General features: G+C 73.8%; 54 protein-coding genes (2 of these 54 cut by a window edge). 37 read left to right on the top strand and 17 right to left on the bottom strand.

What is annotated here, in order from left to right:
• The 6 genes from ABZ881_RS22790 to ABZ881_RS22765 all read right to left on the bottom strand — a co-directional run.
• Nucleotides 1-447, bottom strand: partial view of an amidohydrolase family protein gene (locus tag ABZ881_RS22790; protein ID WP_358487489.1) — the 5' portion only. The gene continues 348 nt to the left of window position 1, outside the view; 447 of the gene's 795 nt are visible here — the first part of the coding sequence; the start codon lies at nt 445-447; the stop codon falls past the left edge of the window.
• A 4-nt stretch (nt 448-451) separates the two neighbouring features.
• Entirely contained in the window at nt 452-1,288 is an 837-nt protein-coding gene (locus ABZ881_RS22785) for an amidohydrolase family protein (protein WP_358487488.1), read from the bottom strand.
• A 91-nt stretch (nt 1,289-1,379) separates the two neighbouring features.
• Entirely contained in the window at nt 1,380-1,799 is a 420-nt protein-coding gene (locus ABZ881_RS22780) for a lipocalin-like domain-containing protein (RefSeq protein ID WP_358487486.1), read from the bottom strand.
• The gene (locus tag ABZ881_RS22775; protein WP_358487484.1) at nt 1,796-2,575 is read right to left on the bottom strand and encodes an aldolase/citrate lyase family protein; all 780 of its coding nucleotides are present in this window, start codon (nt 2,573-2,575) and stop codon (nt 1,796-1,798) included. Before ABZ881_RS22775 ends, ABZ881_RS22780 begins: the two co-directional genes overlap by 4 nt.
• Entirely contained in the window at nt 2,568-3,497 is a 930-nt protein-coding gene (locus ABZ881_RS22770) for a hypothetical protein (protein ID WP_358487482.1), read from the bottom strand. Before ABZ881_RS22770 ends, ABZ881_RS22775 begins: the two co-directional genes overlap by 8 nt.
• Before the next feature lie 23 nt (nt 3,498-3,520).
• Nucleotides 3,521-4,414, bottom strand: a complete 894-nt coding sequence (locus ABZ881_RS22765) for a DUF6282 family protein (protein WP_358487481.1) — start codon at nt 4,412-4,414, stop codon at nt 3,521-3,523.
• Nucleotides 4,415-4,521: 107 nt separating this feature from the next.
• On the opposite strand from ABZ881_RS22765, the gene ABZ881_RS22760 reads away from it, so the two are divergent.
• The 5 genes from ABZ881_RS22760 to ABZ881_RS22740 are packed head-to-tail and all read left to right on the top strand — an operon-like array spanning nt 4,522 to nt 9,457.
• On the top strand, nt 4,522-5,322 hold the full coding sequence (locus ABZ881_RS22760) for a CoA-transferase (RefSeq protein WP_358487480.1): 801 nt from the start codon (nt 4,522-4,524) through the stop codon (nt 5,320-5,322).
• Nucleotides 5,319-6,158: an alpha/beta hydrolase gene (locus ABZ881_RS22755; RefSeq protein ID WP_358487478.1), complete on the top strand. Its 840-nt coding sequence runs from the start codon at nt 5,319-5,321 to the stop codon at nt 6,156-6,158. The genes ABZ881_RS22760 and ABZ881_RS22755 overlap by 4 nt, the downstream gene beginning before the upstream one ends.
• Nucleotides 6,155-6,928, top strand: coding sequence for an alpha/beta hydrolase (locus ABZ881_RS22750; protein WP_358487477.1), 774 nt, complete (start codon nt 6,155-6,157; stop codon nt 6,926-6,928). The genes ABZ881_RS22755 and ABZ881_RS22750 overlap by 4 nt, the downstream gene beginning before the upstream one ends.
• Before the next feature lie 28 nt (nt 6,929-6,956).
• On the top strand, nt 6,957-8,567 hold the full coding sequence (locus ABZ881_RS22745) for an AMP-binding protein (protein WP_358487475.1): 1,611 nt from the start codon (nt 6,957-6,959) through the stop codon (nt 8,565-8,567).
• Complete coding sequence (locus ABZ881_RS22740; protein ID WP_358487473.1) at nt 8,564-9,457, top strand: CoA-transferase; 894 nt, start codon at nt 8,564-8,566, stop codon at nt 9,455-9,457. Before ABZ881_RS22745 ends, ABZ881_RS22740 begins: the two co-directional genes overlap by 4 nt.
• Before the next feature lie 59 nt (nt 9,458-9,516).
• On the opposite strand, the gene ABZ881_RS22735 is transcribed toward ABZ881_RS22740, so the two are convergent.
• On the bottom strand, nt 9,517-10,518 hold the full coding sequence (locus ABZ881_RS22735) for an aldo/keto reductase (protein ID WP_358487471.1): 1,002 nt from the start codon (nt 10,516-10,518) through the stop codon (nt 9,517-9,519).
• Nucleotides 10,519-10,676: 158 nt separating this feature from the next.
• Between ABZ881_RS22735 and ABZ881_RS22730 the strand changes: the two genes are divergently transcribed.
• The 24 genes from ABZ881_RS22730 (at nt 10,677) to ABZ881_RS22615 (ending at nt 38,326) form a co-directional block, all read left to right on the top strand.
• Nucleotides 10,677-12,206 (top strand): aldehyde dehydrogenase family protein, encoded by a 1,530-nt coding sequence (locus ABZ881_RS22730; protein ID WP_358487469.1) that lies wholly within the window; start codon nt 10,677-10,679, stop codon nt 12,204-12,206.
• The gene (locus ABZ881_RS22725) at nt 12,203-13,297 is read left to right on the top strand and encodes a zinc-binding dehydrogenase (protein WP_358487467.1); all 1,095 of its coding nucleotides are present in this window, start codon (nt 12,203-12,205) and stop codon (nt 13,295-13,297) included. Before ABZ881_RS22730 ends, ABZ881_RS22725 begins: the two co-directional genes overlap by 4 nt.
• A gap of 252 nt (nt 13,298-13,549) precedes the next feature.
• A complete protein-coding gene (locus ABZ881_RS22720; RefSeq protein ID WP_358487465.1) occupies nt 13,550-14,059 on the top strand; it encodes a VOC family protein in 510 nt (169 codons plus the stop codon).
• Between the two features lie 10 nt (nt 14,060-14,069).
• Entirely contained in the window at nt 14,070-15,197 is a 1,128-nt protein-coding gene (locus tag ABZ881_RS22715; RefSeq protein ID WP_358487463.1) for an alpha/beta hydrolase, read from the top strand.
• Nucleotides 15,197-16,429: an NAD(P)/FAD-dependent oxidoreductase gene (locus tag ABZ881_RS22710; protein ID WP_358487461.1), complete on the top strand. Its 1,233-nt coding sequence runs from the start codon at nt 15,197-15,199 to the stop codon at nt 16,427-16,429. The genes ABZ881_RS22715 and ABZ881_RS22710 overlap by 1 nt, the downstream gene beginning before the upstream one ends.
• A gap of 8 nt (nt 16,430-16,437) precedes the next feature.
• The gene (locus tag ABZ881_RS22705) at nt 16,438-17,598 is read left to right on the top strand and encodes an acyl-CoA dehydrogenase family protein (protein WP_358487459.1); all 1,161 of its coding nucleotides are present in this window, start codon (nt 16,438-16,440) and stop codon (nt 17,596-17,598) included.
• A 7-nt stretch (nt 17,599-17,605) separates the two neighbouring features.
• A complete protein-coding gene (locus ABZ881_RS22700; RefSeq protein WP_358487458.1) occupies nt 17,606-19,219 on the top strand; it encodes an AMP-binding protein in 1,614 nt (537 codons plus the stop codon).
• Nucleotides 19,216-19,647 carry a MaoC family dehydratase N-terminal domain-containing protein gene (locus ABZ881_RS22695; protein ID WP_358487456.1) on the top strand — a complete coding sequence of 144 codons (432 nt, stop codon included), beginning with the start codon at nt 19,216-19,218 and terminating at the stop codon, nt 19,645-19,647. The genes ABZ881_RS22700 and ABZ881_RS22695 overlap by 4 nt, the downstream gene beginning before the upstream one ends.
• Complete coding sequence (locus tag ABZ881_RS22690; RefSeq protein WP_358487455.1) at nt 19,644-20,072, top strand: MaoC/PaaZ C-terminal domain-containing protein; 429 nt, start codon at nt 19,644-19,646, stop codon at nt 20,070-20,072. Before ABZ881_RS22695 ends, ABZ881_RS22690 begins: the two co-directional genes overlap by 4 nt.
• Entirely contained in the window at nt 20,069-20,965 is an 897-nt protein-coding gene (locus tag ABZ881_RS22685) for an amidohydrolase family protein (RefSeq protein ID WP_358487453.1), read from the top strand. The genes ABZ881_RS22690 and ABZ881_RS22685 overlap by 4 nt, the downstream gene beginning before the upstream one ends.
• Before the next feature lie 13 nt (nt 20,966-20,978).
• Nucleotides 20,979-22,493 carry an FAD-binding protein gene (locus ABZ881_RS22680; protein ID WP_358487451.1) on the top strand — a complete coding sequence of 505 codons (1,515 nt, stop codon included), beginning with the start codon at nt 20,979-20,981 and terminating at the stop codon, nt 22,491-22,493.
• Nucleotides 22,494-22,587: 94 nt separating this feature from the next.
• Nucleotides 22,588-23,292: a helix-turn-helix domain-containing protein gene (locus ABZ881_RS22675; RefSeq protein ID WP_358487450.1), complete on the top strand. Its 705-nt coding sequence runs from the start codon at nt 22,588-22,590 to the stop codon at nt 23,290-23,292.
• Nucleotides 23,293-23,611: 319 nt separating this feature from the next.
• Nucleotides 23,612-24,559 carry an ABC transporter permease gene (locus ABZ881_RS22670; RefSeq protein ID WP_358487448.1) on the top strand — a complete coding sequence of 316 codons (948 nt, stop codon included), beginning with the start codon at nt 23,612-23,614 and terminating at the stop codon, nt 24,557-24,559.
• Between the two features lie 23 nt (nt 24,560-24,582).
• A complete protein-coding gene (locus ABZ881_RS22665) occupies nt 24,583-25,482 on the top strand; it encodes an ABC transporter permease (RefSeq protein ID WP_358487447.1) in 900 nt (299 codons plus the stop codon).
• Nucleotides 25,479-26,501 carry an ABC transporter ATP-binding protein gene (locus tag ABZ881_RS22660; protein ID WP_358487445.1) on the top strand — a complete coding sequence of 341 codons (1,023 nt, stop codon included), beginning with the start codon at nt 25,479-25,481 and terminating at the stop codon, nt 26,499-26,501. Before ABZ881_RS22665 ends, ABZ881_RS22660 begins: the two co-directional genes overlap by 4 nt.
• Nucleotides 26,494-27,546 carry an ABC transporter ATP-binding protein gene (locus ABZ881_RS22655; RefSeq protein WP_358487443.1) on the top strand — a complete coding sequence of 351 codons (1,053 nt, stop codon included), beginning with the start codon at nt 26,494-26,496 and terminating at the stop codon, nt 27,544-27,546. The genes ABZ881_RS22660 and ABZ881_RS22655 overlap by 8 nt, the downstream gene beginning before the upstream one ends.
• Nucleotides 27,543-29,810, top strand: a complete 2,268-nt coding sequence (locus tag ABZ881_RS22650) for a CoA transferase (RefSeq protein ID WP_358487441.1) — start codon at nt 27,543-27,545, stop codon at nt 29,808-29,810. Before ABZ881_RS22655 ends, ABZ881_RS22650 begins: the two co-directional genes overlap by 4 nt.
• A gap of 21 nt (nt 29,811-29,831) precedes the next feature.
• A complete protein-coding gene (locus ABZ881_RS22645) occupies nt 29,832-31,058 on the top strand; it encodes an amidohydrolase family protein (RefSeq protein WP_358487439.1) in 1,227 nt (408 codons plus the stop codon).
• Entirely contained in the window at nt 31,055-32,041 is a 987-nt protein-coding gene (locus ABZ881_RS22640) for a peptidyl-alpha-hydroxyglycine alpha-amidating lyase family protein (protein WP_358487437.1), read from the top strand. The genes ABZ881_RS22645 and ABZ881_RS22640 overlap by 4 nt, the downstream gene beginning before the upstream one ends.
• On the top strand, nt 32,038-33,243 hold the full coding sequence (locus tag ABZ881_RS22635; RefSeq protein ID WP_358487435.1) for a cobalamin-independent methionine synthase II family protein: 1,206 nt from the start codon (nt 32,038-32,040) through the stop codon (nt 33,241-33,243). The genes ABZ881_RS22640 and ABZ881_RS22635 overlap by 4 nt, the downstream gene beginning before the upstream one ends.
• Nucleotides 33,244-33,296: 53 nt before the next feature.
• A complete protein-coding gene (locus ABZ881_RS22630; protein WP_358487433.1) occupies nt 33,297-34,868 on the top strand; it encodes an ABC transporter substrate-binding protein in 1,572 nt (523 codons plus the stop codon).
• A gap of 28 nt (nt 34,869-34,896) precedes the next feature.
• Nucleotides 34,897-35,781 carry an SDR family NAD(P)-dependent oxidoreductase gene (locus tag ABZ881_RS22625; protein ID WP_358487510.1) on the top strand — a complete coding sequence of 295 codons (885 nt, stop codon included), beginning with the start codon at nt 34,897-34,899 and terminating at the stop codon, nt 35,779-35,781.
• A gap of 197 nt (nt 35,782-35,978) precedes the next feature.
• A complete protein-coding gene (locus ABZ881_RS22620) occupies nt 35,979-37,502 on the top strand; it encodes an ABC transporter substrate-binding protein (protein ID WP_358487430.1) in 1,524 nt (507 codons plus the stop codon).
• Entirely contained in the window at nt 37,499-38,326 is an 828-nt protein-coding gene (locus ABZ881_RS22615; protein WP_358487428.1) for a mycofactocin-coupled SDR family oxidoreductase, read from the top strand. The genes ABZ881_RS22620 and ABZ881_RS22615 overlap by 4 nt, the downstream gene beginning before the upstream one ends.
• A gap of 80 nt (nt 38,327-38,406) precedes the next feature.
• On the opposite strand, the gene ABZ881_RS22610 is transcribed toward ABZ881_RS22615, so the two are convergent.
• Entirely contained in the window at nt 38,407-39,330 is a 924-nt protein-coding gene (locus ABZ881_RS22610) for a hydroxymethylglutaryl-CoA lyase (RefSeq protein ID WP_358487426.1), read from the bottom strand.
• Nucleotides 39,327-40,559, bottom strand: coding sequence for a CoA transferase (locus tag ABZ881_RS22605; protein WP_358487423.1), 1,233 nt, complete (start codon nt 40,557-40,559; stop codon nt 39,327-39,329). Before ABZ881_RS22605 ends, ABZ881_RS22610 begins: the two co-directional genes overlap by 4 nt.
• 116 nt (nt 40,560-40,675) lie before the next feature.
• Here ABZ881_RS22605 and ABZ881_RS22600 point away from each other — a divergent pair, with 116 nt between their 5' ends.
• Nucleotides 40,676-41,632, top strand: a complete 957-nt coding sequence (locus ABZ881_RS22600; protein WP_358487421.1) for a pseudouridine synthase — start codon at nt 40,676-40,678, stop codon at nt 41,630-41,632.
• 117 nt (nt 41,633-41,749) lie between these two features.
• On the opposite strand, the gene ABZ881_RS22595 is transcribed toward ABZ881_RS22600, so the two are convergent.
• Both ABZ881_RS22595 and ABZ881_RS22590 read right to left on the bottom strand, forming a co-directional pair.
• Nucleotides 41,750-43,831, bottom strand: coding sequence for a hypothetical protein (locus ABZ881_RS22595; RefSeq protein WP_358487418.1), 2,082 nt, complete (start codon nt 43,829-43,831; stop codon nt 41,750-41,752).
• Nucleotides 43,832-44,130: 299 nt separating this feature from the next.
• Nucleotides 44,131-44,751: an L-threonylcarbamoyladenylate synthase gene (locus ABZ881_RS22590; protein WP_344025414.1), complete on the bottom strand. Its 621-nt coding sequence runs from the start codon at nt 44,749-44,751 to the stop codon at nt 44,131-44,133.
• A gap of 98 nt (nt 44,752-44,849) precedes the next feature.
• Here ABZ881_RS22590 and ABZ881_RS22585 point away from each other — a divergent pair, with 98 nt between their 5' ends.
• The 4 genes from ABZ881_RS22585 to ABZ881_RS22570 all read left to right on the top strand — a co-directional run bounded on the left by ABZ881_RS22585 (nt 44,850) and on the right by ABZ881_RS22570 (nt 47,810).
• The gene (locus ABZ881_RS22585; RefSeq protein ID WP_358487416.1) at nt 44,850-45,506 is read left to right on the top strand and encodes an N-acyl homoserine lactonase family protein; all 657 of its coding nucleotides are present in this window, start codon (nt 44,850-44,852) and stop codon (nt 45,504-45,506) included.
• Nucleotides 45,507-45,519: 13 nt separating this feature from the next.
• On the top strand, nt 45,520-45,960 hold the full coding sequence (locus tag ABZ881_RS22580; protein WP_358487414.1) for a zinc ribbon domain-containing protein: 441 nt from the start codon (nt 45,520-45,522) through the stop codon (nt 45,958-45,960).
• A 73-nt stretch (nt 45,961-46,033) separates the two neighbouring features.
• On the top strand, nt 46,034-47,035 hold the full coding sequence (locus tag ABZ881_RS22575) for an acetamidase/formamidase family protein (RefSeq protein WP_358487412.1): 1,002 nt from the start codon (nt 46,034-46,036) through the stop codon (nt 47,033-47,035).
• A gap of 19 nt (nt 47,036-47,054) precedes the next feature.
• Complete coding sequence (locus tag ABZ881_RS22570; protein WP_358487509.1) at nt 47,055-47,810, top strand: SDR family oxidoreductase; 756 nt, start codon at nt 47,055-47,057, stop codon at nt 47,808-47,810.
• 9 nt (nt 47,811-47,819) lie between these two features.
• Here ABZ881_RS22570 and ABZ881_RS22565 read toward each other — a convergent pair whose 3' ends face one another.
• The 4 genes from ABZ881_RS22565 to ABZ881_RS22550 form a co-directional block, all read right to left on the bottom strand.
• Nucleotides 47,820-47,960: a hypothetical protein gene (locus ABZ881_RS22565; RefSeq protein WP_358487410.1), complete on the bottom strand. Its 141-nt coding sequence runs from the start codon at nt 47,958-47,960 to the stop codon at nt 47,820-47,822.
• 800 nt (nt 47,961-48,760) lie between these two features.
• A complete protein-coding gene (locus ABZ881_RS22560; RefSeq protein ID WP_358487408.1) occupies nt 48,761-49,816 on the bottom strand; it encodes a class I SAM-dependent methyltransferase in 1,056 nt (351 codons plus the stop codon).
• A gap of 117 nt (nt 49,817-49,933) precedes the next feature.
• On the bottom strand, nt 49,934-50,161 hold the full coding sequence (locus ABZ881_RS22555; RefSeq protein ID WP_358487406.1) for a DUF397 domain-containing protein: 228 nt from the start codon (nt 50,159-50,161) through the stop codon (nt 49,934-49,936).
• A 189-nt stretch (nt 50,162-50,350) separates the two neighbouring features.
• A complete protein-coding gene (locus ABZ881_RS22550) occupies nt 50,351-51,244 on the bottom strand; it encodes a helix-turn-helix transcriptional regulator (protein WP_344025440.1) in 894 nt (297 codons plus the stop codon).
• Nucleotides 51,245-51,498: 254 nt separating this feature from the next.
• Here ABZ881_RS22550 and ABZ881_RS22545 point away from each other — a divergent pair, with 254 nt between their 5' ends.
• The 3 genes from ABZ881_RS22545 to ABZ881_RS22535 all read left to right on the top strand — a co-directional run bounded on the left by ABZ881_RS22545 (nt 51,499) and on the right by ABZ881_RS22535 (nt 55,021).
• The gene (locus ABZ881_RS22545; RefSeq protein ID WP_358487403.1) at nt 51,499-52,317 is read left to right on the top strand and encodes an SAM-dependent methyltransferase; all 819 of its coding nucleotides are present in this window, start codon (nt 51,499-51,501) and stop codon (nt 52,315-52,317) included.
• Between the two features lie 68 nt (nt 52,318-52,385).
• Nucleotides 52,386-53,531 (top strand): serine hydrolase domain-containing protein, encoded by a 1,146-nt coding sequence (locus tag ABZ881_RS22540; protein ID WP_358487401.1) that lies wholly within the window; start codon nt 52,386-52,388, stop codon nt 53,529-53,531.
• A gap of 191 nt (nt 53,532-53,722) precedes the next feature.
• Entirely contained in the window at nt 53,723-55,021 is a 1,299-nt protein-coding gene (locus tag ABZ881_RS22535) for an FAD-dependent oxidoreductase (RefSeq protein WP_358487399.1), read from the top strand.
• Between the two features lie 2 nt (nt 55,022-55,023).
• On the opposite strand, the gene ABZ881_RS22530 is transcribed toward ABZ881_RS22535, so the two are convergent.
• Complete coding sequence (locus ABZ881_RS22530) at nt 55,024-56,079, bottom strand: sugar kinase (RefSeq protein ID WP_358487396.1); 1,056 nt, start codon at nt 56,077-56,079, stop codon at nt 55,024-55,026.
• Nucleotides 56,079-57,309, bottom strand: partial view of an MFS transporter gene (locus ABZ881_RS22525; protein WP_358487394.1) — the 3' portion only. Its footprint extends 143 nt past the window's final position; 1,231 of the gene's 1,374 nt are visible here — the last part of the coding sequence; its start codon lies beyond the right edge, outside the window; it ends in the stop codon at nt 56,079-56,081. Before ABZ881_RS22525 ends, ABZ881_RS22530 begins: the two co-directional genes overlap by 1 nt.

Here is a 57,309-nt window from a genome sequence, read left to right as displayed (position 1 = left end):
CGACACCCCGTGCCCGCACAACCCGGCCAGCACCGGGGCCATCCGGTCGCGTTCCACGTTCAGCTCGACGTGCATGCCCAGATCGGCGGCGGTGTCCAGGACCCGCCGGTAGCCCGGATCGGCCGGGTCCGGCAGCTCGGGCCGCCTGCGCCACTGGAACCGGATCCCGACGACGCCGCTGGTGCACCGGGCGCGCAGCCGGGCCGGATCGGTGCCGGGCCCGGCGCTCACCGTGCCCCGCAATCGTGGGTTCCGGCGCAGCGCCGCCAGCGTGTAGGTGTCGTCGTCGAGCAGGCTCATGGCGGAGACGACCCCGTGGGTCACCCCGTGCCGCCGCATCAGCGTCTCGAACTCCTCGACCGGCAGTGCACGCTCGGGCACCGTCCACGCGTCCCCGGCCGGCGGCAACTCAGCGGTGAACAGGTGCACGTGCGAGTCGACGAGCACCGGCTCACCCGGCCGTCGGCGGGGTGAGCCCGTACAGCCGGGCCGCGGTGCCCCCGAGCACCTCGGCGGCGTCGGCGGCGGGGAGCCCCGCGACCGCGCGCCGTGCGGTGCCGACCATGCCGGCGTACTCGCCGCGGGTCTGGGTGACGTCCGAGCCCCACAGCACCCGGCCCGCGCCGAACCGCGCGACCAGCCACTCCACCGGCGGGGCCGGATCGTCGAGCCGGGCCAGGTTCAGCGTGGTCACCTTGACGTGCACCTGTTCGCGGTCGGTGAGCGCGAGCAACGGTCCGGTCGCGGACCGCGGGCCGGTGAGGTCCACCGCGGCGATGTGATCGAGCACGACCGGGATGCCGGGCACCGCGTCGAGCACCGCCGGCAGCGCGCGCAGCACCTCCGCGGAGTTCCACCGGTAGACGTGCAGGCACATCGACATCCCGGACTCCGCCGCGGCAGCCCACACCGCACGGGCCTGAGGCCCCGCGAACCAGCCGGTCCCGCCGGGGCCATGGTGCTGGTCGCCACCGGGCGCGGTGAGCCGGATCGCGACCGCACCGCGTCCGGCGAGACGGCGCACGGTGTCCGCCGCGTCCGGTTCCTGCCCGTCGATCACGCACATCGCCCGCACCCGGTCCGGATGCCGGGCGGCGGCGTCGAGCACGTAGCTGTTGTCGAAGCCGTACACGTGCGCCCGCTGCACCGCGATCGCGGCATCGGCGCCGTTGTCCCGCAATGCCTCCAGCATCCGCTCGACGGGCATCAGGGCGTTCGGCGACGCACCGGGGAGGTACGGGTAGCCCGGCTCGTCGGTGACCAGGTGGGCGTGCGCGTCCACGAGCATCTCTGGGACCCCTCTCTGTCGGGCAGGCTGCGGTGTTCGATCAACTGCGGTGGTCGATCAACTGCAGTGCCGGATCGACTGCGGTGCCGGATCAGCTGCGGCGACGCCAGCGCAGCACCGGCGTCGGTGCGGGGCCGGGCTCGGCGGCCCGCAGGACCAGCTCGGTGTCGGTCAGCTCGACCCCCCGGACGAGCGTGGTGCCGATCCAGTTGGGGTGGATGCAGGCCTCCACGTGGTGCGAGACCCGGTCCCCGTGCCAGGTGTAGCGACCGGAGTAGCCGCCGTAGGCGCGGACCGCGGCGAGCTTCTCGGCGTCGGTCGTGAACCGCCAGTTCGCCGTCGCCGGCGCGGGCCGGTCCCCGGCCATGTAGTGCACGGCCATGTCGCCCGCCGCGGTGTAGATCAGCCGCCCGAGCGGGTCGGACCCGAGCGGGTGCCGGTCCTCGGGCTCGGCGTCGGGCACCTCGTACCCGACGAGCTCCCAGGTCCCGACGAGCGGACAGTCCGTCACCGGGCACCTCGCAGCCCGTTGCGCACCCCGGCGACCAGCGAGTCGGCGGCCCTGGCGAGCAGGGTCACGTCGTTGCCGATCACCACGAACCGGTGCCCGAGCCCGGCGGCACCCAGCGCACCCTCCACCCCGGCGCTCGCCGCGCCACACGGTTTCCCGGCGGCCGCCGCGGCCGCCCGCCCGGTGCCCAGCAGCTCGCGCACCTCCGGGTCGCCGGCGCCGAGCCCGAGCGAGAGCGCCAGGTCACCGGCGCCGAGGAAGACCGCGTCCACCCCGTCGACAGCGAGGATCTCCGGTGCCGAGCCGATCGCCCCGGCGCTCTCCAGCTGCGGGATGCACAGCACCTGCTCGTTGCCGAACCGGGTGTACTCGGCCCGCGGCAGCAGACCCCAGCGCCCGGCCCGGCTGGTGCCGCCGGCACCCCGCGCGCCGTGCGGCGGGAACCGCACCGCGGACACCACCGCGCGGGCCTGGTCGGCGTCCTCGACGTGCGGGACCAGGATCCCGCCCGCGCCGGAGTCGAGCACCCGGCCGATCGTGGCGGCCTCGTGCCCGGGCACCCGTACCAGCGGGGTCATCCCGCAGGCGCGGGCCAGCACGATCATCCGGGCCGCGGTCTCCAGGTCCAGCGGGGCGTGTTCGAGGTCGACGACCACGAAGTCCATCCCGATCGCTGCCATGATCTCCACGCTCTCGGTGGTGGCCAGCTTGATCCAGGCACCGAGCGCGGGGGCTCCGTCCGCACCGCCGGCGAGCACATCGGCCCGGTCAGCCACCGGACACCCGGTCCGGGGCGGGGTACTCGTCGGCGTTGCGGACCCATCCGGGTTTCGCCGAGAAGTCGGCGCGCGGCGGGCTGAAGATGTCGATCAGCTGGTGCTCCCCGTCGCCGACCGCCCGGCTGGTGTGCTCGGTCGGCGGCGGGATGATCGCCACGCCGGGGCTGCCGATCTCGGCGTGCACGTCCGGGCGCCACTGGGAGAGCTTCGCCGTCCACGGGGTACGGACGTGGTGCACGTAGTCCCCGGCAACGGTCAGCGAGCACTGCTCGAAGTCGTCGTGGTGGTGCGGGGACAGCCGGTCCGGGTCTCGGGGGCCGTGCTTGGGCTCGCCGAAGTTCACCATGAAGGCGCTGGTGCGGAAGATCCGCCCGAACCGGTCCGGCGAGATCGGGTGGTCGGCGTTGCGGTACACCCGGATCCGCGGCCCGCCGACCGGGTCCGGCCACGGCTGCAGCTGCGCGATCCTCGGGTGCGGCTCCCGGTAGCTCTGCGCGTTGTGGCAGAGCTGCGCCAGGTCGGTGGTGCGGATGTCGAACAGCCGGACCAGGTCGAGGTCCCCGGCCGCGGTGAGGCTGCTCGTCCCGGCCGGGACGACGGCGATCCCGCGGTCGGCGAGCTGCGCGGTGCCCGCGTCGTCGTGGTCGATCCGGACGGTCCCGCCGTCGTGCGGGAGGACGAGCACGTACTCGTGGTGCTGCACCGCGGCCGGCCGGACGAGCGGGTCGCCGGCGACGGCCCGGGTGTAGGCCAGCACGAAGTTCTGCCCGCGGACGTACCAGGTGGCGCTGCCCGCCGGGCTCACCTCGGACGGCGCCAGGTCGTCCAGCGCGAACGCCTGGAACGCGGCGACCGGATCGTCGGAGCGGGGGGCGCTCCCCCCGGGCAGCGTCGCCCTGGGGTCGGTGGGGCTGTACACGACGTTCCTCCGTCTCGTGGCGATCAGCGGTCCAGGCCGAGCAGGTACGCCGGGTTGTCCCGGACGATCATCCCCAGGTCCTTCTCCGGGAGACCCAGGTCGAGCAGTGCCCCACCCACCCGGATGAAGGAGTCGACCGGCATCGGACGCCCGTACTGGCCCAGGTCGGACGCCAGCACGGTGTGCTCCGGGCCGATCGCCGAGATCCACTCCATCAGCTGCTCCGGGCCACCCTTGGCCTGCGCGACCTCCGGGTCGTACATCGCGGTCTCGTGCTCGATGTAGGCGCCGAGCGCGGTGAACTCGCGACACTGCTGCGGATCCGAGCCGATCACGAAGTTGGGATGGCTGAGCACCATCCGGCGCACGCCGAGCTCGGCGGCCGTGGTGAAGACCAGCCGGACGTCGTCCGGTGCGAGGTGTCCCGCGGAGAGCAGCGCGTCGGACTCGACGATCAGCTCGATCACCCGGCGGGCCTCCGGCAGCAGCTCGCCGGAGCCGGTGCGGATGTCGGTCTGGCTGCTGCTCAGCGGGATCGTCGGGGTCGGGAACCCGCCGCCGGAGTTGTGATGGTCGATGTGCGCCGAGGACGAGATCGTCGGGAACCAGACGCACCGCCCGCCCATCCGCAGGCTCAGCTCGACCGCGTAGGGGTTGATGCCGCCGACGAACTGGTTCAGCGCGATCCCGCCGAACACCTGCGTGGACAGCCCGCTCAGCTGCTCGCGCACCGCCAGCAGGTCCATCACCGTGTTGTGGTGGTGCGACTTGGCCAGCAGCGCGCGCATCCCGAGCCGGGCACCGTCGCGGGCCGCCTGCACGTGGTCGAACCGGCGGGGCAGTGGATTGGGCCCGGAGTGGCAGTGCAGGTCGACGAGCCCGTGCAGCACCCGTTCGATCGCGGTGGTTCCGCCCATCGACTCCCCCAACCACAGCGTATTGTAACAACAATCGGACTTAGTGTACGTTAATCGTGAACTCACGGGTGTGCAAGGGTTGCCGCCGCAGGAGAGTGGGAGGCGCCGTGTCGGGCGAGACCTACAGCTGGGCCGAGATGATGGCGATCTCGATCGCCCACGAGATGAGCGACGGCGAGTTCGGCTCGGTCGGCGCCGCGTCGCACATCCCCGCGGCCGGCCTGCGGCTGGCCCAGCTCACCCACGCCCCGAACCTCACCTTCTTCTGCGGAGGCAGCGGGGCGTCCAACCCGAAGATCCGGCGGCTCACCGAGTCCTCCGCCGACTACCGGAACCTGGTCACCAGCGAGTACCACTACAGCCTGGACGACGTGGTCGACTTCGAGACCGCCATCCGGTTCGACTTCGCCTTCCTCGGCGGCCTGCAGATCGACAAGTTCGGCAACCTGAACATGGCGATGATCGGCGACTGGGACAACCCGAAGGTGCGCGGGCCGGGCACGATCGGGCTCGTCTTCTCCGGCGGCTTCAAGTCCAGCTTCATCTATACCGAGCACCACACCCCGCGGGTGTTCGTGGACCGGGTCGACTTCGTCAGCGGCCCCGGCTGGCTGGACGGCGGCGACTCGCGCAGCAAGGTGTTCCGGCCCGAGTCCTCCGGGCCGCGGCGGGTCTTCACCCCGCTCGGGGTGTTCGACTTCGAGCCGGAGTCCAAGCACATGCGCCTGGCGCGGCTGCACCCGTGGACGACCGTCGAGCAGGTACAGGAGGCCACCGGGTTCGAATTGCCGGTGGCCGACGACCTGCAGGTCGTCGAGCCGCCGAGCGCCGAGGACCTGCACCTGCTGCGCACCGAGGTCGACACCGACGGCGTGCTCCGCCGGTACGGCACGGTCGGTGGTCGATGACGCCGCGCAGCCGCCACGTCGTCGCCGACGGGATCCGCACGCACTATCTCGACGCCGGCGACGGCCCGGTCCTGCTCCTGCTGCACGGCGGGGAGTACGGCGCCGCCGCCGAGCTGACCTGGTCGGACTGCATCCCGTACTGGTCCGACCGGTACCGGGTGCTGGCGCTCGATCTCGTCGGCTTCGGCCGCAGCAGCAAGATCCGCGACTTCGCCGGCGGCCAGCGCCGGCTGATGATCTCGCAGGTGTCGGCGGTGCTGCGTACCCTGGACGTGGACGCGGTGCACGCCGTCGGCACATCGCTGAGCGCGCGGATGCTGCTGGACATGGCAGCCCGCGGCACTATGTCGTGGCCGCTGCGCAGTGTGGTCGCCGCGGGCGTCGGGCTCGGCCCGCCGCTCGCGGCCGGCCGGGAGGTCCTGGAGACCTTCGACGGCACCCTGGACGGGCTGCGCCCGTCGATGGCGGTGCTCTTCCACGATCCCGCCCACCGCGACGACGAGGACCTGCTGCGCCGCAGGTTCGAGATCGCCGCGCTGCCCGGCGCCTGGGAGACCGGGGCCGCCGCGACGGTGCGATCCCCGGCCCGCTACGGCGCCGAGGGTCGATCGCAGGTCCGGCCACCGCGCCGGGACTACGGCGCGATCACGCTGCCGGTGCAGCTCGTCCGCGGTGAGCACGACGCGCTGGTCCCGGACGACACCTGGCGGGAGCTGGCCGCGCGGATCCCGGGAGCCCGCTCGTGCACCGTGCCCGGCGCCGGGCACTATCCACAGATCGAACGGCCCGCCGAGTTCGCCGCGGCCGTCAGCGGGTTCCTGGACGGGGCGACGTGAGCGGGCCACACGTCCATCTGGAACGGACCGGTGGGTCCGGGCCGCGGGTGCTGCTGCTGCACGGTGCGGGCGCCACCGCCGCGGTCTGGGCGCCGACGCTCGCCGAGATCGCCCGGCGTCGCGCCGGGTGGGACGTGCTGACCGTCGACCTGCCCGGACACGGCCGGTCCGATCCGCTGCCGGGCTACCACCACCAGCGCTACGCGGAGGCGGTCGCGCGCGCGGTCCCCCCGGGGCGACGGATCGACCTGGCCGTCGGGCACTCGCTCGGCGGGCTGGTCGCGCTGAGCCTGGCCGACGGCACGCACGGGATCGAGATCGGCGCGGTCGCGGTGCTCGCCCTGCGGGTCGGCTGGACGGCCGACGAGCTCGCCGCCCGCGCCGGTCGGGCCGCCCGCCCGTCCCGGATCTTCGCAGCCCCCGAGCCGGCACGCAGCCGGTTCGCGCTGGTCAGCGGAATGGCCGCGGACGCGGACCCGGAGCTGCTCGACACCGGCGTGCTGACCTGCGACGGCGGCTTCCGGCTGGCCGTCGATCCCCGGACCGGAGCAGATCCTCCTGCCGACGCCGACGAGCTCGCCCGGGTCGCCGCCCGGGCGGCCGGGCCGGTCCGGCTCGCCTGCGGGGGCGCCGATCCCGGCGTCCGGCCGGACGAGCTGAGCGCCACGCTCGGGCACCCGGTGCAGGTGGTGCCGGGCGCCGGGCACAACCTGCACGTCGAGCACCCGTCGTTCGTCGTCGACCTGATCGAGAACGCACTCCCCGCCTGAGCCCCCTCCTGACCGATCCGGAGCCGCCATGCGCATCGAGAACCTCCTGCGGCAGAACGCGGTACGCCGCCCCGACCATCCGGCCGTCATCACCGACGGGACCGAGCTGACCTGGTCCGAACTGGACACCGCAACCGACCGGCTGGCACACGCGCTGATCGACCGCGGGTACCGCGAGCAGGAGCGGATCGCGCTCGTCCTGGCCAACGACCACCGCGTCGTCGTCGCCTACCACGGGCTGTGGAAGGCGAACCTGGTGACCGTCGGCGTCAACCCGAAGCTCACCGCGACCGAGATGCGCCGCATCCTGGTGCACTCCGGCGCGTCCGCGGTGATCTGCGACTCGGCGACCGCGGTGGAGGCGGCCGCCGGTGCGCCGGCCGTCCGGCGGATCGTCACCGTCGGACAGGTCGGGACCGGGCAGGCGCAGGCCGGGCAGGCGGAGATCGAGATCGAGTCGTTCGACGAGCTCGTCGCCTCGGGTGCCGACGGGCCGGTCCCCGGCGAGCGCGGCGGGGTCAGCGTCTTCAGCGGCTCCGACCTGCGCTCGCTGCGCTACACCAGCGGCACCACCGGGGCGGCGAAGGGCTGCATGGCCACCCACGACCAGCAGCTGGCCAGCACCGCGAACTACCTGTGCGAGGTCGACGTCCCCCGGGGCGGGCCGACCTGGATCTCGATGCCGCTGAGCCTCGGGGTCGGCGCCTCGTTCGTGACCACCACCGCCTACCTGGGCGTGCCGCTGCTGCTGCGCAGGCGGTTCGACGGGGCGGCCTTCGTCGACGACGTCGAGCGGTACGGGGTGACGCACGCGTTCCTGGTGCCGACCATGCTGGTCGACCTGGTCGCGGCGCTCCCGGGGCTCGACGCGAGCCGCGCCCGGTCGCTCTCGCTGATCGGCTACGGCGGCGCCGCGACCTCGTGGAACCTGATCCGCTCCCTGGTCGAGGCGCTCGACGTGCGGCTGTACCACGCGTTCGGCGCCACCGAGGCCGGCGGTTTCGCCGCTCTGCTCACCCCGGACGACCACGACCGGCTGCTCGCCACCGGGCCGACCTCGATCGTGCCGGTCGGCCGGCCCGCCGCGTTCGCCGAGGTGCAGCTGGTCGACGGCGAGGACCGGGTCGTCGAGCCGCGCGAGGTCGGCGAGATGCGGATCCGCGCGGCGAGCGTGTTCTCCGGGTACTGGAGCCAGCCCGAGGCCACCCGCGCGGTGCTGCGCGATGGCTGGCTGCGCCTGGGCGACATGGCCTGGCGCGACGAGCAGGGCTACATCTACCTCGCCGACCGGGCGCAGGGCGTGATCCGCTCGGGCGCCCAGAACGTCTACGCCGGAGAGGTCGAGGCGGTGCTGCAGAGCTGCCCCGGCGTGCACCGCGCCGCCGTGATCGGTGTGCCGGACGAACGCTACGGCGAGTCGGTGAAGGCCCTCGTGCAGCGCACCGAGGGCAGCGAGGTGACCGCGCAGCAGGTGATCGAGCACTGCGCGGAGCAGCTGTCCGCCTACAAGCGTCCCCGCGAGGTCGCGTTCGTCGACTCCCTGCCGGTGGACGAGGGCGGCAAGATCAGAAGAGCTGAGCTGTCGAGCGGCACGGGCCTGGCCCTGCTCGGCACCGCGACGAAGGAGTCCGGACGGTGAGCGTGGAAGCGAGCACGAGCAAGGTGACCACCCCGGAGGAGGCGGTCGCCGACATCCCCGACGGTGCGACCATCGCCCTCGGCGGGGTGCACTCGCACAACAGCCCGATGGCGCTGGTGAACGCGTTGATCCGGCGCGGGGTGCGCGACCTGGAGCTCATGCCCACCCCCAGCGCGGGCGCCCCGGTCGACATGCTGATCGCGGCCGGCTGCGTGCGCAGGCTGCACGTGTCCTACGTCGGGCTGGAGTTCCTCGGGCTGGCACCGAACTTCCGCCGGGCCGCGCAGCAGAAGTCGATCGAGATCATCGAGGCCGACGAGGCCTGGGTCGTCTACGGCTTCCGGGCCGGGGCGAGCAAGCTGCCGTTCGTGGCGCTGCCCCCGCTCTACGAGGGCACCGACCTGCCGAAGGTCAACCCGATGATCAGGACCACCACCGACCCCTACACCGGGCGGACGGTCACCACGATCCCCGCGCTGCGCGCCGACTACGGGCTGTTCCACGCGCAGGTCTCCGACCGCAAGGGCAACGTGCAGATCTTCGGCCAGCGCCGGTTCGAGGACGTGATGGCCAAGGCCAGCGACCACGTCATCGTCTCGACCGACGAGGTGCTCGACGAGTACGCGCCGTCGCCGGATCCGCGGATCGTGTCGATGCCCGGCGCGATCGTCGAGAAGGTCGCGCACGCGCCGTACGGTGCGCACCCGCTGTCCTCGCCGGGGCACTACGGCTACGACCGCGAGCAGCTCGTCGAGTACCGGGACCGGGCGGTCGCCGGCGAGACCGCGAGCTACCTCGACACCTACGTGCACGGGGTGCGCGACCACGCGGAGTACCTGGAGAAGCGCGGGGTCGGCAGGCTGCTCGGCCTGCGGCAGACCTTCCGCTGATCCGGCGCACCGGCGCGGTGTGGCCCCTCCGGGATCCGGTGGGGCCACACCGGCGGAACTCACCAGGAGTAGGCCTCCGGGGCGGGCCCAGGCCCGGGGAAGATCGCGTCGAGCCGGGCCAGCACGTCCTCGCCGAGGTGCACGCCGAGCGCACCGGTCGCCTCGACGAGCTGGTCGACCGTGCGCGGGCCGATGATCGTCGCGGAGACCCCCGGCCGGGCCAGCAGCCAGGCCACGGCCACGTCCGCCGGCTTCGCGCCGAGCTCGTCGCACAGGTCCTCGTAGGCCTGCACCGCATCGCGGTGCCGGTCGAGCTTGGCCAGCCGCTTGCCCCGGTGGGTGGCGATCCGGGCGCCGGGCAGCGGCTCACCCATGGTCCGCTCGCGCTCCTTGCGGAGGATCCCGCCGAGCAGCCCGGCATCCAGCGGGGACCAGGGCATCATGCCGACTCCGTAGTGCGCGCAGGACGGCAGCACCTCGAGCTCCGCGGTGCGCTCCAGCAGGTTGTAGATCGTCTGCTCGCTGACCAGCCCGGGCCTGCCGCGGCGGGAGGCAGCCTCCTGACCGGCGGCGATGTGCCATCCGGGATGGTTGGAGGAGCCCACGTAGACGATCTTGCCCTGCGCCTTGAGCAGGTCCATCGCCTCCCAGATCTCCTCCCACGGCGTGCTCCGGTCGATGTGGTGCATCTGGTAGAGGTCGATGTGGTCCACGCCGAGCCTGCGCAGCGACGCCTCGCAGGCCCGCCGGATGTGCAGCGCGGAGAGCCCGGAGTTGTTCGGCCCCTCGGCCATCTGGCCGTAGAGCTTGGTCGCGAGCACCGTCCGGTCCCGGCGCCCGGCCCCGCCGGCGAGCCACTTGCCGATGATCTGCTCGGTGTACCCCTCGCCGAAGCGCCATCCGTACACGTCGCCGGTGTCGATCACGTTGATCCCCAGGTCCAGCGCCCGGTCCATGATCACCGACGCGTCCTCGGGGGTGGTCTGGGTACCGAAGTTGTCGGTACCCAGGACCAGCCGGCTGACGATCAGCCCGCTGCGGCCGAGATGGGTGTACTCCACAGGACCTCCTCAACAACTATCGGACTTTACGTCCCATATCTAATGCATCGCATGGTAGCGTCGCAGCGCTTCCCACGTAAGAGCGCTCGCTCGTCCGCACCGGACCGCGCCGCCCCCACCAGGGCCGTCGGCGCCCGGCGCCGTCCAGAGGAGGTCCGATGACCGAGCATCCGGCCGTTCCCGGCCGTCACACCTACATCGGCGGCCGGCTGCGGGACGGCGGCGGCCCGCCCGTCCCCGATCTGCACCCCGGCGACGGCAGTGTGATCACCACCGTGCCCGGCACCGCGCCGGAACTGCTCGACGAGGCCGTCGCCGGCGCGCTCGCCGCACAGCCCGGCTGGGCCCGGACCGGCCCGCACGAGCGGGCCCGCATCCTGCGCGACGCGGCCACCCTGCTGGAGGCCGACGCCGACCGGCTGGTCCGGCTGGTCACCCTGGACAACGGCAAGACCCTCGCCGAGGCGCGCGGGGACGTGCTGGTCGCGGCGAGCCATCTGCGCAGCGCCGCGGTCTGGGCGACCGGCCTGGAGGGATCCACGCTGCCCGCCGACGGCAGCACCCTGAAGCTGACCCTGCGCGACCCGGTCGGCCTCGTCGCCGCGATCATCCCGTTCAACGCGACCCTGATGTTCGCCGCGCAGAAGGCGGGCCCCGCGCTGGCCGCGGGCAACGCGATCGTGCTCAAGGCACCGGAGCAGAGCCCGCTGGCCGCACCGGCGCTGGCCGAGCTGCTCACCGCGGCCGGCCTGCCGGACGGCCTGCTGCAGGTCGTGCAGGGCGCGGGCGACGTGGGCCGGGCGCTGGTCACCCATCCCGCCGTCACGATGGTCTCCTTCACCGGCAGCACCGAGGTCGGCCGGCAGGTCATGCGGGACGCCGCCGGCGACATGAAGCGCACCCTGCTGGAGCTGGGCGGCAAGTCGGCCAACATCGTCTACGCCGACGCCGACCTGGACTCCGCCGTGCACGCCGCGGTCGGCGGGATCTTCCGCAACGCCGGGCAGCGCTGCTTCTCCGGCTCCCGGTTGCTGGTCCAGAACTCGGTGGCCGACGAGGTCACCGAGCGGGTCGCCCGGATCGCCGCGGCGATCCGGGTGGGCGACCCGTTCGACCCGGCCAGCGAGCTGGGCTGCCTGATCTCCCGGTCGCAGGAACGGCGGGTGCAGCAGATGATCGACGACGCCGTCGCCGCGGGAGCCGTGCCGGCGGCCGGCGGCGGCAGGCCCGCCGGCGTGCACCCGGACGGCGCCTTCCTCTCCCCCACCGTGCTGGACTTCCGCGATACGGCGCCGTCGGCCGGCGAGGGAGCGTCGATCATCCGGGACGAGGCGTTCGGGCCGGTGCTCACCGTGCAGGGCTTCGATACCGTCGAGCAGGCCGTCGAGCTGGCAAACGACTCACCGTTCGGCCTGGTCGGCGGGTGCTGGACCCGGGATCTCGAACGCGCGCTGCACACCGCGCGCGCCGTCCGCGCCGGGTACTTCTGGATCAACTCCTACGGCGCGCTCGCCCCGGACGCCCCGATCGGCGGGGTCGGCCTGTCCGGGGTGGGCCGCGAGCTCGGCCGGATCGGCCACGAGGCCTACACCGAGATCCGGACCGTCGTCGTCGACACCGCACCCCGGTCGGCGCCCCGCTGGTACGCCGAACCCGCCGCAGCCACCGCACCGCAGGAGCCGAGATGACAGACACCTACCGCGCCGCCGTCGTCCGCCGGGCACACGAGCCGATCGCGGTGGAGGCCGTGCCGCTGCGCGAGCCGGTGCGCGACGAGATCGCGATCGAGGTGACCGCCTGCGGGCTGTGCCACAGTGACGTCCACTTCATGCACGGCACCTCGGGGACCGACTTCCCGTACGTGGTGGGCCACGAGGTCACCGGCCGGGTCGCGGCGCTCGGCCCGGATGTCGGCGCCGGGGCCGGGATCGGGATCGGCGACGCCGTCGTGGTCGCGCCGATGGTGGCCTGCGGCCGGTGCCGGCACTGCGCGGCCGGGCATCCCGCCCGGTGCGCGGCCCGGCTCCTGCGGCGCCCGCCGATCCCGCTGGCGGACGGCGCGTCGGGTACCCCGGTGCTCGGTGTCGGCGGGCTGGCCGAGCGGGCGATCGTGCCGGCGGCCAACGTGGTGCCGATCGATCCCCGGGTGCCCCCGGAGATCGCCGCGCTGCTCGGCTGCGGGGTACCGAGCGGCTACGGCGCCGCCGTGCACACCGCCGGGACCGGCCCGTCCGACGACGTCGTGGTGATCGGCTGCGGCGCGGTCGGCCTGGCCGCGGTCGCCGGGGCCGCCGCCGCCGGGGCCGCCACGATCATCGCGGTCGACGTGCAGGCCGGGAAGCTGGAGCCGGCGACCGCGTTCGGGGCGACGCACACGGTGGACGCCGGGGCGGCCGACCCGGTGGAGGCGGTCCGGCGGATCACCGGGGGGCGCGGGGCCGACGTGGTGCTCGACGCCGTCGGTGGCCCGCGCACGCTGGGGCTCGCGCTGGGAGTCCGCGCGGTGGGATCGCGACTGGTGGTGGTGGGCGCGCCGAAGGTCGGCGACACCCTGGAGCTGGGCCTGCGCGAGCTGTTCCTGACCGGGGGCTCGCTGCGGGTGTCGATCTGGGGCGACTGCGACGCGCGTCGCGACCTGCCGATGCTCGCCGCCCGCTACCTCGCCGGCGAGCTGCCGCTGGAGCGCTACCTGACCGGGACCTACGGGCTGGCCGACGCCCAGCGCGGGTTCGACGAGCTGCTCGCCGGACGCGCGCTGCGCAGCGTCGTCACCCCGTGACCGACATCCTCCCGGCGGCATCCCGCGCACACCACCCCCGCTGACGACGCCCCTCCCGGAGCGCGGCCCGCTACCCCGTGACCTGCCGGTATCCACCGCGCCGAGCACGGGCGGACCTCGCCGCGCGGCCCTGCCCCGGCGCTTCGGCCGTGGGGTCGCCGGTCGCAGGTGATCGGTTGACAACGCCCTCCCCCAAGCCGCACTATCCGTACGGATACCGGACTCACTGTCCAATAATAGAGAAGAGGCACTATGACCGACACCGTCGCCTCGGAACTGCAGGCACCGCGCTCGCTCAACCACATCGCCTACCCGACGTGGGACTCCCAGCGGACGCACGACTTCTACACGCGGGTGCTGCGCTGCCCGCTGATCGCCGCGATCCGGCAGGACGAGGTGCCCTCCAGCGGGGCGAGGACCCCGTTCCTGCACACCTTCTTCGGGCTCGCCGACGGCAGCGCGATCGCGTTCTTCGAGGTGGACGGCCTGCCCGAGTACGAACCGGATGCGGTCCCGTCCTGGATCCGGCATCTCGCGCTCAACATCGACTCGATGGAGGAGCTGCTCACCTGGAAGGCGCACTTCGAGACCGAGGGGGTCGAGGTGAACGGGATCGTCGACCACGACGGCGTCTGGGAGTCGCTCTACGTCTTCGATCCCAACGGGGTCCGGATCGAACTGACCCTGCAGACCCGCGAACTCACCGAACAGGATGCCCGCGAAGGGGCCGCCAACCTGCAGGCCTGGAACCAGCGCGGGTGAGGGGACGCACGTGCTGACCCGCGAACTGCTCGGGATCCCGATGCCCGCCGGTCAACGCCTGGACATCAACTCCGGCGTGGCCAGGCTCAGCGGCAAGATCTGGGCCACCCTCTGGCGCGACGACCGCCGCACCCCGACCACCGCCGTGCTGATCGTGCACCCGGCGTCGAACTTCCTCGGCCACTACGCACTGGCCGATCTCGCCGAGCGCGGTGTCGCCGCGGTCGGCCTGTGCACCCGCTACGTCGGGAACGACTCCGCACTGATCATGGAGAACTGCGTTCTGGACATCGGTGCCGCGATCACCCACCTGCACGAGCTCGGGTACCCCGAGATCGTGCTCGTCGGCAACTCCGGTGGCGGTGGACTGGCCGCGCTGTACCAGGAGCAGGCCGAGAACCCGACGATCACCGAGACCCCGGCCGGCGACCCGGTCGATCTCGCGGGCGCCGGGCTGGTCCCGGCCGACCGCCTGGTCATGGCGATGGCCCATCCGGGCCGGGCCACCGTGTACACCGAGGGCCTCGATCCGGCGATCGTCGACGAGCACGACCCGTTCGGCCGCGATCCCGGGCTGGACATGTTCGACCCGCAGCACGGACCGCCCTACCGACCGGAGTTCGTGCAGCGCTACCGGGCGGCGCAGATCGCCCGCAACGACCGGATCTCCGCGTTGGCGTTCGACCGGCTCACCGAGCTGACGAAGCTGGACCGTCCCGGCCCGGACGACCTGCCGTTCGTCGTCCACGGAACGGCGGCCGACCTGCGGTTCACCGATCTCACGCTGGATCCGTCGGATCGGAGGGCCGGCACGCTGTGGGGCGATCCGTGGACCGCCAACACGCAGCCCGCGTCGCTGGGGCACCTGACCAGCCTGCGGTCCTGGCTCAGCCAGTGGAGCCACGCGCACAGCCGCGCGAACGCCTACCAGCGGCTGCGCGGGGTGAGCGCCCCGGTGATGGTGGTGTACGGCTCCGCCGACTGCGCCGCGTTCCCCAGCCACGCCCGCGGGATGTACGACGCGGTCCGGCACCACCGGCGGGAGCTGGTCGAGATCACCGGCGCGGACCACTACTTCCAGGGCACCCCCGAGCTGGCCGCACGCATGTGCGACCACATCGTCGAGTGGAGTACCTGATGAGCACCGCACGGGGGCGCGCGAACGGCGCCGGCCCCGCCACCGAGGTGGCCGTCGTCGGGGCCGGCCCGGTAGGGCTGACCGCGGCGCTGGCACTGGCCAGGGCCGGGATCGGGGTCACCGTCTTCGAGTCCGAGCCCGAGCTCAGCACCGAGTGGCGGGCATCGACGTTCCACCCGCCGACCATCGAGATCGCCCGGCACCTGGGAATCGCGGACGCGATGCTCACCGCAGGTCTGATCGCACCGCGTTACCAGGTCCGGGACCGGACCGACGGGCTGATCGCCGAGTTCGACTTCGGTGCGCTCGACGACGAGACCGAGTTCCCCTTCCGGCTGCAGCTGGAGCAGTACAAGTACACCCAGATCCTGCGCGACGCACTGGCCGCAGCCCATCCCGACGTGACCATCCGGATGGGCTGCGGGATCAGCGACCTGCACGACGCCGGCGACCACGTCGAGCTGCGGTCCGGGCAGCGCACGACCACCGCCGGATGGGTGCTGGCGACCGACGGGGCGCGCAGCACCGTCCGCCGGGTGCTGGACCGGCCGTTCGACGGGCTCACCTACGAGCACCGCTACCTTGTGCTGTCCATCGACCACCCGATCGACACCCTGTTACCGGGGATCTGCGACGTCAACTACATCTCCGACCCGGTGGAGCACCTGCTGGTGCTGCGGGTCCCGGACGTGTGGCGGGTGGTCGTCTCGGTGCCGCCTCAGGTGAGCAGCGAGGAGGCCGTCTCCGACGCCTACGTCGGGCAGCGGCTGCGGAAGCTGTTCGGCGACCAGCCCGACCTGGCGCTGCTCGAACGCAAGACCTACGCGGTGCACCAGCGGGTGGTCGACAGCTTCCGGCACGGCCGGGTACTGCTGCTCGGCGATGCCGCGCACATCAACAGCCCGATGGGCGGGATGGGCCTGAACAGCGGGATCCACGACGCGTTCGACCTGTCCGTGCAGCTCGCCGGTCATCTCGCCGGCGCGCTCGACGAGAGCGCGCTGGACATGTGGGCGGCCCGGCGGCGCAAGGCGGCGGTGGAGACGGTCCAGGAGATCACCCACCGGACCACGACCGCGCTGGCCGAGGCGGACGAGGCCCAGCGGCGCCGGTTCCAGCAGCAGATGTCCGACATCGCCGCGGACCCGCAGCGGGCCAAGGCATGGATGATGGACGCGGCCATGATCTCCAACGCGCGGGCCTACGACCTGCCCGCACGCAACGGGACCTGAGGTCTCCGATGGACTTCGCACTCGACGACGAGGAACGCGACATCCGGGACACCGTCCGCCGGTTCGTGCAGCGCGAGCTGCTGCCCCGCGAGCCGGAGTTCCTGCGCCGCGAGCGTTCCGGCGAGCCCGGCCTGCCGCACGACGAGCTGGTCGAGCTGCAGCACAAGGCCCGCTCGTTCGGGTTCTGGGGTCTCGCCACGCCCACCGGATGGGGCGGGATGGGCCTCCCGGCGATGCTCCAGTCGCTGATCACCACCGAGCTGGCGACGACGTGCGTGCCGTTCCGCTTCGGCGGCGCGGCGGACAACATCCTGTTCGCCGCCACGCCCGCCCAGCAACGGGCCTACCTGAGCCCGACCATCTCCGGTGCGCGGCGCGGCTGCTTCGCGCTGACCGAGCCCGGAGCGGGCTCCGACGCGCGGGCGATCACCACCACCGCCCGCCGGGACGGCACCGACTGGCTGATCAACGGCCAGAAGACCTTCATCACCGGCGGCAACGAGGCCGACTACGCCATCGTCTTCGCCGTCGCCGAGCCGGGGATCACCGCGTTCCTCGTCGACCGCGAACAGGGCTGGACCTCGACCCCGATCCCGACGATGGGCAGCTGGCACGAGCCGGCGACGCTGTTCCTCGACGACGTCCGGGTGCCCGACTCGGCCGTCCTCGGCGAGGTCGGCAAGGGCTTCGAGCTGGCGATGCGCTGGATCGGCAAGGGCCGGCACACGATCGCCGCACAGTGCATCGGGATCGCGGCGCGCTGCCTGCAGATGGCGGTGGACCACGCGAACACCCGGGAGACCTTCGGCCGGCCGATCGGCACCAACCAGGGCATCGGCTGGATGCTCGCCGACTCCGAGACCGAGCTGGAGGCCGGCCGCTGGCTGGCGCTGCGGGCGGCGTGGGACGCCGACCGCGGGGCCGACGCCCGGCACGCCGCGGCGATCGCGAAGCTGTACTGCACCGGGATGGTGGGCCGGGTGGTGGACCGGGCGCTGCAGGTCCACGGTGGCCTGGGCTACACCAGGGAGCTGCCCCTGGAGTGGTGGTACCGGTCGGTCCGCGTGATGCGGATCTTCGAGGGCACCGACGAGATGCAACGAATGATCATCTCCCGCGACCTGCTTCGCGGGCACTCCCGGATCGGAGGCCACCTTGCCCACCCCTGAGAGTCCGATGAGCGTGTCCGCGGCGCTGCGGGCCGCGGGCGCCGCCGCGGCCGACCGGATCGCGGTGGCGCACGGCGACGTGCGGACCACCTACGCCGAGCTGCACGCCCGCGCCGACCGGGTCGCCGGGACCCTCGCCGCGCGCGGGGTCGGCCGCGGCGACACCGTGGCGATCGCCCTCTACAACGGGGCCGAGTACCTGGAGACGGTGCTCGCCGCGTTCCGGATCGGCGCAGTCCCGGTCAACATCAACTACCGGTACCGCGAGCCCGAGCTGGCCTACGTGCTCGACCACGTGGGCGCGGTGGCGCTGGTGCACGACGAGAGCCTGACCGAGCGGGTCGGCGGGGTCGCCGGCTCGCTGCCGACACTGACCGCGGTGCTGCGGACCGGCGACTCCGCGGCCGGCACCGCGGCGTCCTACGCGGACGCCGCGGCGAGCGGGGAGCCGGTCACCGCCGGCGACGAGACCGGGTTCGAGCACGGGATCATCCTGCTCACCGGCGGCACCACCGGCCGGCCGAAGGGTGTGATCTGGGACCGCGCCGGCCTGCTCGGCATCCTCGGTTCGGTCTTCCGCCAGCAGGGCATCGCCGCCCCTTCCGGCCCGGCGGAGGTCCGGGCCGCGGTCGCCGAGCTGCGCGAGCGCGACGCCGTGCCGGTGGTGCTGCCGATGTCGCCGCTGATGCACGGCACCGGCTTCTTCCACGCGGTGCGCACGCTGCTCGGCGGCGGCACGGTCTGCTTCTGCACCTCGCACTCGCTCGACGCCCACGAGGTCTGGCAGGTGGTGGCCCGGGAGCGGGCGACCGAGATGGTGATCGTCGGGGACGCGTTCGGCCGCCCACTGCTCGACGCGCTCGCGGAGCAGCGGGCGACCGGCACCCCGTACGACGTCTCCAGCATGCGCCGGATCACCAGCTCCGGGGTCGCCTGGAGCATCGACGTCAAGCGCTCCCTGCTCGCCGAGGGCTCGATGACGCTGGTGGACAACATCTCCGCGTCCGAGGGCGGCCCGTTCGGGGTCGCCGAGGCGAGCAGCGAGGCGGACCTGGCGGACGGCCGGTTCGACCTGGCGCCGGTGGCCAGGGTGCTCGACGAGCAGGACCGTGACGTCGAGCCGGGCAGCGGCCGGGTGGGCGTGCTGGCCAGCGCCGGCCCGCAGCCGGTCGGCTACCTGCGCGATCCCGAGCGCACCGCGCGCACCTGGCGGGTGATCGACGGGGTGCGGTACGCGGTGCCCGGCGACCTGGCCTCGCTGGACGCGGACGGCAAGCTGATCCTGCTCGGCCGCGGCGACGGCGTGATCAACACCGGCGGCGAGAAGGTCTTCCCCGAGGAGGTCGAGCAGGCACTGGTGGCACACCCGGCGGTCGCCGACGCGGTCGTCATCGGGCTGCCCGACCCGCGCTGGGGCCAGGAGGTCACCGCGCTGGTGGCCGGGGAGCTGGCGGGGCACTCGGACGAGGCGCTCATCGCGCACCTGGCCGACCGGCTCGCCCGGTACAAGCATCCGCGCAGGCTGATCCGGATCGACGCGGTGCCGCGCACCCCGGCGGGGAAGGTCGACCGCACCCGGGCCAAGCAGCTCGCCACCAGGACCCAGGAGGACGACAGATGACCCAGCGGAGCTTCCCGATCGAACGGGGGCACGTGCTGGCGTTCGCCAGGGCGCTCGGCGCCGAGCCGGATCCCGGCGGCGCGGTGCCACCGACCTTCCCGATCGCCTACGCCCACTTCGACCCGGACTGGCCGCTTCGGATGCGGCCGGGCCGGCCCTGGCAGGGCTCCGGGGCCGGGCCGGGCGGCGGCGGTGCCGGCGGCGGTGGGCTGCACGCCGAGCAGGAGTTCACCTACTTCCGTCCGCTGCGGGTCGGCGAGACCCTGGTCCCGAGCAAGCGGGACGGGCGGACCTGGAGCAAGGAGGGGCGTTCCGGGGTGCTGGACTTCACCGAGCGGCACACCGACTTCCACGACGCCGACGGCGAGCTGGTCGCCCGCGCCACCGCGGTGACCGTCCGCACCCGGCCGGCGGGAGGTGCCGCATGAGCACCCCGGCCACCGTGATCGTGGGCGATGAGCGGACCGAGGTCGTCGTCGAGGACCTCCGGCGGACCCAGATCGTGATGTACGCCGGGGCCGGCGGGGACTTCAACCCGCTGCACACCGACGAGCCGTTCGCCACCCGGGTCGCCGGGCACCCGACGGTGATGTCGCACGGGATGCTGGTGATGGGGCTGGCCGGGCAGGTTCTCGCCGACTGGTTCGGCACCGCGAACGTCCGCCGCTACCGCGCCCGGTTCCAGTCCCCGACCTGGCCCGGCGACACGCTCACCGTGACCGCCAGGGTCGACGAGCTGCGGACCGAGGGCGGCGAGCACCTCGCCGAGCTGACACTGACCACCACCAACCAGGACGGACGGGCCGTGCTCGGCGGCTCCGCCACCGTCGTCACCGCCGGGGAGGCGACATGACCCGCGGGATCGACCCCGACGCCGTCGACGCGATCGACGTGCACACCCACGTGCAGCTCTCGGTCGCCGAACAGGCCGCCCCCGACGGGTCGGAAGGCTTCGCCGCGATGGCGAAGTACTTCAGGTCCGGCGAGGTCACCCGGTTCACCGTGCCGATGCTGGCCGAGTACTACCGGGAGCGGAGGATGGCGGCGGTCGTGTTCACCGTGGACGCGGCGCACCAGACCGGGCGGGAGCCGAACCCGCCGAACGAGGAGATCGCCGACCTGGCCGCGGAGCACTCCGACGTGCTGATCCCGTTCGCCAGCATCGACCCGCACCGCGGTGCGGCGGGCGTGCGGGCGGCCCGCAGCCTGATCACCGGGCACGGGGTGCAGGGCTTCAAGTTCCACCCGACCTCGCAGGGCTTCTTCCCGAACGACCGGATGGGCTACCCGCTCTACGAGGTGCTGCAGGAGCACGGGATGGTCGCGCTGTTCCACACCGGGCACACCGGGGCGGGCGCCGGGCAGCGGGGCGGCGGCGGGCTGCGGCTCAAGTACTCCTCGCCGATGCTCGTCGACGACCTCGCGGTGGACTTCCCGGACCTGAAGATCGTGCTGGCGCACCCGTCGTTCCCCTGGCAGGACGAGGCGCTGTCGGTCGCGATGCACAAGCCGAACGTCTACATCGATCTGTCCGGCTGGTCCCCGAAGTACTTCCCGCCGCAGCTGGTCCAGTACGCGAACACGCTGCTCAAGGACAAGATGCTGTTCGGCTCGGACTTCCCGATGATCACCCCCGAACGCTGGCTGGAGGACTTCGCCGCGGCCGGCTTCCGGGACGAGGTACGGCCGAAGATCCTCAAGGAGAACGCGGTGCGGCTGTTCGGTCTCACCGCCGCGGCCGGCTGAGCGGGAGGTACCGATGTCCGGCACAGAGTTCGACCGCACGGTCGACGTCGTCGTGCTGGGGCTCGGCGACGCGGGCGCGGTCGCCGCGGTGACCGCGCACGACGCCGGTGCCCAGGTGCTGGTCCTGGAGAAGCAGACCGCCGAGCGGCACCGGCCGAACAGCCGGTACGCGGCGGGCTTCTTCCTGGTCCCCACCGACGTCGACGCCGCCTGCCGCTACCTGGCGGCGTCCTACGCGGTGTCCGGGGAGGACGCGGTCGTCGAGCCGGAGCTGATCCGGACGTGGGCGGTCGAGACCGCGGCGAACCCGGCCTGGCTGACCGCGCACGGCGGCGAGTACAGCGTCCTCGACCTGCACGGCGAGCACGACACGCTGCCCGACCACGGCTCGGTCACGGTGCACCGGGTGCTGCCCTCCGAGCGGGCGGCCCGCTGGCCGGGCTGCCCGCTGTTCGGGCTGCTCCGCTCGCTGGTCGACGATCGCGGGATCGAGGTCCGGTTCGGCACCGCGGCGACCGGGTTGATCACCGGCCCGGACGGCGGCGTGCGCGGCGTCCGGGTCGACGACGGCGGGGGGCGCGCGCAGCGGATCGGCGCCCGGCGCGGCGTGGTGCTCGCGGTCGGCGGCTTCGAGGGCGATCCGGGCATGCAGCGCCAGTTCCTGCCGGTCCCGCGGGCCTGGTTCTACGGCAGCCAGGACAACACCGGCGACGGGATCCGGATGGCCCAGCAGGTCGGCGCCGAGCTGTGGCACATGAACGTCTGGCCCGGGCACTTCGTCGCCCGCTTCCCCGGCAACGGCTACAGCGGGGGCACCGGGATCGATCTCTGGGGCACCGGCCGGTTCGGGCCCGACCCGGACCGGGCGGCCAATCCCGGGGCGATCTTCGTCGACGGTGCCGGGCAACGCTTCCTGGCCGAGCCGGGCCGGCAGCACGCAGCGCACCTGGAACTGCTCGGGATGGACGCGCAGCGGCTCACCCATCCGCGGATCCCGACCTGGTGGATCTTCGACGAGCGGCGCTTCGACAAGGGTCCGCTGGTCCCGACCTACTCCGGCCCGGCCGGTCCGGTGCAGGACTACACCTGGAGCGCCGACAACGTCGCCGAGCTGGAACGCGGCTGGATCCACGGCGCGCCGGACCCGTCGTCGCTGGCGGAGCTCTGCGGGCTCGATCCCACAGCGCTGACCGAGTCGGTGCGGCGGTACAACGCCTCCTGCGCCGCCGGTCACGACGAGCACCTCGGACGTGCCGCATCGACCCTGGTCCCGCTGGACGGGCGGCGGTTCTTCGCGGTGCCGCTGTACCCGGGCGGCTCGCACACCGTCGGCGGGCCGCGCCGCGACGCGCGCGCCAGGGTGCTCGCCGTCGGTGGCGATCCGGTCCTGAACCTGTACTCGGCGGGCGAGCTGGGCTCGATCCACGGCCTGCTCTACCCGGCCGGCGGCGCCAGCCTCGCCGAGTGCATGGCGTTCGGCCGGATCGCCGGGGCCGCCGCCGCTGCCGACCGGGCGTGCGCATCGTGAACGGTCGGATGCGGAGCGATAAGGTGGCGGCCCTCCGTCACACCCGGCGGACAGGAGCCGGTGTCCACAGCGTAGGTCGGGGAAGGTGTCGCAGATGAGCACGGAGGTGCGGGACGGCGACGGGCCGGCACAGAGCGGTTCGCTGACCCTCGATCGTGGGCTGCGGCTGCTGGAGCTGCTGGCCAACGAGGACCGCGAGATGACGGTCGCCGAGCTGGCGACCTCGCTCGGGGTGCACCGGCAGGCCGTCTACCGGCTGCTCACCACGCTGCGCGCGCACCGGCTCGTCGCCGAAGGCAGCTCCGGCCGGTACCGGCTGGGTCTGGGCGTGATGCAGCTGGCCCGCCAGGCCAATCCGGAGCTGCGCCGGGCGACCGCCCCGCACCTGCGCCGGCTCGCGCAGGAGCTGGAGGTGACCGCACAGTGCGTCGTCGCCGAGGGCGACGACGCGGTCGCGCTGTCGGTCTTCGAGCCGCCGGCCTCGGTCTTCCACCTCTCCCAGCACAGCGGCGCCCGGCACCCGCTGGCCCAGGGCGCGAGCGGCCTGGCGATCCTGATGGCGCGCAAGCCGAGGACCTCGGACCCGGACGTCGTCCGAAACGCCCGGGAGGCCGGGTACGCGGTCTCCCGCGGGCGGCTCACCGCGGGGGCGGTGGGTATCGCGGTTCCGCTGTTCGACGGCGACGGCCACTCCCTCGACGCCGCGATCGGTGTCGTCTCGATGGGCGAGGTGGACGTCGAGCACGTCGCCCGCCGGCTGCTCGACACCGCCCGGCTGATCGCCGACGGCGGTCTCTGACCGCTGCGCCACGGCCCCGCCACGGGCACCCCGGCCCGGGGCCGCCCGCGGCGCGGCGCGGCATGCCCCGCGGGTGGGTTCGTCCCACCCCGGCGGGGCGCCCGGCGCTGCCCGCGTACGCGGCGATCGTTCCACGGCTGCACGACATCCGCGCTGTCCAGCAGGGTTTCCTGCTGGTTGACACCTTGACGTGGACCACACCACAGTGCACGATATGTGTCAGTAAACGAACAGAAAGTCCAATAATCGGACGAGCGCCGCGACAGTGCCTCCCCACCTGCGGCAGCGTCACCACCGCCCAGCGTCGGACGGAGCGACGATGAACTCACGAATGGTCATCCGCCGGATCGGCGGCGGCCTGCTCGTTCTCTGGCTCGTCTCACTGCTGACCTTCCTGATGGTCCAGCTGATCCCCGGAGACCCGGCAGAGGTGATCGCGGGCGACAACGCCTCGGTGGCCGACGTCGACCGGATCCGCGAGCAGCTGGGCCTGGACCGACCCGTGTACGAGCAGTACCTGTCCTGGCTCGGCGGAGTGTTGCGCGGGGACCTCGGCAACTCGCTGTTCACCAACCAGCCCGTCACCGAGGCGATCCTCGACGTGGCTCCGCCGACCCTGGCGCTCACGCTCACCGCGATCGTCCTCGCCCTGCTGCTCGGCGTCGGCACCGGCGTCATCGCCGGCCTGCGCCAGGGCAGCTGGATCGACCGCGCGGTCTCCACCCTGGCGACCCTGGGCATCGCGATGCCCAGCTTCTGGGTGGCGATGCTGCTGGTGTCGGTCTTCGCGCTGACCCTGCGCTGGCTGCCCGCCACCACCTACGTCCCGCTCGACCGGGGCTTCGGCACCTGGCTCTCGCACATCCTCATCCCGGCGACCGCGCTCGGCCTGGCCACCGCCGCCGAGCTGGCGCGGCACACCCGTGGCTGCGTCGCCGACGTCCTCGCCCGGCCCTACATCCGCACCGCCCGGGCCCGCGGGGCCTCGACGCCGCACCTGATCGGCAGGCACGTCCTGCGCAACGCGGCGATCCCGGTGGTCACGGTGCTCGGCCTGCAGACCAGCCGGCTGATCGGCGGCACGATCGTCGTCGAGGCGGTGGTCGGCATCTCCGGCCTCGGCTCGCTGGCGGTGAACTCGGTACTGCAACGCGACTACCCGGTGATCCAGGGCTACGTGCTGTTCTGCGCGCTGGTCGTGGTGGTCGTGAACCTCGTCGTCGACCTGGCCTACGGCTGGATCAACCCGAAGGTGAGAGCAGCATGAACCCTCCCCCCGAGCCTCGGACGATGGATCCCGCACCGCCGGCCACCCGCGTGGACCCCGCTGCGGGCGCCGCGCCGCGCAGCCCGAAGCAGCGCAACCGGGTGCTGCGCGCCGTGGTCGGGCGGCCGGCGAGCGCGGCGTCGCTCGGCGTCGTCACGGTGCTGGTCGTGCTCGCGATCATCGGGCCGCTCGTGGCCCCCTACGACCCGGACGCCCAGGACCTGTCGAACCGGTTCGCCGACCCGAGCTGGGCCCACCTGTTCGGTACCGACGACTTCGGCCGCGACGTGCTCAGCCGGATCATCACCGCGTCCCGGATCACCATCGTCGCCCCGCTGATCTCGGTCGGGATCGCGGTGGCCATCGGGCTGCCACTGGGCCTGCTGGCGGCGATCCGCGGCGGCTGGGTGGACGCCGTCGCCGGGCGGCTCGCCGACACCGTGCTGGCGCTCCCCGCACTGGTGGGGGCGCTCGCGATCGTCGCGGTGCTCGGGCCCGGACTGGTCAACACCATGATCGCGGTCGGGATCATCTTCGCCCCGACGATGTTCCGGATCGTCCGCGGCGCCGCGCTCGCGGTCACCGAGGAGACCTTCGTGCAGTCCGCGACGGCGATCGGTTCGTCGCAGCGGCGGATCCTGGCCGTGCACGTGCTGCCGAACATCGCGGCGCCGGTGCTGGTCCAGGTGACCATCCTGATGGGGGTCGCGCTGCTCGTCGAGGCGAGCCTGAGCTTCCTCGGGCTCGGCGTGCAACCCCCGGACGCGAGCTGGGGATCGATGCTCAAGGCGGCCTACGCCAGCCAGTTCGACGCGCCCTACGCGGTCATCCCGCCCGGCGTGGCGATGGTGCTGACCGTGCTGTCGTTCAACACGATCGGCGACGCGATCCGCGACGCCGTCGGGATCCGGAGGCGGATGTGACCGCACCATCGCGCCCGGCCGGGGAACCGCTGCTCTCGGTCCGCGGCCTGACCATCGACCTGCCCGGCGACCCCGGCCAGCGCGGACTCGTCGAGGACGTCACGTTCGATGTGCACCGCGGGCGTTCGCTGGCCCTGATCGGCGAGTCCGGCTGCGGCAAGAGCCTGACCTCGATGGCCGCGCTGCGGCTGCTGCCGCCCGGGCTGCCGGTCCGGTCCGGCTCGGTCCTCTTCGACGGCGTCGACCTGCTGCGGTGCCGCCCGCGCGAGCTGCGCGCGGTGCGCGGCGGGCCGGTCGGCATCGTCTTCCAGGAGCCGATGAGCAGCCTGAACCCGACCATGACGGTCGGCGACCAGATCGCCGAGGCCCGTCGGCTGCACCTGGGCGAGAGCAGGCGGGCCGCGCACCGGCGCGCCATCGAGCTGCTGGAGCGGGTCGGCATCCCGAACGCCGGGCAGCGCGTCCGCTCCTACCCGCACGAGCTCAGCGGCGGGATGCAGCAGCGGGTGATGATCGCCGGCGCGATCGCCTGCGACCCGAAGCTGGTGATCGCCGACGAGCCGACCACCGCACTGGACGTGACGATCCAGGCGGAGATCCTGCAGCTGCTGCGCGACCTGCAGCGGGACATGGACCTGGCGGTCCTCCTGGTCACCCACGACCTCGGCGTGGTCGCCGACTTCTGCGACGACGTCGTGGTGATGTACGCCGGCCACGTCGTCGAACGGACCTCGATCGACGGGCTGTTCTACGACCCGCAGCACCCGTACTCGAGCGCGCTGCTGGCGGCGGTCCCGCAGTCCGGCAGCCCGCGCACCCGGCTGAACGTCATCCCCGGCCGGGTCCCACCGGCCGGCCGGTTCCCCGACGGCTGCCGGTTCCGCCCGCGCTGCGGGCACGACCTGCCCGAGCTGTGCGCGCGACCGCAGGTCGACGCCGAGCTGGAGCACGGTCACCGCACGCGGTGCGGCCGGGTCTCCGGTGGCGAGCTGACTCTGGAAGGGGTGGCCCGTGTCTGATCCGACGAGCCCGGACGCGGCGACGGTGGTGCGGGCCACCGGCCTGGTCAAGAGCTTCCCGCTGACCCGGACCCTGCTCGGCAGGCCGCTGCGCTCGCTGCGCGCGGTGGACGGTGTCGATCTCACGGTGCAGGCCGGAACGACGCTGGGCCTGGTCGGCGAGTCCGGATCGGGCAAGACGACGGTCGGCAGGCTGATCGCCCGGCTCGCCGAGCCCGACACCGGCGCCGTCGAGGTCTGCGGCCAGGACGTCACCCGGGTCCGCGGAGCGGAGCTCAAGGCGCTGCGCGCCCGGTTGCAGTTCATCTTCCAGGACCCCTACGGGGCGCTCGACCCGACGAAGTCCGTCGGGCACGCGGTCACCGAGCCGCTGGTCGTGCACGGCCGGATCAGCGCCGCCGAGGCGCTCGACGCCGCGGGCCCGCTCTTGGAACGGGTCACCCTGGATCCCGAGTTCGCCCACCGGCGCCCGGACGAGCTCTCCGGCGGGCAGCGCCAGCGGGTGTGCATCGCCCGCGCGCTGGCGCTCGAACCGGAGGTCCTGGTCGCCGACGAGCCGACCTCGGCACTGGACCTGTCCACGCGCTCGGAGATCCTCAACCTGCTGCTCGACATCCAGCAGCGCAGCGGCCAGGCGGTGCTGCTGGTCTCGCACGACTTCGCCACCGTCCGGCACCTCGCGCACCGGATCGCGGTGATGTACTTCGGCCGGATCGTCGAGGAGGGCACCGCCCAGGAGATCGCCGAGGACCCACGGCACCCGTACACCAGAGCGCTGCTCTCGGCCGTCCCGGTGCCGAACCCGGACCTGCAGCGGTCCCGGCAGCGCACGGTGCTCCAGGGCGACCTGCCGGACCCGGCGGCGCCGCCGTCCGGGTGCCGCTTCCGCAGCCGTTGCCCCGTCGCGATGGACGCCTGCGCGAACGACGACCCGCCGCTGCTCGCGCTGTCGGCGACCCGGAGCGTCGCCTGCCTGCGGCACCAGCCGTCGAGCCGGACCCCGGCCGGTGTCGACGTCGCCGGGCCGGTGGAGACCGTCCGATGAGTGCGCCGCTGACCGGGGTCCGGGTGCTCGATCTCGGTCACCACGTCGCCGGCCCGCTGACCGCGCTGCTGCTGGCGGACCAGGGCGCCGACGTGGTGCGCGTGACCCGGCCCGGCAGCGGACCGGCCGATCCGTTCCTCGACCGCGGCAAGCGGCGGATCGAGCTCGATCTGAAGACCCCGCACGGCCGCGACACGGCCCGGGCACTGGCGGCCGTGGCCGACGTGCTGGTCGAGAACTTCCGGCCGGGCGTCACCGACCGGCTCGGGCTGGGCCCCGAGCAGCTGCGGGCGGCCAACCCCGGGCTCGTGTACTGCGCGATCCCCGGGTTCGGCTCCGCCGATCCGCGGGCCGGGGTGCCCGGCTGGGAGGGCGTGATCGCCGCCGCGACCGGGAACTGCCGGCCGCGGGCCGGCAACGCGCCGCCCGGCCGGGACCCGGAGCGGCCCACGTACACCGCGATCCCGGTCGCGTCGAACTTCGCCGCGTTCTGCAGTGCGGTCGCGATCGTGGCCGCGCTCACCGGGCGGCACCGGACCGGCCTCGGCGACCGGCTCGAGATCTCGCTCTACGCCGCCATGTTCGAGGCCGTCGGCGGCTCCGGCGCGTACCCGGTCGCCACCGGGCTGCCGCCGGAGCGGGCGATCTCGACGCTCGGGAGCGGCTGCTACCGCAGTGCCGACGGCCGGTACGTCCAGTTCAACCCGATCGGGGCGACCAACCGCTTCCTGCGCTGGTTCCTCGACGCCGCGGGGGTCGGTCACTGGATCGCCGAAGGGCTGGCCGACCGGGCACGCGGCGCCGCCGATCCCGGCCCGTTGCGCGAGCGGCTGACCGGCCTGTTCGCGTCCCGGCCCGCCGCGGAGTGGGAGGACCTGGCGGCCGCGGCCGGGGTGCCGCTGTCGATGGTCCGGACCACCGCCGAGTGGATGGCGTCGCCGCAGGCGGTCGCCGACCGGCAGGCCGTGACCGTCACCGACCCGGTCCGCGGGGCGCTCACCGTGCCCGGCGCCGCCGTCGTGCTCGACGGCACCCCGGACCCGACCGGCCGGGCCGCCCCGGCCGGCACCGCCGATCCCGACGAGGTGCTGGCCGGCTGGGGACGCCCGGCCGACCGGGAGGTGGCCGCCGTGACACCGGCCGCACCCGGATCCGGCGCGGACGCCCCGTACGCCGGGCTGCGCGTGCTGGACCTGACCCAGATCCTCGCCGGGCCCAGTGCCGGGCGGGTGCTCGCCGAGTTCGGCGCGGATGTCACAAAGATCAATGTTCCGCAGCGGCGGATCGGCGCGCACGGCGTGGTCAACCGGGGCAAGCGGACCGTGCTGCTGGACATCACGTCCGAGGCCGGCGAGCAGGTGCTCTGGCACCTGATCGAACGGTCCGACGTTCTCACGCACAACCTGCCCGCCCCGACGGCCCGCCGTTACGGGCTGAGCCACGATCACCTCGCGGCCCGCCGGCCGGAACTGGTCCATGTGTCGGTCAGCTGCTACGGCGGCAGCGGCCCCTGGGCGGGCCGGCGCGGCTACGAGACCCAGGGGCAGGCCGCCACCGGCCTCGCCGAGCGGACCGGCGGCACGCACGGCCCGGCGGTGCTCGGGCCGTACAACGTGCTCGACTACGGAACCGGCATGCTCGCCGCGTTCGCCGTCGCGCTCGGCGCGCACCGCCGGATCACCACCGGCCGGGGCGGCGCGGGGCACGTCTCGCTGACCCGGACCGGGATCTACCACCAGGCCCGCTACGCCACCTCCGACGCACCGGGCGACGAGCCACGCGGCCCGGAGGCGCTGGGGACCGGCCCGGCCCACCGGTTCCACCGGGCCGCGGACCGCTGGCTGTTCGTCGCCGCCGGGCCGGGCCGCGAGGACCGGGTCGCCGAGCTGCTCGGCACCGGACCGGGGGGCTGGGCGGCCGCGTTCGCCGGACGCCCGGCGACCGACTGGGTACGGCTGCTCGACGAGGTGGGTGTCGCCGCGCACGAGGTGATCGGTCTCGCCGAGCTGATGACCGATCCGCGGGCCACCGGCCAGGGGCTGGCGATCACCCAGGTCTCCGACGAGGTCGGCGAGGTGGTCCTGCCGGGCCCGGCAGTCCGTGCCGAGCGGATCCCGGTCCGAGCGGGAACACCTGCCCGCCGTCCCGGGGCCGACGGCCGGGAGGTGCTCACCGCCGCCGGCCTGGGCGACCGGATTCCCGAGCTCGAACGTTCCTGGGTGGTGCAGCTCGACGCCCTGCCCGCCGGCTGGGCGAGCTTCTGACCCGGCCCCGAGAGGAGACACATGCACGTCGACCTGCTCATCAAGGGCGGACACGTCCTCGATCCCGGTCGCTCGATCGACCGGCGCACCGACGTCGCGATCGCCGACGGCCGGATCGCGGCGATCGGTGACGACCTGCCGACCGATGGCGTGACCCGGGTCGTGGAGGTCCGGACACCCGGCCACTACGTGGTTCCCGGCCTGCTCGACATCCACACCCACGTCGCCCACGGTGCGATCACCCCCGGCGTCGGGATGGAGGGCTGCGATCCGGACACCATCGGCGTCCGGTCCGGGGTCACCACCGTCCTCGACGCGGGCTCCGTCGGCGTGGCCAACATCGGGGTCTTCTCGGCGTTCATCCAGCCGCTGGCACGGACCAGGGTGATCCCCTACCTGAACATCGGCAGCTACGCCCACACCATGCCGACCATGGTGGACGTCAACGCGCTCGCCGAGATCGACCCGGACGCGATCGGCCGCTGCGTCGCGGCGAACCCCGGCCTGGTGGAGGGCATCAAGGTCCGACTGGTCGGACCGCTGATGGCCGAGCACGGCAAGGAGATCCTGGCCCGCAGCAAGACGGTCGCCCAGGAGCACGGGGTCCCGCTGATGGTGCACATCGGCGATCTCTCCGCCCGCCGCAGGCCGGACCCGCACCTGCTCACCCCGGTGACCCGCTACGCGATCGAGGAGCTCGGCCCGGGCGACGTGCTGACCCACCTGTGCACGCCCAACGACGGCGGCGTACTCGGTGCGGACGACATGATGCTGCCGCTGCTGACCGAAGCCCGCCGGCGCGGTGTCGTGCTGGACGCCGCGCTGGGCCGAGGGAACTTCGGCTACGACGTCGCCCGCCGGCAGCGCGACGCCGGGCTGGCGCCGGACACCGTGTCCAGCGACCTGACCGCGATGGGCGAGTCGTTCCAGAGCCTGATGGAGTGCATGGCGAAGTTCATGGCCGTCGGGTACTCGCTGGCCGAGGTCGTCCGGATGACGACCTCGGACGCGGCGGCGGCGATCGGCCGCTCGGCCGATCTCGGCGCGATCGAGGTCGGCCGGGAGGCAGACATCACGATCCTGGAGGTCGTCGACGGCGACTTCGAGTTCGTCGACACCGCGGGCGACACCTTCCACGGTGCGCACGGCCTGCGCCCGGTGCAGACCGTCCGGGCCGGTGAGCTGATCGCCCCGCACTGGGGTCCGCACCCGTGGGGCTGGCTGCCGGCCGTCGCGGAGCGGTCGTGACCGTCGCCTGGCGTGCGGACCCGGCCTGGTCGCAGCGGACGGCCGGGCTGGACTACACCGACGTCACCGACACCGACACCGATGCCGACGACCACGTCTACCTGCTGACCCGCTCCGAGGGGCAGGTGATCGTGCGCGATCCCGACGGCGGCTTCGTCCGAAGCTGGGGCCGGGGCACGTTCACCACCCCGCACGGTCTGACCGTCGGCCCGGACGGCTCGGTGTACTGCGTGGACGCCGGCGACCACACCGTCCGCCGGTTCTCCCCGACCGGCGAACTGCTGGCGGTCATCGGCACCGCCGGCGTCCCGTCCGACACCGGCTACTCGGGCGACCGGCCGGTCCGGGTGCACAGCGTCGAGCGGGTCCGGTACCCGGGCGACCCGTTCAACCGGTGCACCGCGCTGGCCGTGGCCCCGAACGGCGAGCTCTACGTCGCCGACGGCTACGGCAACTGCCGGGTGCACCGGTTCTCCGCGGACGGCGAGCTGCTCGGGTCCTGGGGTTCGGTCGGCACCGGCCCCGGCGAGTTCCACCTGCCGCACGGGATCGACGTCGGCCCGGACGGACGCGTGTACGTCGCCGACCGGGAGAACGACCGGATCCAGGTCTTCTCCCCCGACGGCGGGTTCCTCGAACAGTGGACGGATCTCCAGCGGCCGTGCGACCTGGTGGTCGGCCGGGACGGCACGGTCTCGGTCGTGGAGCTGTGGCGGCCGGCGGGCACCCGCTCGTTCGTGCACGGCGAGGTGCCCGCCGACCTGCCGTCACGGCTGTCCGTGCTCGACGGCGAGGGCCGTCCGCAGCAGCGCTGGCACGGCTCGTTCGTCGCACCGCACGGCATCGCCCGCGACTCCACCGGCGCGCTCTACGTCGCCGAGGTGACCCACAGCTTCGCGATCGCCACCGGGCGGGTCGGCCCCGAGTACGCCGACCAGCTCTTCACCCGACTCATCCCGACCTTCGACGAGGAGACCCCATGAGGCGCGAACCCGGCCGGATTCTCACCACCCACGGCGGGAACCTGCCCCGCCCCGCCGACCTGGACGAGCTGATCGGCGAGGGGGAGCCGGCACGGGAGCGGCTGCAGCAGCGCCTTCCCGGGGCGGTCGCCGAGGTGGTCGCCCAGCAGATCGACTGCGGGCTGGACGTGATCAACGACGGCGAGTACGTCAAGGCCGCGAACATGGCGGGCTACGCCGGCTACATCCACGCCAGGGTGACCGGATGGGAGGTGCTCGACATCGACCCGGCGATCGGGCCGAAGCGCGCCTTCGTCGCAGCCCGGGACCAGGCCGAGTTCCCCGGGACCTACGGGTCGGGACTGTGGCTGACCGGCTCCGGCGGCCCGGTCCGGCCCGGTTTCGCCACCCCCGGCGCCGCACCCCGGCTGCCGAGCACCGAGCGCGTCTGCACCGCTCCGATCCGCTACACCGGCCACGACGCGATCGCAGCCGACGTCGCCGCGCTGACCGCGGCGGTCGAGGGCCGACCGGTGGACGGCTTCATCGCCGCGCTCGGCCCGCTGAGCCTCGGCGCCGGTGCACGCAACGCGCACTACGCCGACGAGCAGGAGTACATGTTCGCCGTCGCCGAGGCGATGCGGGAGGAGTACAAGGCCGTCACCGACGCCGGCCTCGTCCTGCAGATCGACGAGCCGGAGTTCGCGACGACCTGGCAGTTCCATCCGGAGTGGTCCGTCGAGGACCTCCGCCGGTACCTGGAGTTCGCGGTCGAGGTGCTGAACCACGCGATCTCGGGTCTGCCGTCCGAGCAGATCCGGTTGCACTCCTGCTGGGGCAGCGGGCACCGGCCGCACACCCAGGACATCGGGCTGGTGCACATCGCCGATCTGCTGGTGAAGGTGAACGCCGGTGCGTACGCGATCGAGTCGGGCAACGTCCGGCACGCGCACGAGTGGCGGGTCTGGCAGGACGTGAAGCTGCCAGAGGGCAAGATCCTCGCCCCCGGCGTCGTCAGCCACGCGACCGACCTGGTGGAGCACCCCGAGCTGGTCGCCGAGCGGCTGGTCAACTTCGCGAGCGTGGTCGGCGCGGAGAACCTGCAGGCCGGCACCGACTGCGGCATCGGCTCGCGGGTCGGCCACCCCGAGATCGCCTGGGCGAAGCTCCGCTCGCTCGCCGAGGGCGCCCAGCTCGCCGCCAAGCGCCTGCACTCGGCCTGACCCGTGGTCAGGCACCGATCCCCCGAACACCTGCACTGGCCAATGGAGGTCACGTGAGAGAGCACCGAAACCACCCACGTCCGAGGTCCGGCCGACGGGGCACCGTCGGCCGCGCGCTCGGCCTGCTCACCGTGTCCGCGCTGATCCTCGCGGGCTGCGGTGGCGGCGGGGACGGCGCCGGGACCGACGGCGGCGAGCACGACCCAGCGGCCGTCTTCAAGTACGCGGTCCCCGGAATGCCCACCTCGTTCGATCCCCGGCAGGCCGCACCGCTGGACCCGGTCTTCCTGGACGTGGTCTACGAGAGCCTCATCGGCCGCACCCCGGCGGGTGACATCGAACCGGGCCTGGCCACCGAGTGGGAGCTGTCCGACGACAACCGGGTCCTCGATCTCACCCTGCGCGAAGGGGTCACCTTCACCGACGGCGCGCCGTTCGACTCGGCAGCGGTGGTCGCCTCGCTCGAGGCGTTCCGGGAGTCGGGTGCGCAGAAGACGGTGCTCGCACCGCTGCAGGCGGTCGAGGCGACCGGCCCGAACTCGGTCCGGCTGACCTTCGACGCGCCCTCCGGCTACATGGTCAACGCCCTGGCCGGCGAGGCGGGCATCGTCGTCTCGCCGCAGGCGATCGACGATCCGGACCTGGGTACGAAGCCGGTCGGCACCGGCCCGTTCGCCCTCACCGGGCTGCAGCAGGGCAAGATCACGTTCACCAGGAACGAGGACTACTGGAACGTCGCCGAGACCTCGATCGCCGGCATCGAGATGCTGGTGTTCTCCGACGAACCGACCCGGCTCCGCTCGGTGGTCTCCGGGGAGACCGACGGCACCACGATCTCGGCCGGCCAGATCCGGGAGGCGGAGGCGAACGGGCTCAGCGTGGTCAAGGCCCCGAACAGCACGCTGAACGGGATCCTCCTCAACACCGGCCAGCCCGAGTTCGCCGAGCCCAAGGTCCGCGAGGCGCTCATCTACGCCATCGACCGTGAGGCGGTCAACGACAGCCTGTTCGCGGGCGAGTGCACCCCGAGCGTGCAGCCGTTCGGCCCGGGCTTCTGGGCGAACGTGCCCGAGCTGAACGACATCTCCCGATTCCACGATCCGGCCCGGTCGAAGGCGCTGCTGGCCGAGGCCGGCTACCCGGACGGCGTCCCGATCGAGCTCGCACACGGCCCGAACACGACGTACCAGAACCTGTCGCAGGCGCTGCAGGCCCAGCTCTCCGAGGCCGGGTTCCGCGCCGAGGTCCGGCCGCTGGAGTTCAGCCAGATGGTCGAGGCCCGGCGGACCGGCAACTTCAGCGCGACCGTGTCGCTGCTGCAGGCCGGACGGCCGGACAGCAGCCAGTTCGCCGTGGACTTCTACATGCCGGGCGGCACCTACAACCCGGGGAACTTCACGCTGCCGGGCCTGGACGCCCTGCTCGCCGAGTCCCGGGCGTCCGACGACACCGCGGAGCGTGAGGGACCGACCCGGGAGCTGTTCCGCGAGGTCTTCGAGGCAGGCCCGCCGGTGATCCCGGTGTGCAACGTCATCTGGGTCGCCGCCTTCCGCGACGGCGTCACCGGCTTCGAGGTGCCGACGTACGGAGACTACGACTTCGCCTCCGTCAAGATCGCCGGCTGACCGGGAACGGGAGCAACGGATGCAGAACATCGATCTCGGTGAACGGGTCGCGGTGGTCACCGGCTCCGGCCGCGGCCTCGGCCGGGCCTACGCCGAGGCGCTGGCGGCCGCGGGTGCCGCGGTGGTGGTCAACGACCTGGACGCCGACTGCGCCGAGGAGACCGTCGCCGCGATCACCGGGGCGGGTGGCCGGGCCGTCGCACACGTCGGCCCGGTCGGCCCGACCGCGACCGCCGACGAGCTCGTGGACCGGGCGGTGAGCGAGTTCGGCAGGCTGGACGTGATGTGCACCAACGCGGGTGCGCTGCGCGACCGGACCCTGCTCAAGCTCGGTGACGACGAGATGGACATGGTGCTGGACAGCCACATCCGCGGCACCATCACCTGCGGGCGCGCGGCCGGCCGGCAGTTCAGGGAGCAGGGTGACGGTGGCCGGCTGATCCTCATCGGCTCACCGGCCGGTCAGCTCGGCAGTTTCGGGCAGACCGCATACGCCGCGTCCAAGGCGGCGATCATCGGCCTGGTCCGGGTCTGGTCGGTGGAGCTGGCCAGGATCGAGGTCACGGTGAACGCCGTCATCCCGAAGGCGCTCACCAGGATGGCGGCCACGATCCCGGCGCTGGCCGAGGTCGTCGAGCAGGTCGAGGCCGGAGGTCCGGTTCCCGAGCACCTGCGGCACAACGGAACCGGCACGGTCTCCGACGTCGCACCGCTCGTGGTGTACCTGAGCGCGGCGGAGTCGGCGAAGGTCACCGGGCAGTACTTCGGGTTCGGCGGCGACCGGTTCTCGGTCTGGGCGCACCCGTCCGAGGCGTTCGTGACCCACCGGACCGGCGGCTGGTCGGCCGACCAGCTCGCCGAGGACTTCGCCGGTTTCACCGACCACCTGCGGTCCCACCTGCCGGCCGACTGACCGCCGCCGAGCGCGCACGTACCCCGGGTCCGGCCCAGCCGGACCCGGGGTACCGGCATGCCCGCCCGATCTCCGGGACCGGACACCGGATATCGGATATCGGACTCTTCCCTGCGTATCCCGCCACCGATACTATCTACATAGTGGACTAGCTGTCCAATTATAGGACAACTGAGAGATCTCAAGGGAGAGACTCCATGGCCCGTCGACTTCATGTCGCGCTCGCGGGTGTGACCGCCCTGATCCTGCTCACCGGTTGCGGCACCGCAGCGGGCGACGATGACAGCCCGAAGGTCTTCCGGGTCGGTTTCGGCGGTGATCCGATCACGATGCATCCGCACCTCAGCGCACCCGCGTACAACATCTTCCTGACCCCGGTGTTCGAGACCCTGGTCAAGTCCACCCCCGACGGCGGGCACGAACCCGCGCTCGCCACCGAGTGGGCCCTCGCCGAGGACGGCCGGAGCCTCGCCCTCACGCTGCGCTCCGACGTGACCTTCCAGGACGGGACGCCGTTCGACGCCGAGGCGGTGCGCGCCAACCTCGAGGCCGCTGCTCGCCCCGGCACCCTCACCGCCAGGAGCCTGACCACGGTGGAGGGCGTCGACGTCGTCGACGACGACCAGGTGGTCCTGCGGCTCAACGCGCCGGGCGGTCACCTCGTCGGCGTGCTGGCGAGCGAGGCCGGAATGATGATCAGCCCGGCGCAGCTGAACGGCGACGAGACCGCCCGCAACCCGATCGGGACCGGGCCCTTCCAGCTGACCGAGCTCACCCGTGGCCGGACCGTCTACACCCGGTGGGACGCCCACCGCGACGCCGGTTCGACCGAGCTGGCCGGCATCGAGATCCACGGTTTCCCCGACGACACCGCCCGGTTGAACGCCCTGCGATCCGGACAGCTGGACGCGAGCTTCATCTTCCCGTCCCAGATCGAGCAGGCCGAGCAGGCCGGCATGCGCACGACCGTCGCCGAACGCACCGTCTTCCACTCGATGCTGCTCAACACCGGCCGCTCGGAGTTCGGCGATCCGCGGGTGCGACTCGCGATCGGACTGGCGCTGGACCGGGCCACGATGGCCCAGACCCTCTACGACGGCAACTGCCGGCCCACCGGCCAGCCCTACCCGGAGGCGCACTGGGCGCACTCGCCGGAGGCCGGACAGCCCGAGTACGACCCGGACCGGGCCAGGGCACTGCTCGCCGAGGCCGGGCTGCCGGACGGGTTCACCTTCACCCTGGCCATCTCGAACATCACCACCTACCAGCGCCTCGGCGAGGCGATCCAGGGCGAGCTGGCCCGGATCGGGATCACCGTGAACCTCGACATCATGGACAACCCGTCGTTGACCGCACTGCGCCAGAGCGGCAACTTCGACGCCGTCGGCGGGCAGTACGAGTCCGGCCGGCCCGATCCCACGACCTTCCTGACCGACTTCTACCTCCCCGACGGGACCTTCAACCCGGGCGACTTCGCGACGCCGGGCGGGGCGGAGCTGGTGGATCTCGCCCGTCGCTCCACCGACACCGCGGAGCGCGCCGACCCGGTGCAGCAGGTCGTCGCCGACGCCGCCGAGCTCGGCGCGCCGGTGGTCCCGGTCTGCTTCCCCGGCTCCATCGAGGCGGACGCACCGCACGTCACGCAGGGGGTGACCGTCTCGATCGTGGGCGATCACGACTTCTCGACCGTGCGGATGGACTCAGGGGGTACCGGACGGTGAACGGACGGATCGCGGGCCGCGTCGCGCTCGTCACCGGCGCGGCCCGCGGCCAGGGCCGCAGCCATGCCGTGCGGCTGGCGCAGGAGGGTGCCGCCGTGATCGCGGTGGACATCTGCCGGCAGATCGACTCGGTGCCCTACCTGCTCGCCACCTCCACCGACCTGGAACGGACCGCCGAGGAGGTCCGGGCGGTGGGCGGCCGGGTCGTGACGGTCGAGGCCGACGTCCGCGATCCGGTCGCGCTCCGGGCCGCGGTCGGCACCGGTGTCGAGCGGCTGGGCAGGCTGGACATCGTCTGCGCGAACGCCGGCATCCTGAGCTTCGGCGGGGCCGACGAGCTGGAACCCGCCGCCTGGCGGGACATGATCGACGTCAATCTGACGGGCGCGTGGAACACCGCGCAGGCCGCGATACCGCATCTGGGCGACGGCGGTACCGGGTCGATCGTGCTGACCAGCTCGGCCGCCGGGGTGCGGGCCCGGCCGAACCTGGCGCACTACGTCACGGCGAAGCACGGCCTGACCGGGATGATGCGCAGCCTCGCGGTGGAGCTCGCGCCCAGGATGATCCGGGTGAACTGCGTGCTCCCCACCGGCGTCGACACCGACATGGTCACCAACCCGGCCATGTGCGCCCTGTTCCGGCCGGACCTGCCCGACCCGGGGCCGGACGACATCCGGGACCGGTGCCGGGAGATGAACGCGATGCCGGTGCCCTGGGTGGAGGCCCGCGACGTCAGCAACGCGGTGCTGTTCCTGGCCTCCGACGAGGCCCGCTTCGTCACCGGTGCGTTGCTCCCCGTCGATGCCGGAGCGACCCTGTAGCCGCTCCGGTACAGCCCGGGTACCACCGTGGGCAGGCGTCGATGACGGGTGACTCGACCGCTCGCCGGGACGGTACCGGCTCAGGATCGCGGACCCGCGGTCCACGCGAACCTCACCGCCGGTGAACGCACCCCCTGCGCGGCGCGGGACCGGTTGGGCTCTTCCAGCGTGTCGAGCAGGTCCTCCCCCTCGGTGACCAGCCCGGCCAGCACCGCCGGCGTCAGCCAGCCCGGGCGCAGGGCGAACAGCAGGTCCTCGGTGGCGGTGTTCCCGCTGGCCCCGGGCGCGAACGGGCAGCCGCCCAGCCCGCCGAGCGCGCCGTCGAGCAGCGTCGCCCCGGAGCCTACGGCGGCCAGCGCGTTCGCCACGCCCTGCCCCCAGGTGTCGTGACCGTGGAAGCCGATCCGGCGGCCGTCGGCGAGCCCGGCGACCCGCTGCACCAACGCGCCCACCTCGGACGGCACGGCCTGGCCGAGCGTGTCGCAGACGATCACGTCGCAGGAGCCGGCGGTCCGCGGGTCGGCGACGATCGCGGCGACCCGGTCCGGCTCGACCGGGCCGTCGAACGGGCAGCTGAACGCGGTCGCCAGGCACAGCTGGATCCGGCCGCCGGCGTCGAGCGCGAACCGCACGGCGTCCGGCATGGCGGCCAGCGACACCTCGGTGTCCCGGCCGATGTTGGCGTTGTTGTGCGCGTCGGAGACCGAGAAGCAGTACTGGACGTTCCGGGCCCCGGCGGCGACGGCCTTCTGCACGTGCCGCGGCGTCGCGACCCACACCCAGCAGCGGTCGAGTTCCTCGGGGGTGAGCGCGGCGACCACCTCGAGCGTGTCGGCCAGCGGCGGCACCAGGTCGCCGCGGGCCAGCGACCCGATCTCCAGCTCCGGCACGCCCGCCGCGAGCAGCGCCCGGACCAGCTCGACCTTGCGGCCGGTGGGCAGCGGCTTCCCGGTGAGCTGCAGGCCGTCGCGCAGGGTCACGTCGCGCAGCACGGCCCCGGTCACGACGCCTCCCCGGCGGCCGCCCGGATCGTCTCGGCCGGGTAGCCGAGCAGGCCGCCGAGCACGTCGTCGGTGTCGGCACCCAGGTCGGGCCCGACGTGGCGGACCGGCACCGAGCGGCCGTCCAGCACCGGGACGACGCCGGGGAACCCGACCCGGGCGGGGGCCTCGCCACCGGTGTCGACGTCGAAGTACTGGACCATGTCCCGGGCCCTGAACTGCTCGTCGGCGACGATGTCGGCGGCCGAGTAGATCGGCCCGGCGGGCACCCCGGCCTCCTCCAGCTCGGCCAGCACCCGGTCCCGCGGCGCCGACCGGGTCCACTCCTCGATCGCGCCGTCCAGCTCGTCACGGCGCGCCCAGCGACCGGCGTTCGACGCCAGGTCGGGCGCCTCGGCGAGGTCCGGCCGGCCGATCACCCGCATGAACCGGCCGTAGATGGAGTCGCTGTTCCCGGCGATGACGACGCTGCCGCCGTCGCCGCAGACGTAGGCGTTGGACGGGGCGATGCCCTCCATCCGGCCGCCGACCCGGCGCCGCTGCACGCCGTAGGCGAGATGGTCGGGCACCAGCGACTCCATCATCGAGAAGACGGCCTCGTTGAGGGCGACGTCCATCGACCGCCGGTTCAGCGGCGGCCGGTCACTGCTGGACTCCCGCTGGTAGAGCCCCATCACCGCGGAGAACGCGCCGTAGAGGCCGGCGATCGAGTCGCCGATCGACACCCCGGTGCGCGACGGCGGCCGGTCCGCCTCCCCCACCAGCGCGCGCAGTCCGCCCATCGCCTCGGCGACGGCGGCGAACCCGGGCCGGGCGGCGAGCGGGCCGGTCTGGCCGAACGCGGAGATCCGGACCAGCACGACGTCCGGGTTGACGGCGTCCAGCTCGGCCGGCCCGAGACCCCACTTCTCCAGCGTGCCCGGCCGGAAGTTCTCCAGGACGACGTCGGACCGGGCGGCCAGGTCCAGCACCGCCTGCCGGCCCGCGTCGCTGCGCAGGTCCAGGGTGATCGACCGCTTGCTGCGGTTCAGCGTCCGGTACAGCATCGAGGTGTCCCCGGCGTAGAGCCGCCAGTTCCGCAGCTCGTCACCGGTCCGGGGGCGCTCGACCTTGATCACGTCGGCGCCGAAGTCGGCGAGCAGCCGGCCCGCGGTCGGCGCCGCGATGTAGTTGCCCAGCTCCAGCACGCGGACACCGGACAGCGGTAGTCCGTCCGCGGTCACGTCGGACACGGTTCCTCCTCGAACGACAGTCGACCCACATCATGAATTACGCCCCACGATGCGAGCAAGCCTTGCCGGGCTCCCCCGGGAGCAGACCACAGCGGCGCGACGTAGGCTCCGGAGCCGTGAGATCCCGCTCCGGCCGGCGGCGCGCCGCGCGGGAGGTGTCGCCGCTGCCTGCCCGCGACGGCCTCGATCCGGCGCGGCTGCGCACCCCGCCCGCCGGGACGTGGCCGACGATGCGCGCGCACCTCGTCGCGCGGCTGCCGCGCGTCGATCCGGCGGCGATCGACGCGAAACTGGCCGCCGGGGAGATCGTGACCGCCGCCGGGCCGTTGCGCCCGGATTCGCCGTTCACCCCGTCGACGACGCTGTGGCTGCACCGCGAGGTGCCCGACGAGGCGCCGGTGCCGTTCCCGCTGGAGGTGCTGCACGCCGACGACGACCTGGTCGTCGTCGACAAGCCGCACTTCCTGGCGACCATCCCGCGCGGCAGCCACGTCCGGCAGACGGTGCTGGTGCGGCTGCGCCACGAGCTGGGCCTGCCCGAGCTCAGCCCGGCGCACCGGCTGGACCGGGCCACCGCCGGGGTGCTCCTGCTGGTGGTGCGGCCCGAGCTGCGCGGCGCCTACCAGACCCTGTTCGCCACCGGCCGGGTCACCAAGACCTACGAGGCGCTCGCGCCGCACGATCCGCAGCTGGAGCTGCCGCGCACCGTGGTCTCCCGGATCGTGAAGCGGCGCGGGGTGTTCGCGGCCGTCACCGAGCCGGGCGAGCCGAACGCCGAGACCCGCATCGAACACGACGGGCACCGCGACGGCGTCGCCCGGTACCGGCTGTTCCCGCGCACCGGGCGGACCCACCAGCTGCGGGTGCACCTCGCCGGGCTCGGCGTGCCGATCCTCGGCGACGACGTGTACCCCGAGCTGCGCCGGCGCGCCGACGGCGACTTCACCCGCCCGCTGCAGCTGCTCTCCCGTTCGCTGGAGTTCGACGACCCGCTCGCCGGACGGCGGCGGCGCTTCGTCAGCCGCCGCGCCCTGCAGGCCTGGGACGATCCGGCCGGGTGGGCCGGGGGGTGACCTCCGCGCCCGCCGCGGCGCCTCCGCCCACGCAAACCCGCCGGCATCCCGCACCGAGCCCCGGCCGGGCCACGCGGATCCCACACCGACGCGAGCCGGCGGGACGCAGGGCAGAGATCAGCCGACGTTGCGCCCGCCGTCGCCGTTGAGGCGATGCCCACCACCGTGCCCGTTGAGGGCGGCGCCGTTCACCGGGGGTGCAGGCGGCGGGTCCTCGGCGGCGCGGTGCCGCCCTTCCCGCAGGCCGCGCTGGTAGCTCGCCAGCCGGCTCCGGACACGGTCGGGCTGCCGTTCCCGCGATCCGCTCGGCTGGGCGCCGTTCGGCGTGTCCCGCCACGACGGCGGCACCATGGCCTGCCCGGGCAGCCGCTGCGGGAGCCCCTGGGCGGTGGTCGGGAGATCGACCACCCGGTCGGCGCGGATGCGCGCGGCGTCGAACTCGGTGTCCCCGGGGGTGCGCCAGTTGCCCGACGTCGCGGAGCCGCTCGACTGCCCGTCGGTTCCCGCGGGTGCGCCGGGCTCCCGGAACCAGGCCGAGGCGACCGCCGCGAAGATCGGCGTGTCGTCGACGTCGTCCACGGCCACCGGAACCTCCGAATCGAACGGACCGAACAGCTCCACCGGCGGGGTGCCCTCCGCAGCGGTGAGAGGTAGTGCCTCTGTGACGGGTGGATCGTCCGGGCCGTCCGGGCCCGGCGGCCGGGCGCCGTTGAGCGGCCCGGCGGGCGGTGGTCCCTGCGGCGGGGGCCCCTGCGGCGGGGGCCCCTGCGGCGGTGCGCCCTGGGGCGGCCCGGCCGGAGGGGGCGGGACCGTGCCGAAGGCGATGCCGGCGCGGGCGGCGTCCGCGCGCGCGGCCTCGACCTGCGGATCGGGCTGCGGGCCCGGCCGGGACGGCGCGTTCTGCGGGGCCGGACCACTCTGCTGGGACAGCGCGCCCTGCGGCAACGGCCCGTTCTGCTGGAACGGGGCGTTCTGCTGCGACGGGCCGTTCTGCTGCGACAGGGCGTCCACCTGCTCGGCGGGCTGCCGGACCGGCCACTGCGCCCCGGACCCGTTGCGCTGGTCCGGGGCACCGAACGGGGTGGCCGCGGCGATCCCGGGCGGCCGCGGCGGCGCCCCGTGCTGCGGCAGGTCCCCCGCGGGCACGCCGCGCTGCGGCAGATCACCGCCGGACGGGGGCCGCGGCAGATCACCCTCCGGGCCACCACGGTGCTCGACGGCGGGCGGGCCGGACCGGACCGGATCGGTCCCGGCCGGGTCCCCGGGCCGGGGGGCCGTGCTCGCGGCCGAGAGCGGCGGCCAGCTCGGCACCTGCTCCTCGGCCGGGGCCGGGCGCGGCTCCTGCTGCTGCGGCGGCCACGGTGTCTCGCCGGCCGCCGACGGTGAGTGGTGCAGCGCCGCGGTCGGCCCGGCCTCCTGCTCGCGGGCCGGCTCGGGCTGCTCGCCCTGCGGCCCGCCGTGCACCACCGACGACGGCAGGTGCAGGACCGCGATCGGCGACACGCCGGTGGTCCCGGCGGGCCCGCGTACGCCGAGCCGGGCGCCGATCGTGCGGGCCAGCCGGGCGGCGACGTGCAGACCGATCTCCTGCGGCGCGACCGGGCCGCCCGGGGTGGCCGTGGTCAGCGCCCGGTCCAGCTCGTCGATCGGGGTGAGGTGGCGCGGCGGCTGCGCGCACTGCAGCTCGACGACCAGGCCGCCGTCGGGACCCCAGCGGCTGTGCAGCTCGAGCCGCTCCCCCGGCGGCGTCGATCCGGCGGCGTGCGCGAGCAGCTCGGCGAGGATCTGGCCGAGGACGGTCTCCGCGGCGGCGTCCAGCGCGATGCTGGGGGTGGGCGGGACGACGGTGCGCGACGCGGCCTCGCTCGACGCGACCACCGCGTTCAGCGCCTGCCCGAGCGGGGTCGGCGGCGCCGCGAGCCGGGGGCCGCGCGGGGACCCGGCCAGGACGAGGATGTGGTCACCGTCGCGGGCGCCGCGCCGGGCGGCGGCGGCCAGCTCCGCAAGGTCGGCGAGCGCGCCGGGGCGCAGCTCGCCGCTGCGCAGCCGTTCGGTCAGGAGCTGCTGGCGCTCGGACCGGGCCCGCAGCCGGTGTGCGATCGCGGCCAGCACCGCGTCGCCCCCGGCGCCCTCACCCGGCCCGCCCGGTGGATCCTGCCCCGGACCGGACCGGCTGTACGGCGGGTCGTCTCGCGCCACGCGATCGTCCTCCGAACGGCTGGTACGACGCCCGGTTCCGGACGTCGCGCACCCGGCCCGCTGCGGGATCGGGCCGGGAACGGTCGATCACGAAGACTACTCAACGGTTGCGCTTTCGCCCGCCCCGATGCGGTGGGCGGTGGACCGCGGAGGGGCGGGCGGCGCGGGCCCGGCCACCCACCGGCCCGTCCACCCGGTCCCCCTCGACCGGCGGACCTTCCGCAGCGCCGGGCCGCGTGGCCCGGGCCGCGCCCTCGTCGCGCCGTCACCGCTCCCGGCCGGCCGTCACCCGTCCGGCGTCACTCGAAGCGTGACGGGTCCCCGGCGCCGGTGCGGACGATCTCCGGCTCGTCGCCGGACAGGTCCACCACGGTCGTCGGCTCGGTGCCGCAGTCGCCGGAGTCGATGACCGCGTCGACCTGGTTCTCCAGCTCCTCCTTGATCTCCCAGCCCTGCGTCATCGGCTCGTCGTGCCCGGGCAGCAGCAGGGTGGACGACAGCAGCGGCTCGCCGAGGCGTTCCAGCAGCGCCTGCGTGGTGGCGTGGTCGGGGATCCGCACGCCGACGGTCTTCTTCTTCGGGTGCAGCAGCCGCCGCGGCACCTCCTTGGTGGCGGGCAGGATGAACGTGTAGCTGCCCGGGGTGGACGCCTTCACCGCCCGGAAGACCCGGTTGGAGATCTGCACGAACTGGCCGAGCTGCGCGAAGTCGGCGCAGACCAGCGTGAAGTGGTGCTTGTCGTCGAGCTTGCGGATCTGCCGGATGCGGTCGAGTCCCTCCCGATTGCCCAGCGAGCAGCCGAGGGCGAAGCACGAGTCGGTCGGGTACGCGATGAGCCCGCCGTCACGGACCACGTCCACGATCTGACCGATGCTGCGGGGTTGCGGATTCTGCGGGTGCACGTCGTAGTACCTCGCCATCCGGGCAGCCTGCCACGGCCGCCTCCGGTTGTCGCGCACGTCAGGCGTGCGCCAGGGCGCATGTGTCCGACCCGGCCCGCTGCTCGACGAGGAGAGCGATGTCCGACACGACCGGAGACAAGATCAAGGTCACGATCCTGCCGACCGGTACGATGCACGCCGACCTGACCTGGCTGCTGATCGACCCGTCCCGGATGGCGACGCACCAGCAGCCGGCGAAGCAGCGTGACTGGGTGGAGGTACCCACCCACGTCGTCCACGTCGAGCATCCGAACGGCCAGAAGCTCATGTGGGACGCCGGTGTCCCGCGGGACTGGGAGACCCGCTGGGCGCCGTCCGGGCTGGGCCAGTTCTTCCCGGTCGACGCCGCCAGCGAGGACGACTGGCTGGACTCGCGGTTGCGGCAGCTGAAGCTCGAGCCGACCCTCGAGCTGGACACGATCTCGGCCGACACCGAGCTGATGCCCGGCGTCACGCTGCTCCGCACGCCCGGCCACACCTGGGGCACGATGAGCCTGCAGGTCGATCTCGCCGACTCCGGGACGATGATCTTCGCCTCGGACTCGCTGTACCTCAAGGAGTCCTACGGCCCGCCGCCGATCGCGGCCGGGATCGTCTACGACACGGTCGCCTGGTTCGAATCGGTCGACAAGATCCGCGCCATCCAGGAGCGGACCGGCGCGACGGTGGTGTTCGGGCACGACGCGAACCAGATCAGGGAGCTGCGCACCGGCCCCGGGAACCACTACACCTGAGGGGGCCGCCACCATGCCCGTCTACGACTACGCCTGCGGCTGCGGCACCCGCTTCGAGATGATGGTCCCGTCCTGGTCGTCGCCCGACCCGGACTGCCCGGCCTGCGGTGCGGCGACCGCGCGCCGGCCGCCGTCGCCCGCGATGCACGGGCGGGCCGCGCCACCACCGTCGATGGCCTCGGCCCCGCAGTCCTGGGAGGGCGTGGGCGACGGCGACCGGGACACGATCACGCACTGGCGGCGCACCGTCGAGGCCCGCCGCGAGTTCGAGTCGCGCCATCCCGAGCACCGCGAGCAGCGCGACGCGATCGCCGCGCACGAGGGCCGGTTCGAGCGCAGGCCGCTGACCTACCGGGAGCTCGCCGCGCGGGCGGCCACCGGTGGGGACGCCACCCGGGCGGCCGCGGAGGCGAGCCGGGACCGGCGGACCGGCGGCACGGCGGAGCCGACTTAGGGGCCCGGGCCGGCGGGCACGGTGCGCCCGGTCGCCGTTGCCGGGCGACGGCAGGCGGGACATGATCCCACCCATGCGCGTTGTCGAATACCGACCGGAACGGCACGAGTTCGCCTGGACGTTCGGCGGTGCCGCACCGGCCCGCCGGGTCGCCCCCGGGACCTGCCTGCGGCTGTGGACCGAGGACGCGTTCTCCGGCCGGATCACCTCGACCTCCGACCGGGCCACCGACGTGCTCGACATGACCGAGGTGAACCCGCAGACCGGGCCGTTCTTCGTGGAGGGCGCCGAGCCCGGCGACACGCTCGCCATCCACCTGGTGGACCTCACCCCGGCCCGGGACTGGGGCGCCTCCACCACGATCCCGCTGTTCGGCGCGCTCTCGACGACCGACCGGACGGCGCTGCTGCACGAACCGCTGCCCGAGCGCACCTGGATCTACCAGCTGGACCGGGCCGCCGGCACCGTGCTGTACGAGGCGACCAGCGTTGACCTGCGCCTGGAGCTGCCGTGCAATCCGATGCTCGGCACCGTCGGCGTCGCACCGCCCGGCCGGGAGGTGCGCAGCTCGCTGGTCCCCGACGTGTTCGGCGGCAACATGGACACCCCGGAGATGCGCGCCGGCGCCACCTGCTACCTGCAGGTCAACGTCGAGGGCGCGCTGTTCTCGGTCGGCGACGGGCACTACCGGCAGGGTGAGGGCGAGAGCTGCGGGACGGCCGTCGAGGGCGCGATGGACGTCGTGCTGATCGTCGAGCTGATCAAGAACGCGCCGGCCCCGGCCTGGCCGCGGATCGAGACCGACAGCCACTACGTGGTGGTCGGGTCGTCCCGGCCGCTGGAGGACGCCTGGCGGGCCAGCCAGGTCGGCATGATCGCCTGGCTGGGCGAGCTGTACGGCCTGGACCGGCTGGACGCCTACCAGCTGCTCACCCAGGCGGCGGAGTCGCCGCTGGCGAACGTCGTCGACACCAACTACAGCGCCGTCACCAAGATCTCCAAGGCGCTGCTCCCCGACGCCGCCGCCTACAACGGCGTGCACCGACACCTGCGCGAGCAGGCCCGCACCCTCTAGAAGGAGCTCCCCTGTGGACATGTTGCTGACCGACCGGGTCGTCCTGGTCACCGGCGGCTCGCGCGGCATCGGCCGGGCGGTCGTCGACGCGCTGGCCGCCGAGGGCGCCCGGGTGGCGTTCTGCGCCCGTGACGCCGACGGCTGTTCGGCCGCCGAGCAGGAGCTGCGGGCCGGCTCGGCGGAGGTCACCGGGACTGCGGTGGACGTCGCCGACGGTGACGCGCTCACCGCCTGGGTGGAGGCGACCGCGCAGCGGTACGGCCGGATCGACGCCGTCGTGGCGAACGTCAGTGCGCTCGCCATCGGCCCGGGCGAGGCGAACTGGCGGTCAAGCTTCGAGATCGACCTGCTGCACACCGTGCGGCTGGTCGAGGCGGCGCTGCCGCACCTGGAGCGCAGCGACGCCGCGTCGGTCACCGCGGTGTCCTCGGTGTCCGGCCGGGAGATCGACTTCGCGGACGGCTCGTACGGCGTGATGAAGGCCGCCCTGGTGCACTACGTGTCCGGGCTGGCGTTCGACCTGGCGCCGAAGGGGATCCGGGCCAACGCGGTCTCCCCCGGCAACGTCTACTTCCCGGGCGGGGTGTGGGAGAGCGTCGAGCAGGGCAATCCCGAGCTGTTCGCGCACGCGATGGGCCTGAACCCGACCGGCCGGATGGGCACCCCGGAGGAGACCGCGTACGCCGTCGTCGCACTGGTCAGCCCGCGGGCGAGCCGGATCAGCGGGACCAACCTGGTGGTCGACGGCGCCCTCACCCGGGGCGTCCAGCTCTGACCCACCCGGTCAGGCCGCGGCGGCCGCCGGCTCCAGCGGCGGCTGGGCGATCCGCGGGCCTCGGGCGTCCGGGCCCATCCGCTGGGCCCGGTGCACCACGAACGGGTGCACCAGGTAGACGTCCCCGGCCGCACCGGTCGCGGCGACCATCGGCCGGTGCCCGGTCGCCGGGACCGCCTCCCCGCAGAACGACAGCCACTCCGCGCCGTCCTCCCCGTACCGGGCGAGCAGCGGCGCGACGTCATGCTGCGAGCCCGCCCGGAGCAGCGTCGGTGCGTCGTCGGGCCGGCGTCGGTGTAGAGGAACAGCATCAGCAGCGCCCGCCCGCGCGATGCGGCCGAGAGCCGCGGGCCGCCGTCCCGCCCGGCGAACGATGCCTCGACGTGCCAGCCGTCGTCGCCGGGCTCGGCGTGGTGCGGGAACCGGATCGGGAGGGTGCCCATCCCCCGACGCGGCCGCCAGCGCCCGGGGCCGACCAGCTCGTCGTAGGCGGCGCGCAGGATCGGCGTCCCGGCGGACTCGGTGAACTCCGGTTGGGCCATCGCCTCGATCCGCACCACCGGGCCGGGCCAGGTGCCGGGATCGTCCAGCTCGATCCCCCGGCCGCGCAGCTCGACGCCGAGCAGCTCCCGGCATCGAGCGGCCAGCTCTGGTGCGAACGCTCCCGGCAGGTGGAGGTACCCGACCTCGCAGGACACCATCGATCGCGCCCCGGATGGTGCCCTGGTGGCCGGGTTCTGGACCACCGGGTTTCCGCCCGCTCGAACCGGGGCGGGCGCCTGCTGCCGGAACGCGTAGTGCAGGGCACCGGCGCCCTGCGCGATCCAGGCGTCGAAACCGGCCTGCGTGCGCGGGATGGAACTGGGTCGGCGAGCCCGGTCGTCCGAGCGCCCGCGACGAACCACGGTCCAGAGGTCGGTCCGATGACCGGAATGCCCGGGAGACCCACGTCACGCCCGCTCGGCCACCACAGTCATCGTCAGCGAGTGGCCGACGCCGAGGCCGGGCCCCGCCTCCCGCTCCAGATCCAGCAGGGTGTGCGCGAGCCGGGCCGCCGCGGCGTCGTCGAGCGCGCCCGCCCGGTCCGGCCGGCCTGCCAGCAGCCGGTTCCAGCGGGTGGCGAACCGGCCGAGCCAGGCCAGCACGTCGGCCGGGGCCCCGTCGGTCGCCGGGGTGAACCGCAGGTCCGCCGGGCGCACCCGGCCCGGGTCGCGCAGGAGGTCGTTGACCAGGGTCCGGAACCGCGGCACCTGCGGGTGGAACGTGCCGGTGGCGGTGTGCCGCCCGACCAGCACCGAGCGGTCGACGGCGGTCCGGGCGACGATCCGGGCGCCGCTGCCCTCCCGGGCGGCGTCGACCACCGCGTCGAGCGCGGGCCGCGAGTAGAAGGTCATCGGCTCCGAGATCGCGTCGCCTCCGCCGGCGAAGAAGCTCATCGCGTAGTCCCAGCGTTCGCGGTCCCAGCGCGGCCGCCACTCCACCGAGTAGCGGCCCAGCACGTCGACGATCACGGCGGCCCGGCGGCCGCGCGCCGCGACCGCGGTCAGCACCGAGCGCAGGGCCACGACCAGCTCGTCGCGGGTGAGGTGCGAGTACGGGACACCGCAGGACAGGTACAGGTCGAAGACGCCGTCCGGCAGCCGGTCGCGCACGTCACCCAGCACGAACGACGCCGACGGCGAGACCACCGTCGCCCGCGCCGTCCGCACCATCTCCGGATCGACGTCCAGGCCGACGTAGGTCAGGCGCTCCGGCGCGACCAGCGGCGGGGCGTCCGGCGCGGAACGGGTGAGCAGCGCGTACCCGTCGGCCGTCCCCGAGCCGACGTCGAGCACCGACACCGGACCGTCCCCGGTGCGGCCGAGCGCCGCGAGCGCGGCGGCGATCACCCGCCGGGTCACCGGCTCCTCGGAGAGGATCTTCACCGGGTCCCGCCGGGACGGGGACAGGTAGTGGGCGCTGGCCCCGCGGTAGGACGGGGCCGGGGCCTGTTCCGAACGGCTCACCGTTCTTTCCTACACCGGGCGGCGCCGGTTGATCACCGGTGTGGCGGGCGTCGCGCTGCCCGGTGGCTCACCGCGGGCGGCCGGGGTCGGGCCGGCCGCCCGCGGGAGGAACAGGGATCAGGCGAGATCGTCGAGCTCGCCGTTCTTGATCGAGGTCAGGAGATCGCCGATGCCGGACGTGGAGAACGCCAGGACCGTGCCGTGCGGATCGCGGGAGTTGCGGACCGCGATCCCCTCGCCGGTGACCGCGAGCTCCACGCAGTTGCCCTGCTGGCCACTGCGGGTGCTCTTGCGCCAGGTCAGCTCGTCGATCGTCGCGGGGTCGCTCAGGTGCATCTGGTTCATGCGAACGCTCACCTCATCTGCACATGCATTGTCGCGTGCATCGACGGTAGCAGCCGGGCCGGGGCGGCACCGCCCGTCGGCGCCCGGCGGTCACCCGGCCGCGCCCGGCTGCAGATCGCCGGTCGGGCCACCGCGCGCCGCCGTCCGGCCGCCGGTGCTGCGGCCGCCGATCGCCCGGCCGGCGTCCGGTCAGCCGTCGGCGAGCAGCTTCACCAGCGCCTGCCCGGTCTCGTCCGGGCTCAGCGCGTCGACGGTGAGCCGGTCCATCGAGCGCCCGTAGCGCTCCACGTCGGCCCGTTTGTCCAGGTACGACGCGCCGGTCATCTCCTCCAGGTAGACCAGGTCGGGCAGCTCGGGCTCGGCGAACCGCAGCATCGTGAACGCGTGCTCGGCGGCGTAGCCGGACAGGCTCCGCGGCAGCAGCTGGACGATCACGTTCGGCAGTGCGGACAGGTCCAGCAGGTGCTCGATCTGCTCCCGGTACACCGCGGGCCCGCCGACCGGACGCAGCAGCACCGCCTCGTCGAGCACCACCCAGAAGGTCGGGGCGTCCTTGCGGTGCAGCACCTTCTGCCTGCGCAGCCGGACCTCGACCCGCTTCTCCACCTCGGCCAGCCGGTCCGGCGGAAGCTCGGCGTGGCCGCCGCTCACCACGGCGCGGCAGTACGCCTCGGTCTGCAGCAGGCCCGGCACGAACATCAGCTCGTAGGTCAGGATCCGGGACGCCGAGGACTCCAGCCCGACGAAGCCCTCGAACCAGCCGGGGACCACGTCGTTGTAGCGGGCCCACCAGCCGCTGCCCTTGCTCTCCCCCGCCATCGCGAGCACGTGCTCGCGCTCGGGGCCGTCGGCGACGCCGTAGAGGGTGAGCAGGTCCAGCACGTCGCGCTGCTTGAACCCGACCTTGCCCGCCTCGAGCCTGCTCAGCTTCGAGTCCGAGCCGCGAATCGCGTACGCCGCGTCGGCCCGCCGGATCCCGGCCCGCTCCCGCAGCCGGCGCAGGTGGGAGCCGAGCACGATCCGCTGCGCCGTCGGGCCGCGGTCGGCGCCGGGCGGCGTCGGGCTGTTCGGGCTCGCGACCACCGGGGGCGTGCTCCTCTGGATCCGGACGGGGGTCCCGACGCCACCGGCACCGCCCGGCGCACCGGCTCGTCAGGGGGTACGGGCCGGGCACCGGTGCCCGGCTCAGGCGTTCGGGCGATCCAGCCTACACAGCCGGTGTTCGAACCGCGGCGCAACCGTCCTGCTCAGCCACCCCCGGGGTCCGCTACGGTGGACCGAACAGGTGACGCCGGTCACTCCGTACGTCCGCGCCGAGCGCAGTGAGGACACCGCAGATGGTCCAGCCGGCCGAGGGTCGAGCTCCCACCTACATCGACACCACCCGGGCCAGCATCGCCCGCGTCTACGACTACGCACTCGGTGGCAAGGACAACTACGAGGTCGACCGGGCGATCATCGACCGGATCCGGGCGGTCGCCCCGGAGATCGGCCGGATCGCGCTGGACAACCGGGCGTTCCTGATCCGGGCCGCCCGCTTCGTCGCCACCCAGACCCCGGTCACCCAGTTCCTCGACTGCGGCTCCGGCCTGCCGACCGCGGAGAACACCCACCAGGTCGTCCAGCGGCTGCGGCCCGAGGCCAGGGTGGTCTACGTCGACAACGACCCGACGGTCGTCGCGCACGGCCGGGCGCTGCTGGAGGACAACGACGGCACCCGCTTCATCGACGCCGACCTGCGCGACCCGGGCGCGGTCCTCGACGACCCGACGGTGCAGGAATTCCTCGATCTCGACCGGCCGGTGGCGCTGCTCCAGGTCGCCACCCTGCACCATGTCGCCGAGCGGACCGCCGAGATCATGGCCGGCTACCTCGACCGGCTCCCGGCCGGGAGCGTCGTGGTGCTCTCGCACTTCTTCGACCCGGAGAACGACGACAGCGCGCTGGCCCGCCGGATCGAGGACCTCCTGCTGCACAGCCCGATGGGCAGCGGCCACTTTCGCACGCGGCCGCAGATCGAGGCCCTCTTCACCGGTGTGGAGCTGGTCGAGCCGGGCATCGTGACGTGTCACCGGTGGTGGCCGGACGGCCCTCAGCTCACCCCGGAGGACGCCGTGCAGCGCTGCGTCGTCGGGGGCGTCGGCATCAAGCCGTAGCCCGGCCGATGAGTTCCGGCGGCCGGTCGGGTCGGAACCGGTGAGACCGTCCGACAGCGGGAGGCACCGTGCGCACCGATCTCGACCGCAGCGCGTCCGGCGATGTGGCACGGACGCTGCAGGATGCCGTCACCGGCGGCCGGACACCCGGTCTGCTCGCCGCCGTCGACCGGCCGCGGGCGGGCACCGAGGTGCACGTCCTCGGTGACGACGGCGCCGGGCGGCCGCTGCGCCGGGACACCATCGTCCGGATCGCCTCGATCACCAAGCCGGTCGTCGCCGTTGCAGCGCTCGGCCTGGTCGAGGACGGAGCGCTCGATCTCGATGCCCCGGTCGCGACCTGGCTGCCCGAGCTGGCCCGTCCCAGGGTGCTGCGGCACGAGGCCGCGGAGCTGGACGACACCGTTCCGGCCCGGCGCGGGATCACCCTCGCCGACCTGCTGTCCTACCGCAGCGGGATCGGGATGCTGCCCCGGTTCACCGCCGATCTGCCGGTGCAGAGGGCCTACGCCGACGCCCGGCTCGGCAGCGACGGCCCGCCCGGCCGCTACCGGCCCCCGCCGCCGGACGAGTGGATGCGCAGGCTCGCCGCGATCCCGCTGATCGCCCAGCCCGGCGAGCGCTGGGCCTACCAGACCAGCGGGGACCTGCTCGGTGTGCTGCTCGCGCGGGTCTGCGGCCGGTCCCTCCCCGACCTGCTCCGGGACCGGGTGTTCGCCCCGCTCGGCATGCACGACACCGGCTTCCACGTGTCCGCGGAGCAGCTGGACAGGTTCGTCCCGCAGCTCGCCGCGGACCCGGCCGGCGGGTTCACCGTCGTCGACCCGGTGCGCGGCGCGTGGGCCGCGCCGCCGCCGTTCCCGTCCGGCGCGGCCGGGCTCGTCTCCACCCTCGACGACCTGCTGGCCTTCGCCCGGGCACTGCGTGACGGCGGCCGGCCGCTGCTCTCCCCCGGCGGGGTCGCCGAGCTGACCACCGACCGGCTCACCGACGCGCAGCGGGCCGACGCCACGATGTTCCTCGACGGCGCCGGTTGGGGGTTGGGCCTCTGCGTCGAGCCGGACGGGCGCTACGGATGGGACGGCGGGCTCGGCACCGGCTGGCGGTCGGACCCGCGGACCGGGGTGATCAGCCTGCTGCTCACCCAGGTGCTGTGGACCGGGCCGGACGGCCCCGCCCAGCTGCACGGGTTCCGGGCCGCGGCGCACGCCTGATCCCGTGGCACCGGGGGCGACACCGCCGCCCCCGGTGCCCCGTCACGCCGCCCCACCGCGCCCCGGCTCCCCCACCGCACCCCAGGCCTACGCCGCACCGGCTCCAGCGGGTGTGACGTCGGGGCCGGGAACGGCGGGCCCCCGCCGGCGTCCGGGGCTACAGTCGGCGCAGGCCGATTCGAGGTGACGCGATGGAGCGGACGACCTGCTGCGTGGTCGGGGGCGGCCCCGCCGGGATGGTGCTCGGGCTGCTGCTCGCCCGGGCCGGGATCCGGGTGACCGTCCTGGAGAAGCATGCCGACTTCCTGCGCGACTTCCGCGGCGACACGGTGCACCCGTCGACCCTCGACCTGCTCGACGACCTGGGGCTGGGCGAGCGGGTCGCGGCCCTGCCGCAGTGCCGGATCACCGAGGTCGCCCTGCCCACCCCGGGCGGCGGCCCGCCGCAGGTCGTCGGCGACCTGGCCCGGCTGGCCCGGCTCGGCGTGCGGCATCCCTACATCGCGATGATGCCGCAGTGGGACCTGCTGGACCTGCTCGCCGACGCGGCCCGCGCCGAGCCGTCGTTCACGCTCCGGACCAGCACTGCGGCGACCGGCGCGCTGCGCGAGAACGGCCGGGTCACCGGCGTCCGGTACCGGACCGCGGACGGCGCGTCGGGGATCCTCCGGGCCGAGCTGACGGTGGCCTGCGACGGCAGGCACTCGCTGCTGCGGTCCGGGTCCGGTCTGGCGGTACGCGAGTTCGGGGTCCCGTTCGACGCCTGGTGGTTCCGGCTGCCGCGCCGGCCCGACGAGACCGGCGCGATGCTCACGCCCCGGCTCGGCACGGGCCGGTTCGCCGTCGTCATCCCGCGCGAGGGCTACCTGCAGATCGCCTACCTCGGCCGGAAGGGTTCCGACGCGGCGCTGCGCGCCCGCGGGATCGAGGCGTTCCGGGCCGACGTCGCCGAGCTGATCCCGGACTGTGCCGACCGGGTCGGCGCGATCGGCTCGATGGACGACGTGAAGCATCTCGACGTGCGGCTGAACCGGCTGCGCCGCTGGCACGTCGACGGCCTGCTGTTCATCGGCGACGCCGCGCACGCGATGTCCCCGATCGGCGGGGTCGGGATCAACCTCGCCGTGCAGGACGCGGTCGCCGCCGCCAGGCTGCTCGCCCCGGCACTGCGGCGGGGCAGCGTGCCCGGCGCCGAGCTCGCGCGGGTCCGGCGCCGGCGGCTGCTGCCGACCGTGCTGGTCCAGGGCGTGCAACGGATCATGCACCGGCTGGTCGCCGCTCCCGCACTCGACGGCACGCTGACCGCCCCGCCGGCAGCGGTGCTCGGCCTGATGCGCCGGGTGCCGGCCCTGCGGATCGTCCCGGCCTACCTGGTCGGCGTCGGCCCCCTCCCGGAGCGGGCCCCCGCCTTCGCCCGACGTCCGGTCCGCACCCCGTCGCCCCGGTCCGCACCCGCTGCGACGGGTGCGGACGACGGCGACGGGGTGTGAGCTCAGCGGCTCACGTCGGGTCCGGTCATCGCGGCCAGGTCGCTCCGGTCGGGGAGCGCCTCCCAGTCCCCGGGGACGGTGCACATCAGCGCGCCCGCGGCGACCGCGGTGCGCAGTCGGGCCGCCGGGTCGCGGCCGGCCAGCCGCTCGGCCAGGTAGGCGCCGACGAACGCGTCACCGGCGCCGACCGGGTCGACGACCTCCACCGGCACCGCGGGCTCGGACAGCACCGTCCAGCCGCCAGACGTGGCGCTGCCGCCCGCGGCCCCCGCAGTCCCCACAGCCCCCGCAGTCCCCACAGACCCCGCAGCTCTCACACCAGCCGACGCCCGGCCGTCCCGGACCAGTGCGAGCGCCCCGTCCGCCCCCAGCTTCACCACGACCTCGGACGGCCCGAGCCCGGCCAGCCCGCGGGCCAGCGTCTCCGGATCGGTCTCGGTGCTCCCGAGCACCAGGCGCGCCTCGTCGTCCCCGGCGAACAGCACGTCCGCCGAGGCGGCGAGGGTCCGCAGGGCGGGGGCGGCGTCGACGTCGGACCACAGCGCGCAGCGGTGGTTGACGTCGACCGACACCGTCGTCCCGGCCGCCCGGGCGACCGCGACGGCGTGCGCCGCGGCCGCCCCGGGGCCCGGCCCGAGCGCCGGTGAGATGCCGGTGACGTGCAGCAGCTCGGCGGCGGCGATCAGGTCGTCGTCGACGTCGGCGGCGACCAGCCGGGACCCGGCGGCGTGCGAGCGGTAGTACCAGACCTTGATCCGGCCGCCGGGCAGGCGCTCCTTGAGCATCAGCCCGGTCGGCGCGTCCGGGTCGCGGACGGCGTGCACGTCGATCCGCTCGGCGGTCAGCTCCCGGGCCACCCGGTCGCCGATCGCGTCGGCGCCGAGTCGGCCGGCCCACGCGGTCGGCACCCCGAGCCGGGACAGCGCGATCGCGACGTTGCTCTCCGCCCCGCCGATGCCCAGCGCCATCTCGCCGACGTGCGCGAGCCGGCCGACGGACGTGGCGGCGAGCAGGCCCATCGTCTCGCCGAGGCAGACGGCCCGTGGCGCCGTACCCATCAGGCGTCCACCCGGCCGCGGAGCGGGGCCCCGGCGTCGTGCGGGACAGTGAGATCACGGTCCAGGGTCTCCGGCGCCATCCAGGCGGCGACCAGGCTGACCAGCGCGATCAGCGACATGTAGAGCGCGACCGGGATCCAGGACCCGGTGAACGCGCTGAGCAGGGCGGCACAGATCAGCGGTGCGACGCCGCCGCCGAGCGCGGAGGAGAACTCCCGGCCCAGGGTGACCCCGGCGTAGCGGTAGCGGCTGCCGAACAGCTCCGGGAAGTAGCTCATCTGGACGCCGACGCCGCCGTTCACGGCGAGCACGAAGCCGATCACGATGGTCACCACGACGGCGACCGGATCACCGGTGTTCAGCGCGACGAACGCGGGCCAGGGAAGCAGCACGATCCCGGCCATGATCCCGACGTAGACGGGGCGCCGCCCGACCCGGTCGGACAGCGAGCCGAAGCCGAACGCGGCGAGGCCGCCGCAGATCGCACCGACCAGCAGCACCGGCGGCACGAACGACGAGTCCACGCCGACCTGCATCACCAGGTAGGACGCGATGAACACCTGGAAGGTGTAGGACTGCGCGCTGGTTCCGACGTTCATGAACAGCACCAGCAGCATCGGACGGCGGCCGTGCCGGAACACCTCGCCGGCCGGCTTGGCCGGCGCGACGTGGTTCTCCTTCAGCTCGGCGAACACCGGGCTCTCGTCGAGCTTGCGGCGGATCACCATCGCGACGACCGTGACGATCAGGCTGGACCCGAACACCAGCCGCCAGCCCCAGCTCATCAGCTGCTCCTCGGGCAGCTGCTGCACCGCGATCCAGACCACGGCGCCCAGCGCGGTGCCGAGCGCCGCGCCCACCATCACCAGCGAGGCGTACCGGCCGCGCCGGCCCCGGCCGACGGTCTCGGTGAGCAGGGTCGCCGCGCCTGCCTGTTCGGCCCCGGCGCCGAAGCCCTGGAAGAACCGGCACACCACCAGCAGCATCGGCGCGAACACGCCGATCATCTCGTAGGTGGGCAGCAGGCCGATCAGCAGCGTGGAGCCGCCCATCAGCAGCAGCGTCGCGACCAGGATCCACTTGCGGCCGAGCCGGTCGCCGTAGCGGGAGAAGAACAGCCCGCCCAGCGGCCGGGCCAGGAACCCGACCGCGTAGGCGGAGAAGCTGGCCAGGATGCCGACGGTCGGCGAGACGTTCGGGAAGAACAGCGTCGAGAACACCAGCGCCGAT

The sequence above is a fragment of the Pseudonocardia sp. NPDC046786 genome (assembly GCF_040645415.1).
GTDB lineage: Bacteria > Actinomycetota > Actinomycetes > Mycobacteriales > Pseudonocardiaceae > Pseudonocardia > Pseudonocardia kongjuensis.
Note: the sequence above shows the minus strand (reverse complement) of the source record. Positions and strands in the feature narration are given on the sequence as shown.

Bases quoted from the DNA above. Each gene is read 5' to 3' on its own strand.
- ABZ881_RS22785 (WP_358487488.1), bottom strand. From the start codon at position 1,288: ATGCTCGTGGACGCGCACGCCCACCTGGTCACCGACGAGCCGGGCTAC.
- ABZ881_RS22765 (WP_358487481.1), bottom strand. From the start codon at position 4,414: ATGGGCGGAACCACCGCGATCGAACGGGTGCTGCACGGGCTCGTCGAC.
- ABZ881_RS22755 (WP_358487478.1), top strand. From the start codon at position 5,319: ATGACGCCGCGCAGCCGCCACGTCGTCGCCGACGGGATCCGCACGCAC.
- ABZ881_RS22745 (WP_358487475.1), top strand. From the start codon at position 6,957: ATGCGCATCGAGAACCTCCTGCGGCAGAACGCGGTACGCCGCCCCGAC.
- ABZ881_RS22730 (WP_358487469.1), top strand. From the start codon at position 10,677: ATGACCGAGCATCCGGCCGTTCCCGGCCGTCACACCTACATCGGCGGC.
- ABZ881_RS22725 (WP_358487467.1), top strand. From the start codon at position 12,203: ATGACAGACACCTACCGCGCCGCCGTCGTCCGCCGGGCACACGAGCCG.
- ABZ881_RS22720 (WP_358487465.1), top strand. From the start codon at position 13,550: ATGACCGACACCGTCGCCTCGGAACTGCAGGCACCGCGCTCGCTCAAC.
- ABZ881_RS22710 (WP_358487461.1), top strand. From the start codon at position 15,197: ATGAGCACCGCACGGGGGCGCGCGAACGGCGCCGGCCCCGCCACCGAG.
- ABZ881_RS22705 (WP_358487459.1), top strand. From the start codon at position 16,438: ATGGACTTCGCACTCGACGACGAGGAACGCGACATCCGGGACACCGTC.
- ABZ881_RS22700 (WP_358487458.1), top strand. From the start codon at position 17,606: ATGAGCGTGTCCGCGGCGCTGCGGGCCGCGGGCGCCGCCGCGGCCGAC.
- ABZ881_RS22695 (WP_358487456.1), top strand. From the start codon at position 19,216: ATGACCCAGCGGAGCTTCCCGATCGAACGGGGGCACGTGCTGGCGTTC.
- ABZ881_RS22690 (WP_358487455.1), top strand. From the start codon at position 19,644: ATGAGCACCCCGGCCACCGTGATCGTGGGCGATGAGCGGACCGAGGTC.
- ABZ881_RS22685 (WP_358487453.1), top strand. From the start codon at position 20,069: ATGACCCGCGGGATCGACCCCGACGCCGTCGACGCGATCGACGTGCAC.
- ABZ881_RS22680 (WP_358487451.1), top strand. From the start codon at position 20,979: ATGTCCGGCACAGAGTTCGACCGCACGGTCGACGTCGTCGTGCTGGGG.
- ABZ881_RS22675 (WP_358487450.1), top strand. From the start codon at position 22,588: ATGAGCACGGAGGTGCGGGACGGCGACGGGCCGGCACAGAGCGGTTCG.
- ABZ881_RS22670 (WP_358487448.1), top strand. From the start codon at position 23,612: ATGAACTCACGAATGGTCATCCGCCGGATCGGCGGCGGCCTGCTCGTT.
- ABZ881_RS22665 (WP_358487447.1), top strand. From the start codon at position 24,583: ATGGATCCCGCACCGCCGGCCACCCGCGTGGACCCCGCTGCGGGCGCC.
- ABZ881_RS22650 (WP_358487441.1), top strand. From the start codon at position 27,543: ATGAGTGCGCCGCTGACCGGGGTCCGGGTGCTCGATCTCGGTCACCAC.
- ABZ881_RS22645 (WP_358487439.1), top strand. From the start codon at position 29,832: ATGCACGTCGACCTGCTCATCAAGGGCGGACACGTCCTCGATCCCGGT.
- ABZ881_RS22635 (WP_358487435.1), top strand. From the start codon at position 32,038: ATGAGGCGCGAACCCGGCCGGATTCTCACCACCCACGGCGGGAACCTG.
- ABZ881_RS22620 (WP_358487430.1), top strand. From the start codon at position 35,979: ATGGCCCGTCGACTTCATGTCGCGCTCGCGGGTGTGACCGCCCTGATC.
- ABZ881_RS22590 (WP_344025414.1), bottom strand. From the start codon at position 44,751: ATGGCGAGGTACTACGACGTGCACCCGCAGAATCCGCAACCCCGCAGC.
- ABZ881_RS22585 (WP_358487416.1), top strand. From the start codon at position 44,850: ATGTCCGACACGACCGGAGACAAGATCAAGGTCACGATCCTGCCGACC.
- ABZ881_RS22580 (WP_358487414.1), top strand. From the start codon at position 45,520: ATGCCCGTCTACGACTACGCCTGCGGCTGCGGCACCCGCTTCGAGATG.
- ABZ881_RS22575 (WP_358487412.1), top strand. From the start codon at position 46,034: ATGCGCGTTGTCGAATACCGACCGGAACGGCACGAGTTCGCCTGGACG.
- ABZ881_RS22570 (WP_358487509.1), top strand. From the start codon at position 47,055: ATGTTGCTGACCGACCGGGTCGTCCTGGTCACCGGCGGCTCGCGCGGC.
- ABZ881_RS22565 (WP_358487410.1), bottom strand. From the start codon at position 47,960: ATGGTCGCCGCGACCGGTGCGGCCGGGGACGTCTACCTGGTGCACCCG.
- ABZ881_RS22555 (WP_358487406.1), bottom strand. From the start codon at position 50,161: ATGAACCAGATGCACCTGAGCGACCCCGCGACGATCGACGAGCTGACC.
- ABZ881_RS22545 (WP_358487403.1), top strand. From the start codon at position 51,499: ATGGTCCAGCCGGCCGAGGGTCGAGCTCCCACCTACATCGACACCACC.
- ABZ881_RS22535 (WP_358487399.1), top strand. From the start codon at position 53,723: ATGGAGCGGACGACCTGCTGCGTGGTCGGGGGCGGCCCCGCCGGGATG.
- ABZ881_RS22530 (WP_358487396.1), bottom strand. From the start codon at position 56,079: ATGGGTACGGCGCCACGGGCCGTCTGCCTCGGCGAGACGATGGGCCTG.